The sequence below is a fragment of the Aureimonas ureilytica genome (assembly GCF_001475935.1).
Lineage (GTDB): Bacteria > Pseudomonadota > Alphaproteobacteria > Rhizobiales > Rhizobiaceae > Aureimonas > Aureimonas ureilytica_A.
Map to the genome: position 1 here is coordinate 1 of NZ_LDQA01000012.1, position 51316 is coordinate 51316.

45 protein-coding genes are annotated in these 51316 nt (G+C 66.5%); 24 read left to right on the top strand and 21 right to left on the bottom strand.

Annotated elements, in window-relative coordinates; translation table 11 throughout:
* Both NS365_RS04765 and NS365_RS04770 read right to left on the bottom strand, forming a co-directional pair.
* Positions 1–725 (bottom strand): catalase (locus tag NS365_RS04765; RefSeq protein ID WP_058599143.1); only part of this gene is annotated, 725 nt, incomplete at its 3' end.
* 94 nt (positions 726–819) lie between these two features.
* Complete coding sequence (locus NS365_RS04770) at positions 820–1011, bottom strand: hypothetical protein (RefSeq protein ID WP_153003656.1); 192 nt, start codon at positions 1009–1011, stop codon at positions 820–822.
* Between the two features lie 68 nt (positions 1012–1079).
* Here NS365_RS04770 and NS365_RS04775 point away from each other — a divergent pair, with 68 nt between their 5' ends.
* Entirely contained in the window at positions 1080–2075 is a 996-nt protein-coding gene (locus NS365_RS04775) for an MBL fold metallo-hydrolase (RefSeq protein ID WP_058599145.1), read from the top strand.
* On the opposite strand, the gene NS365_RS04780 is transcribed toward NS365_RS04775, so the two are convergent.
* From NS365_RS04780 to mutM, 4 genes are all read right to left on the bottom strand, one after another.
* Entirely contained in the window at positions 2051–3121 is a 1071-nt protein-coding gene (locus tag NS365_RS04780) for a lipocalin-like domain-containing protein (protein WP_058599146.1), read from the bottom strand. The two genes, NS365_RS04775 and NS365_RS04780, sit on opposite strands and share 25 nt — an antisense overlap.
* Positions 3121–5658, bottom strand: a complete 2538-nt coding sequence (locus NS365_RS04785) for an FtsX-like permease family protein (RefSeq protein WP_058599147.1) — start codon at positions 5656–5658, stop codon at positions 3121–3123. The genes NS365_RS04780 and NS365_RS04785 overlap by 1 nt, the downstream gene beginning before the upstream one ends.
* Entirely contained in the window at positions 5655–6389 is a 735-nt protein-coding gene (locus NS365_RS04790; RefSeq protein ID WP_058599148.1) for an ABC transporter ATP-binding protein, read from the bottom strand. The genes NS365_RS04785 and NS365_RS04790 overlap by 4 nt, the downstream gene beginning before the upstream one ends.
* Positions 6390–6499: 110 nt before the next feature.
* Positions 6500–7405 (bottom strand): bifunctional DNA-formamidopyrimidine glycosylase/DNA-(apurinic or apyrimidinic site) lyase, encoded by a 906-nt coding sequence (gene mutM, locus NS365_RS04795; RefSeq protein WP_058599149.1) that lies wholly within the window; start codon positions 7403–7405, stop codon positions 6500–6502.
* Between the two features lie 203 nt (positions 7406–7608).
* Between mutM and ubiE the strand changes: the two genes are divergently transcribed.
* The 7 genes from ubiE to NS365_RS04830 are packed head-to-tail and all read left to right on the top strand — an operon-like array spanning position 7609 to position 12986.
* Complete coding sequence (gene ubiE / locus NS365_RS04800) at positions 7609–8388, top strand: bifunctional demethylmenaquinone methyltransferase/2-methoxy-6-polyprenyl-1,4-benzoquinol methylase UbiE (protein ID WP_058599150.1); 780 nt, start codon at positions 7609–7611, stop codon at positions 8386–8388.
* Positions 8389–8394: 6 nt separating this feature from the next.
* Positions 8395–9981, top strand: a complete 1587-nt coding sequence (gene ubiB, locus NS365_RS04805) for a 2-polyprenylphenol 6-hydroxylase (protein ID WP_082684425.1) — start codon at positions 8395–8397, stop codon at positions 9979–9981.
* Positions 9982–10041: 60 nt separating this feature from the next.
* Positions 10042–10299, top strand: a complete 258-nt coding sequence (locus NS365_RS04810; protein ID WP_058599151.1) for a FitA-like ribbon-helix-helix domain-containing protein — start codon at positions 10042–10044, stop codon at positions 10297–10299.
* Between the two features lie 2 nt (positions 10300–10301).
* Positions 10302–10703: a type II toxin-antitoxin system VapC family toxin gene (locus NS365_RS04815; RefSeq protein WP_244497130.1), complete on the top strand. Its 402-nt coding sequence runs from the start codon at positions 10302–10304 to the stop codon at positions 10701–10703.
* Positions 10700–11920 (top strand): bifunctional phosphopantothenoylcysteine decarboxylase/phosphopantothenate--cysteine ligase CoaBC, encoded by a 1221-nt coding sequence (gene coaBC, locus NS365_RS04820; protein ID WP_058599153.1) that lies wholly within the window; start codon positions 10700–10702, stop codon positions 11918–11920. Before NS365_RS04815 ends, coaBC begins: the two co-directional genes overlap by 4 nt.
* A complete protein-coding gene (dut, locus tag NS365_RS04825; protein ID WP_058599154.1) occupies positions 11917–12372 on the top strand; it encodes a dUTP diphosphatase in 456 nt (151 codons plus the stop codon). The genes coaBC and dut overlap by 4 nt, the downstream gene beginning before the upstream one ends.
* A complete protein-coding gene (locus NS365_RS04830; RefSeq protein ID WP_058599155.1) occupies positions 12369–12986 on the top strand; it encodes a LysE family translocator in 618 nt (205 codons plus the stop codon). Before dut ends, NS365_RS04830 begins: the two co-directional genes overlap by 4 nt.
* 140 nt (positions 12987–13126) lie before the next feature.
* Here the strand turns inward: NS365_RS04830 and NS365_RS04835 are convergent, their stop codons facing one another.
* Positions 13127–13936 (bottom strand): GGDEF domain-containing protein, encoded by an 810-nt coding sequence (locus tag NS365_RS04835; RefSeq protein ID WP_058599156.1) that lies wholly within the window; start codon positions 13934–13936, stop codon positions 13127–13129.
* A 304-nt stretch (positions 13937–14240) separates the two neighbouring features.
* Here NS365_RS04835 and cysK point away from each other — a divergent pair, with 304 nt between their 5' ends.
* Positions 14241–15269 carry a cysteine synthase A gene (gene cysK, locus NS365_RS04840; RefSeq protein ID WP_058599157.1) on the top strand — a complete coding sequence of 343 codons (1029 nt, stop codon included), beginning with the start codon at positions 14241–14243 and terminating at the stop codon, positions 15267–15269.
* A 176-nt stretch (positions 15270–15445) separates the two neighbouring features.
* Positions 15446–16366 (top strand): mechanosensitive ion channel family protein, encoded by a 921-nt coding sequence (locus NS365_RS04845; protein ID WP_058599158.1) that lies wholly within the window; start codon positions 15446–15448, stop codon positions 16364–16366.
* Positions 16367–16494: 128 nt separating this feature from the next.
* On the opposite strand, the gene NS365_RS04850 is transcribed toward NS365_RS04845, so the two are convergent.
* On the bottom strand, positions 16495–17883 hold the full coding sequence (locus tag NS365_RS04850) for a cytochrome P450 (RefSeq protein ID WP_153003657.1): 1389 nt from the start codon (positions 17881–17883) through the stop codon (positions 16495–16497).
* Positions 17884–18109: 226 nt separating this feature from the next.
* Between NS365_RS04850 and gyrB the strand changes: the two genes are divergently transcribed.
* On the top strand, positions 18110–20560 hold the full coding sequence (gyrB, locus tag NS365_RS04855; RefSeq protein ID WP_058599159.1) for a DNA topoisomerase (ATP-hydrolyzing) subunit B: 2451 nt from the start codon (positions 18110–18112) through the stop codon (positions 20558–20560).
* Positions 20561–20972: 412 nt separating this feature from the next.
* On the opposite strand, the gene NS365_RS04860 is transcribed toward gyrB, so the two are convergent.
* Positions 20973–22184, bottom strand: a complete 1212-nt coding sequence (locus NS365_RS04860; protein ID WP_193753389.1) for a pentapeptide repeat-containing protein — start codon at positions 22182–22184, stop codon at positions 20973–20975.
* Positions 22185–22957: 773 nt separating this feature from the next.
* On the opposite strand from NS365_RS04860, the gene NS365_RS04865 reads away from it, so the two are divergent.
* The 3 genes from NS365_RS04865 (at position 22958) to NS365_RS04880 (ending at position 25114) form a co-directional block, all read left to right on the top strand.
* Positions 22958–23503 carry a hypothetical protein gene (locus NS365_RS04865; RefSeq protein ID WP_153003659.1) on the top strand — a complete coding sequence of 182 codons (546 nt, stop codon included), beginning with the start codon at positions 22958–22960 and terminating at the stop codon, positions 23501–23503.
* 314 nt (positions 23504–23817) lie between these two features.
* Complete coding sequence (locus NS365_RS04870) at positions 23818–24069, top strand: hypothetical protein (protein ID WP_058599161.1); 252 nt, start codon at positions 23818–23820, stop codon at positions 24067–24069.
* Positions 24070–24499: 430 nt separating this feature from the next.
* Positions 24500–25114: a hypothetical protein gene (locus NS365_RS04880; RefSeq protein WP_058599163.1), complete on the top strand. Its 615-nt coding sequence runs from the start codon at positions 24500–24502 to the stop codon at positions 25112–25114.
* Positions 25115–25860: 746 nt separating this feature from the next.
* Here the strand turns inward: NS365_RS04880 and NS365_RS24915 are convergent.
* Positions 25861–26082, bottom strand: coding sequence for a DUF1330 domain-containing protein (locus NS365_RS24915; RefSeq protein ID WP_343286834.1), 222 nt, complete (start codon positions 26080–26082; stop codon positions 25861–25863).
* Between the two features lie 205 nt (positions 26083–26287).
* On the opposite strand from NS365_RS24915, the gene NS365_RS04890 reads away from it, so the two are divergent.
* The 3 genes from NS365_RS04890 to NS365_RS04900 all read left to right on the top strand — a co-directional run bounded on the left by NS365_RS04890 (position 26288) and on the right by NS365_RS04900 (position 27864).
* A complete protein-coding gene (locus NS365_RS04890) occupies positions 26288–26758 on the top strand; it encodes a hypothetical protein (RefSeq protein ID WP_058599164.1) in 471 nt (156 codons plus the stop codon).
* Between the two features lie 171 nt (positions 26759–26929).
* Positions 26930–27265 (top strand): hypothetical protein, encoded by a 336-nt coding sequence (locus NS365_RS04895; RefSeq protein WP_058599165.1) that lies wholly within the window; start codon positions 26930–26932, stop codon positions 27263–27265.
* 167 nt (positions 27266–27432) lie between these two features.
* Positions 27433–27864, top strand: a complete 432-nt coding sequence (locus tag NS365_RS04900; protein WP_058599166.1) for a GFA family protein — start codon at positions 27433–27435, stop codon at positions 27862–27864.
* Positions 27865–28668: 804 nt separating this feature from the next.
* On the opposite strand, the gene NS365_RS04905 is transcribed toward NS365_RS04900, so the two are convergent.
* The 7 genes from NS365_RS04905 to NS365_RS04935 all read right to left on the bottom strand — a co-directional run bounded on the left by NS365_RS04905 (position 28669) and on the right by NS365_RS04935 (position 35126).
* Positions 28669–29061 (bottom strand): VOC family protein, encoded by a 393-nt coding sequence (locus NS365_RS04905; RefSeq protein ID WP_058599167.1) that lies wholly within the window; start codon positions 29059–29061, stop codon positions 28669–28671.
* Positions 29062–29067: 6 nt separating this feature from the next.
* Complete coding sequence (panB, locus tag NS365_RS04910; protein ID WP_058599168.1) at positions 29068–29886, bottom strand: 3-methyl-2-oxobutanoate hydroxymethyltransferase; 819 nt, start codon at positions 29884–29886, stop codon at positions 29068–29070.
* Complete coding sequence (gene panC / locus NS365_RS04915; RefSeq protein ID WP_058599169.1) at positions 29883–30752, bottom strand: pantoate--beta-alanine ligase; 870 nt, start codon at positions 30750–30752, stop codon at positions 29883–29885. Before panC ends, panB begins: the two co-directional genes overlap by 4 nt.
* A 99-nt stretch (positions 30753–30851) precedes the next feature.
* Positions 30852–32159, bottom strand: a complete 1308-nt coding sequence (locus NS365_RS04920; protein ID WP_058599170.1) for an ABC transporter permease — start codon at positions 32157–32159, stop codon at positions 30852–30854.
* A gap of 4 nt (positions 32160–32163) precedes the next feature.
* A complete protein-coding gene (locus NS365_RS04925) occupies positions 32164–32835 on the bottom strand; it encodes an ABC transporter ATP-binding protein (protein WP_058599171.1) in 672 nt (223 codons plus the stop codon).
* 5 nt (positions 32836–32840) lie between these two features.
* Complete coding sequence (locus NS365_RS04930; protein ID WP_058599172.1) at positions 32841–33305, bottom strand: hypothetical protein; 465 nt, start codon at positions 33303–33305, stop codon at positions 32841–32843.
* 78 nt (positions 33306–33383) lie between these two features.
* Positions 33384–35126, bottom strand: coding sequence for an alkaline phosphatase (locus NS365_RS04935; RefSeq protein ID WP_058599173.1), 1743 nt, complete (start codon positions 35124–35126; stop codon positions 33384–33386).
* A gap of 434 nt (positions 35127–35560) precedes the next feature.
* On the opposite strand from NS365_RS04935, the gene NS365_RS04940 reads away from it, so the two are divergent.
* The 4 genes from NS365_RS04940 (at position 35561) to NS365_RS04955 (ending at position 41633) form a co-directional block, all read left to right on the top strand.
* On the top strand, positions 35561–37120 hold the full coding sequence (locus tag NS365_RS04940) for a methyl-accepting chemotaxis protein (RefSeq protein ID WP_193753390.1): 1560 nt from the start codon (positions 35561–35563) through the stop codon (positions 37118–37120).
* 259 nt (positions 37121–37379) lie between these two features.
* Positions 37380–37649, top strand: coding sequence for a 30S ribosomal protein S15 (gene rpsO / locus NS365_RS04945; protein WP_058599175.1), 270 nt, complete (start codon positions 37380–37382; stop codon positions 37647–37649).
* A 324-nt stretch (positions 37650–37973) separates the two neighbouring features.
* Entirely contained in the window at positions 37974–40112 is a 2139-nt protein-coding gene (gene pnp / locus NS365_RS04950; protein WP_058599176.1) for a polyribonucleotide nucleotidyltransferase, read from the top strand.
* Positions 40113–40256: 144 nt separating this feature from the next.
* Entirely contained in the window at positions 40257–41633 is a 1377-nt protein-coding gene (locus tag NS365_RS04955; protein WP_058599177.1) for a diguanylate cyclase domain-containing protein, read from the top strand.
* Between the two features lie 79 nt (positions 41634–41712).
* On the opposite strand, the gene NS365_RS04960 is transcribed toward NS365_RS04955, so the two are convergent.
* Positions 41713–42765, bottom strand: coding sequence for an aldo/keto reductase (locus NS365_RS04960; protein WP_058599178.1), 1053 nt, complete (start codon positions 42763–42765; stop codon positions 41713–41715).
* A gap of 245 nt (positions 42766–43010) precedes the next feature.
* Here NS365_RS04960 and NS365_RS04965 point away from each other — a divergent pair, with 245 nt between their 5' ends.
* From NS365_RS04965 to NS365_RS04975, 3 genes are all read left to right on the top strand, one after another.
* Positions 43011–43709 (top strand): alpha/beta fold hydrolase, encoded by a 699-nt coding sequence (locus tag NS365_RS04965; protein ID WP_058599179.1) that lies wholly within the window; start codon positions 43011–43013, stop codon positions 43707–43709.
* Between the two features lie 237 nt (positions 43710–43946).
* Positions 43947–44459 carry an MmcB family DNA repair protein gene (locus NS365_RS04970; RefSeq protein WP_058599180.1) on the top strand — a complete coding sequence of 171 codons (513 nt, stop codon included), beginning with the start codon at positions 43947–43949 and terminating at the stop codon, positions 44457–44459.
* Between the two features lie 275 nt (positions 44460–44734).
* Complete coding sequence (locus NS365_RS04975) at positions 44735–46522, top strand: putative bifunctional diguanylate cyclase/phosphodiesterase (RefSeq protein ID WP_153003661.1); 1788 nt, start codon at positions 44735–44737, stop codon at positions 46520–46522.
* A gap of 63 nt (positions 46523–46585) precedes the next feature.
* Here the strand turns inward: NS365_RS04975 and NS365_RS04980 are convergent, their stop codons facing one another.
* The 3 genes from NS365_RS04980 to hrpB form a co-directional block, all read right to left on the bottom strand.
* Positions 46586–47161, bottom strand: coding sequence for an ActR/PrrA/RegA family redox response regulator transcription factor (locus NS365_RS04980; RefSeq protein WP_058599182.1), 576 nt, complete (start codon positions 47159–47161; stop codon positions 46586–46588).
* A 48-nt stretch (positions 47162–47209) separates the two neighbouring features.
* On the bottom strand, positions 47210–48616 hold the full coding sequence (locus NS365_RS04985) for an ActS/PrrB/RegB family redox-sensitive histidine kinase (RefSeq protein WP_058599183.1): 1407 nt from the start codon (positions 48614–48616) through the stop codon (positions 47210–47212).
* Positions 48617–49035: 419 nt separating this feature from the next.
* The coding region (hrpB, locus tag NS365_RS04990) for an ATP-dependent helicase HrpB (RefSeq protein ID WP_058599187.1) at positions 49036–51316 on the bottom strand (2281 nt) is incomplete at its 5' end.

Consider the following 51316-nt stretch of genomic DNA (forward strand, 5'->3'; position numbering starts at 1 on the left):
ATGGCGTCCGGCCGGCCGGAGGCGTCGATCTCGCGGGTCTCCAGCTCGGTCAGGTCGGGCGCGACCGGCACGAGGCTGAACTTGGCGATATAATCGCCATAGAGAAACGGCGTGACGCTGTAGTAGGTCTGCCCCAGCGGATCGACATTGGGCGCGCCGCCGAGCGACTGGATCGCCGGGCTTTCGACTCCGACCGCTTCCAAGGCCTTGTTGACGCCGCGCAGGACCGACGACATCACGGTCTTGGTGCCCTCCAGCTTGTCGGTCGTCTTGGCGAGAAGCTTGAGATTGCCGAGAAACTGGTCGGCCGTCTTGGCCTGAAAGACCGGGCCGTTGACCATGATGAAATCCTGCGTCTTGCCTTCGGCTCCCGGCAGGCGCTCGCCTTCGACGTCGAGAATTTTCAGGGCCAGACCGCGCGGCAGGGAGATGGCGTCGGGCAGGATGTCGCCGGCATTGGTGGACAGCCGAAGATAGGCCTTGTGCGTGGCTGGTGTGGCGAAGAGCCCTTGCGTGAGTTCCGGCGGTAGATCGTCATGGACGCGCAGTGTCGCTTCCAGAATGCCATGCGCCTTGGCATGGACCGAGCGTACGGCGTGGCCATAATCATGCGCCGTGGTTTCGAGGATCGTGTCGAAGGTCTCGTTCAGACCCTGAGCGGTCTCCGCCTCGTCCGGCTGAATGTCTTCCACATCGGGCGAATAGCGAATGGGGGCGTTGGTCATGGCGAGGCCCTTCCGAGAGTCTGGAACATGGGCGGCTAACCAAGCCATCGACAAAAGAGTTCCATCGCGCGCGAAAGGTTCGCTTGGTCGAATATCAGCCCTTGGCGTGGTTCGCTTCGCCCGAACCGCCGCCGAGAACCGCCTGGAGATTGGCGACCATGAGTTCCACATTCTCGCGGCTGGCGCGGATTTCGAACACTTCGTCCCGGTCATCCACGATATGGATCACGAAGCTGCCATCGTCGCTTTCGCTGGCAAATCCGGCGAGGATTCGGCGTTCAGCCATGATGAACTCCATTGGTTCGTAAGGCTTCGGGCGGCGGGCGCCGCCGGGGTCGAGAAGGAAAAGGCTCCATGGTCGCTTTGGTTCAGCCCCGTCTTGTGAACGGGCCTTCGGGCGACTCCACGCTCTATCTCGACTTCGCCTTCGGGCGGCGCGCCATGCTCTTCGACCTCGGAGACATTCATGTGCTGTCGCCGCGCGAGGTTGGCCGGATCACGCATGTCTTCCTATCGCATCTCCACATGGATCACTTTGCCGGCTTCGACCGCCTCTTGCGCCTGCGGCTCAACACGCCCGGCCTCATCCGTCTCGTCGGGCCACCGGGGCTGAGCGAGGGGGTTGCGCACAAGCTCGCAGCCTATCGCTGGAACCTCCTTGGCGAGACCTCGCCGGATTTCGCGTTGGAGGCGCTGGATTGGCGCGAGGGCGGCTTTGCCGCAGCCGCCTTGTTTCGGGCGCGGGATGGTTTTGCGGGATGTCCGTCCACGCTGCCCGATCTGCCACCCGGCCTCGTCTGGCAGGAGGCGGGGCTGGTGGTCGAAGCCGTGGAACTCGACCACGGCATTCCCTCGCTCGCCTTCGCCCTGCAGGAGCGCCTGCGGGTCAATGTCCATAAGGCGAGGCTGGACGAGATGGGGCTGGCCGTTGGCCCCTGGCTTTCCCGCGCCAAGGAGAGGTTGCGGGCCGGCGAGAGCGGGGCGGTGGAGGGGCCGGACGGGCAAACGCTGTCGCTGGAGACCCTCGTTCAGGCCGGCGCGCTGCAGACGGCCGATGGCCAGCGCATCGCCTATGTCACCGATGCCGGATGGATCGAGGCCAACCGCCGGCGCATCCGCACTATTGCCCAGGACGCCGACACGCTCTTCATCGAGGCCGGCTTTCTCGACGCCGATCGCGAAATCGCCAACGGCCGGCAGCATCTGACCGCCGCGCAGGCCGGCAGCCTCGCGCGCGAGGCCGGCGCGCGGCGCGCCGTGCCGCATCATTTCTCGCCCCGCTACGAGACGCGGGAGGAGGAACTGACCGCCGAGTTTGAGGCCGCCTATAGGCGCAGCGGCGAGGCGTAGCCGGTGAGTTCGAGATAGCCGCGCGCGCCGGGGGCCGAGACCGCGCCTTCCCAGTAGACCGGCAATCCACCCGAGCGCCCGTCGAGTTCCTGATCGGGAAAGAGCGGCTTCAGGTGGAAGCTCCGTTCGCCCTCGGGCAGGCGCAGCGTCAGGCGCTGCTCCACGGGGTAGACCGCGTCCGTGCGCGGCGAGCGCCAGGTCTGGAGCGGCTCCAGGCTCACGTCTTCCGGCCGGAGCCGCGTGATCGAGCCGTCCGCGCGGCGATAGGAACCGCCGGCATAGATCGTGCCGCCGTCGCGCCCGCGAATGCGGAAGGCGACCAGCGCGCCGCCATCGTCGAGATTGAGCCCCGTCCAATCCCAGCCGGACGCCTCGACTGATAGAAGCGTGGACGACCATTCGCGGTCGAGCCAGGCCTCCCCCGTCACCGCCTCGCTCTTGCCCTCGCGCGTGACCGTGCCGGAAACGGCGAGATGCGGCATGGAGTAATAGTAGCTGGCCTCAGCCGGGTTCGGCCCCTTCTGGCTGTAGCCTTCCTCGCCCTGAAGCAGGATCGGCTGCGTCGGCCGGAAGGCGAGGTCGAGGGCGAACTCACCGGTCGAGACTTCCGTAGTGAAGCGCCCGTCCGCCTCGCGCTGGAAGCGCCAGTCCTGAAGCGTCACGTCGGCATCCGCTTCCGCCGCCTCCGCAAGTCCGAAGCCGGCGCGCGCGGCGCGTTCGCCGTGGAGAAGGTGGCCGAGCGCGGGGTCGGACAGGCCGGCATGGGCGAAGAGCACCTGCGCGGGCGAAAATCGGCTGGGATTAGCCGGGTCCACCTCTGGCCGCGTGCGGAAGAAGGTCACCTGAAAGCCGAGGTCGCGGCCCTCCTTCGTCTTCAGCCAGCCGGTCACATACCACCATTCCGTGCGGAAATCGGGATGGGCGCCATGGTCGCGCGGGAAGGCAAGCGCCGCGCCGGGCACGACGGGCGGATAGGTGATTTCGGCTGCGCGGAGCGGGGCCGTGAGGATCGCAAGCGCGAGGAAACAGGCCAGAAACCGCCGCATCACCAATCCTCCCGCACGGCCAGAACCGCGCTTCGATGCGTCGCCCGCCGCCCAGCGAGAAGCGCCGTGCCCGCCGCGGCCAGCACCAGGGCGGCCACCACGGCCGGGATCGTGCCTATGGGCAGACGTGTCGTCATGGTCCAGTTGAAGGATTGCGGGTTGATGACATGGATCAGAACCTGCGCCAGCGCGAGGCCGAGCAGCACGCCGGCAATGCCGCCGACAAGCCCGAGCAGCGCGCCCTCGCGCGCCAGCATGGAGAGGATCTGGCCCTTGGTCAGGCCGAGATGGCGCAACATGCCGAACTCGCGCGAGCGCGCCAGCGTCTGCGCCGAAACGGTGGCGGCAACGCCTGCCAACCCGACGAGGATGGCGACGCCTTCCAGAACATAGGTGACGGCGAATGAGCGGTCGAAGAGATCCAGCGCGAAGCGGCGAAGCTCGGCCGGGCGCGAGACGTCCACCGCGCCGCGCGTGCCTTCCGGCAGGGCGGCGATCAGCGTGGCCTGCACGGCGCGCTCGTCCGCGCCGGGAGCGAGCGTCACCATGGCCTCGTCGCGGCCCCGGTCGCCCGTCAGCGCCTCATAGTCCGCTTCGGGCAGGATCACGGCGCCTGCCTGCCTGGCATAGTCGCGCCAGATGCCGGCGACGGTGAAGCGCTCCGTGCCCTGGCCGATCGGCAGCGAAATCGTGTCGCCCGGCTTCCAGCCATAGAGACGCGACGCCGGCTCCGAGACATAGGCGGCGATCGTGCCTGGCTTCGGCTGGACTGGCTCGCCGAGAAGCGTCAACAGTCCGTCCGGCCGCGCCGGGTTCACCGGCCGGGCGATCAGCGTGACGGTCGGTCGGTCGGGCTCGATCACGAGGGGGAACTGCCGGCTGAAGGCGATGGTACCGACGCCGGGAACGGCGAGAAGCGCGTCCCGTGTCGGCGGATCGAAGCCCGCGCTTGCCTGCGCGCGCAGGTAAAGATCGGCTGAGAGAACCTGCCCCAGCCATTCGTCCACCGCGCCGCGAAAGCTCGTCACCATGGTCGCCATGGCGATCATCAGCGCCGTTGAGGCGACGATGCCGCACAGGGCGGTGGCCGCCTGACCGGGGGCGCCGTGGAGATGGCGCGTGGCGAGCTGGCCGGGCACGGAGCCGCCGTCGCGCCGGACAAGCGGCAGAAGAAGCTGGCGCGACAGGAAGGGCACGCCGGCAACCCCACCCGCCAGCATCAGGGCCATGCCGACAAAGCCGAAGACGGGCAGGTTGGCGACGGCCGGCAGCAGCGCCGCGCCCGCGCCGGCCAGAAGCAGGACCAGCGCCGGCTTCCAAGGCACAGGCTTGCGCGGGTCGAGCAGATCGCCGCTGTTCTTGAGCGCGGCGGCGGGCGCGGCGCGCGAGGCCGCGCGCGCCGGCAGGATGCTGCCGGCCAGCGCCGCCACGAGGCCGAGCGCGAAGAAGGCGAGCGCGGCCAGCGGCTGGAACACGATGCCCGCGGCCGCACCGCGAAAATAGCCCGCGCCCAGATCGCCGCCGAACCAGCGAAGCGCGAGGCTAGCCAGCCCGTAGCCGGCGAGAAGCCCGGCGGAAGCGCCGATCAGCCCGATCAGCAACCCTTCCAGCGCCACGGCCGCCACGACGCCGCGCCGGGGCAGGCCGAGCGTTCGCACCAGCGCGAAGGCGCGCAGCCGGCGCGCGACGGAGAGCGATTGGGCGGAAAACACGAGAAAGCCGCCCGTCAGCAATGCCACCAGCGCCAGCATGTCGAGATTGACGCGGTAGGCCCGCGACAGGGCGCTGCCCTGCGCCTCCTCGGTTTCGGTGCTGACGAGCGTGGTGCCGGCCGGCAGGAGAGGGCGCAGCGCGCTTTCCGCCGCTGCGCGGTCGACCAGCGACAGGTCGATCCGGTCGAGCCGGCCCAGCCGGTCGAAGCGCCATTGCGCGCTCGCGATGTCGATGACGCCGATCGCCTGCCCTTCCGGCACCCCGGGCAGGGAGCCCGCCACGCGAAAGCGCGCGCTCCGACCGTTGGCGGTGAGCTGAAGCGTCTCGCCCGGTTGAACATTCAGCGCGGCTTGCGCGGCGCGGGAGAGAAAAAGAGCGTCGGGGTCGAACCCGTCGTTATTGGTCGTGTCGGGCCCACGCGGGGCGAGGCCGATCAGGCTGGGCGTCACGCGCGCCGCGCGGATCACATCGAGGCCGAGAAGCGTGATGCGCCCGCGCTCGCCGCGCGCGTCGAGGCTGACGACGGGGCTGGCGTCCCGCACGCCCTCCGCTCGCGCCGCCGCGCCATAGAGCGCCTCGTCGAAGCCGAGCGGGGCCGAGGCGCGGATGGAGAGATCGGCCGCCCCGCCCACGGCCCGCACCGCGCCGCCAAAGGCGCTGAGCGCCGAACCGTTGACGAGATGGACCGCGAAACCCAAGGCGACGCCGACTGCGATGGCCAGGGCGGTCGCCAGAAAGCGCGCGGGATGCGCGCGCCATTCGCCCCCGATGAGCCAGCCGAGCGCCAGCCGGGCCTCGATGAGATCGGAGCGCGCGCCGCTCATGCCGATGGCCTCAGGCCGGTGCGCGTCAGCACCAGAACGCGGTCCGCGATTTCGGCCGTCGCGCGACTATGGGTGACGATCACGGCGGCCGAGCGCCGCTCGCCGCCCTGTTCGGAGCGCACGCGCTCGGCAAAGAGCGCGAGAATCCGCCCGGCCGTTTCGGGGTCGAGATTGCCGGTCGGCTCGTCGGCGAGGATCAGGGCGGGCCGGTGGATCAGAGCGCGGGCGATGGCGACGCGCTGCATCTCGCCGCCCGACAGGTCGCGTGCATAATCGCCGCCGCGCGAGTCCAGCCCGACCGCCTCCAGCATGGCGTCGGCCCGGTTCGAAAGCGTGGCGCGCTCATTCGAGACGAGCGCCAGCGGCAGGGCGACGTTCTGGCGCAGCGTCAGATAGGGCAGGATGTGAAAGGCCTGGAACACGAAGCCGATGCGCTCGCGCCGCAGCTTGGTGCGCGCCGTCTCGTCCAGCGCGCCGAGCGCGATGGTCTCGATCCGCACCTCGCCGGCATCCGGCTCGTCCAGCCCGGCCAGGATGTTGAGCAGGGTCGATTTGCCGACGCCGGATTCTCCGACGATCGCAACGAGTTCGCCGGCCTTCACATCGAGGTCCAGCCCTGAAAAGAGTTGACGATCCGCGCCCACAGATTTCGACAGGCTGCTCACCGAAAGGGCCGCCTCGCTGCCGCTTGACGTCTGTGCCTCCGGGGCGCGCGTTCGGGTCTCGTCCAATCTCTCGCCTCGCATCTGTTTACTGTGGATCGTAGGCCGCCGCCCGGGATCGCACAGGGGGGCGCGACAGGGCGACTCGGTGGGCGGTTTCGAGATGGCCACATGCCCGCTTACCGCTGGCAGACCGGACAGAAAAAGGTCGAACGGCCGGACTGGACGATCCGTTGCACCACGCCCCGGCAGCTCTCGTGCCGGCAGGGCTCGCCCTCGCGGTCGTAGACATTGAAGCGGTGCTGGAAATAGCCGAGGCTTCCATCGGCTTGGCGATAGTCGCGCAAGGTCGAGCCGCCGGCCTCGATCGCATCCGCGATGGTCTCGCGAATGTGAAGGGCGAGCGTGTCGAGGCGCTGCGTCGGCCGCCCGTCCTTCTTCACCAGCGTCCCCGCTTCGCGCCGGGGCGACAGGCGCGCGCGCCAGAGCGCCTCGCAGACATAGATATTGCCGAGTCCGGCGATGATGGTCTGGTCGAGAAGCGCGGCCTTCAGCGGCGCGGCCTTGCCGCGAAAGCGCGGCGCGAGATCGTCGCCCGACAGCGTGTTGCCGGTCGGCTCCAGACCGAGCGCGCGAAAATGCGGGTGGTCGGCCATCTCGGCGCGCGGGAACAGCGTCATGTAACCGAAGCGTCTGGGATCGTTGAAGACGATGCGCGCGGGCGTGCCGTCCGGTCGCTGGATATGGAAGAGCACGTGATCGTGCAGCTTGTCTTCCGAGCGGGCGAGGTGAAAGGCCGCACCCGCCACCGGCTCGGCCGGCGCGCCGCCCGCCGTCTCGATGCGGAAGGAGCCGGACATGCCGAGATGCATGGCGAGCACGAGATCGCCTTCGAGATCGGCCAGGAGATATTTCGCCCGGCGCGACAGGGCCTCGACCCGCCGCCCGCCCACGCGCTCGGCGAAGCGCTCAGGGAGCGGAAAGCGCAGGTCCGGCCGGCGCAGTTCCACGCGCTCAACCCGCGCGCCCTCCATCACGGGCTGAAGTCCTCGGCGAACCGTCTCCACCTCTGGCAATTCGGGCATGGCACCTACCTGTTGTCTCCTGGAGGCTGTTATGGACCTTGGCCAAGTCCTGTGTCGGGTCAGCGAGGAACAGCCTCCAGGCCGCCGCCGCGCCGATGGCGCTATCGGTTCGCTTGGTTTAAGACCGGCACACACTGGACGGCCTGCTGGCCGCTCACACCTATAGGCCGGCTGCGGCCCAGGTCCAACGCACGAGGTGAACGATGTCTGAATCCCGAGTCGGTTCCGCGGAAAGCATGGAAACCTCCTACGGATTCGAGACCGTTTCCGGCCGGGACGAGAAGCAGGCGCGTGTCAACGAGGTGTTCCACCGCGTGGCCGAGCGCTACGACATCATGAACGACCTCATGTCGGGCGGCATGCACCGGCTCTGGAAGGACGCGCTGGTCAATATGGTGGCCCCGTCCAAGCGGCCGGGCTGGCGCTTTCTGGATGTGGCGGGCGGCACGGGCGACGTCGCCATGCGCATCGTGGAAGCCTCCAACCGGCAGGCCGAAGGCACGGTGCTCGACATCAACGGCTCGATGCTGGCGGTGGGCGCCGAGCGCGCCCGCAAGAAGGGGCTCGACGAGCATCTTCTCTTCGTGGAAGGCAATGCCGAAGACCTGAAGCTGCCGGCGGAAAGCTTCGACGCCTATACGATCGCCTTCGGCATCCGCAACGTGCCGCGCATCGACCTCGCTCTGTCGGAAGCCTACCGTGTGTTGAAGCCGGGCGGACGCTTCCTGTGCCTCGAATTCTCGGAAGTCGAGCTTCCGGTTCTCGACAAGATCTACGATCTCTGGAGCTTCAAGGCCATTCCCGCCATCGGCCAGGCGGTCGCCAAGGATCGCGACTCCTATGAGTATCTGGTGGAATCCATCCGCCGCTTCCCCAATCAGGTGAATTTCGCGAGCGCCATCCGCAAGGCCGGGTTCGACCGCGTGACCTATCGCAATCTGACGGGCGGCATCGCGGCCATCCATTCCGGCTGGAAGCTTTAAGAGCCCGTGGCCAATCCCGTCACCGGCACGATCGCCCTCGTCCGGGCGGTCTATATCATGGCCCGAGAGGGCGTCTTCTCCGCGCTGCCGGCCGAGGGCCTGCCGCCCATGGCCGCGCTCGCCCACAAGGCGGCGGGTTTGTTGGCGCGTCGCTCGGCCAAGAAGGCGGCCCGTAAGGACCGCCTGTCGGCCGCGCTGAACCGCCTCGGCCCCTCCTATGTGAAGCTCGGCCAGTTCCTGGCGACGCGCCCCGACATCGTGGGCACGCAGATCGCCGTCGAGCTCAGCCACTTGCAGGATAAGGTGCCGCCCTATCCGCGTGAGGTCGCGATCGAGACGATCGAGGTGACGCTCGGCCGGCGCATCGACGATCTCTTCATCGAGTTCGGCGAGGTCGTGGGCGCGGCCTCCATCGCGCAGGTCCACAAGGCGCGGGTGCGAACGCGCGATGGCGAAGAGCGTTTCGTTGCGGTCAAGGTCATCCGACCGGGCGTGCGCCAGCGCTTCCTGCGCGAGCTGGAAGCCTTCGCTTTCATCGCCAAGGTTCTGGAAACCGTGGTGCGCTCGACGCGCCGCCTGCGGCCCGTCGCCGTGGTGCAGACGCTCGCCCAGTCCACCCGCATCGAGATGGATCTGCGGCTGGAAGCGGCGGCCTCGTCCGAAATGGCGGACAACATCAAGGACGATCCCGGCTTTCGCGTGCCGGGCATCGACTGGGAGCGCACGGGCCGCGACGTCCTCACCATGGAATGGGTGGACGGGATCAAGATGAACAATGTCGAGGCCGTGCGCGCCGCCGGCCACGATCTGCCGCAGCTCGGCGTCAACCTCATCCAGTCCTTCCTGCGGCACTCGATGCGCGACGGCTTCTTCCATGCCGACATGCATCCGGGCAATCTCTTCGTCGCGCCCGATGGCACCATCGTCGCGGTCGATCTCGGCATCGTCGGCCGGCTGGCGGCCGACTCGCGCCGCTTCCTCGCCGAAATCCTCTATGGCTTCATCCGGCGCGATTATCGCCGGGTGGCCGAGGTGCATTTCGAGGCCGGCTACGTGCCGCGCAATCAGGATGTCCTTTCCTTCGCACAGGCGCTGCGCGCCATCGGCGAGCCGATCCACGGCCAGCCGGCCGAAACCATCTCCATGGCCCATCTCCTGACCCTCCTGTTCGAGGTGACGGAGCTGTTCGACATGCACACGCGGCCCGAGCTGGTTCTGCTTCAAAAGACCATGGTCGTGGTGGAAGGCGTCGCGCGCTCCTACGATCCGCGCTTCAACATGTGGGAAGCGGCCGAGCCCGTCGTCTCGGACTATATCCTGTCCGAAATCGGCCCTGCGGCGAAGCTGCGTGACGCGCGCGAAGGGCTGGAGGCTCTGGGTCGCATCGCCAAGCGCCTGCCGGACTTCGCGACGGGCCTGGAGGTCTTTGCCAAGAACATGCCCGATCTCATCGAGAACGGCATTCACATCAACGACGACGACCTGATGGAGCTCGCCAAGGAATCGCGCACCGGCCTCATCATCAGCCATATCGCGCAGATCGCCTCGGCGATCGCGCTGGTGGTGATCGCCTGGCAGCTGACCTTCGGGTAGCGTGATTGCATTGCTATCATCTCGTCCCGGTTCTATCGTCCGGGCGAGATGGAGGTCGCGATGGGCAGTTTGACGGTTCGCAATATCGAGGATGACGTGAAGGCCGCGCTGCGACTGCGCGCGGCCCGACGTGGCGTCTCCATGGAAAGCGAAGTGCGTGACATCCTGCGGCAGGCGGCGCGGGAGGCTTTGCCCCTGCCGGAAAGCGATGGCGAACGCGAAGCGCGGATCGCACGCATCCTCAGCTTCGGGCAGCCCCCTTTGCCGTCCTTCGATTTGAAGGCCTTTTCGGACGCGCTTTCGGACGGTACGGAGTGATCGTGGTCGATACGTCGGCTGTTGTGGCGATCCTGGCGGCGGAGCCGGAAGCGCCCTTGTTCGCCCGCGTGGCCGGAACCCATGACGATCTGGTCATGTCCACCGGCACCCGGCTGGAACTAGCCATAGTAGCCCATGCGAAATGGGCCCAACGGGGAATGCACCTCGTTGAGGGGCTTCTGTCCGAGATGCGGGTGGCCTTTTATCCCTTCGATCAAAGGCAGATGGACATCGCCATGGACGCCCATCGGCGCTTCGGCCGAGGCTCCGGCCATCCCGCCAAACTGAACTATGGCGACTGCTTCTCCTATGCCCTCGCCCGCGCGCTCGACGCGCCGCTGCTCTTCAAGGGCGACGACTTCATCCACACCGATCTCCGCTCCGCCCTTTCGAGCCCGCCATGACCCTCGCCGACAAGCGCATCCTTCTCATCGTCGGCGGGGGCATCGCGGCCTATAAGTGCCTCGACCTCGTGCGCCGCCTGCGCGAGCGCGGCGCCAAGGTGACGCCTGTCATGACGAAGGCGGCGGCGGAATTCGTCACGCCCCTGTCGCTCGGCGCGCTGGCGGGCACCAAGGTCTATGGCGATCTCTTCAGCCGGGACGACGAGCACGATGTCGGCCATATCCGCCTGGCGCGCTCGGCCGATCTCGTGATCCTCGCGCCCGCCAGCGCGACGCGCATGGGCAAGATGGCGGCCGGGATCGGGGACGATCTGGCCGGTGCCATTCTTCTGGCGACCAACGCGCCCGTGCTCATCGCCCCCGCCATGAATCCGGCCATGTGGGCGCATCCGGCCACGTGCCGCAGCCTTGCTATCCTTCGGGGCGATGGGCTCCAGACAGTCGGCCCCAACCGGGGCGAGATGGCCGAGAGCGGCGAGGCGGGCGAAGGCCGCATGGCCGAGCCGCTGGAGATCGTGGCGGCGGCCGAACGGATTCTCTCAACCCAAGATCGCCCGCTCGCGGGGCGGCATATCCTCGTCACCTCCGGCCCGACGCATGAGCCGATCGACCCCGTGCGCTATATCGCCAACCGCTCCTCCGGCCGGCAGGGGCACGCGATCGCCGCCAGCCTCGCGCGGCTCGGCGCGACCGTGACGCTCGTCTCCGGTCCCGTCACACTGCCCGACCCGATGGGCGTCCGCACCATCCATGTCGAGACGGCGCGCGAGATGCTGGCGGCCGTGGACGCCGCGCTGCCGGCGGATGCCGCCGTCTTCGTCGCGGCCGTGGCGGACTGGCGCGCGGCGAGCGAGGCCGGCGAGAAGATCAAGAAGCGCGCGGGCGAGGGGCCGCCGACCCTGCCGCTCGTGGAAAATCCGGACATCCTGCGCACGCTTGGCACCGGCCCCCGCCGCCCGCGCCTCGTGGTCGGCTTTGCGGCCGAGACGAGCGATCTTCTCGCCAACGCCGCGCGGAAGCTGGAGGCGAAGGGGGCCGACCTCATCGTCGCCAATGACGTGTCGGGCGGCGGCGTCATGGGCGGCGCGCGCAACGCCGTGAAGCTCGTGTCCCGCGCCGGGATCGAGGAATGGCCGGATCTGCCCAAGGAGGATGTTGCCGACCGGCTGGCGGCCGAGATAGGACGAAGGCTCCTGGAACTGGAGAGCGCCTCGTGACCAAGGGCCCGACCATCGGCATTCGTCGCCTGCCCCATGCCGAGGGGCTGGAGCTTCCCGCCTATGCGAGTTCTGGCGCGGCCGGGGCGGATCTTCGCGCCGCCGTGAGCGAGGATCTGACCATCCCACCGCTCGGCCGGGCGCTGGTGCCGAGTGGGCTCGTATTCGATATTCCCGAAGGTTTCGAGATCCAGGTTCGCCCGCGCTCGGGGCTCGCCGCGCGCCATGGCGTGACGGTGCTGAACGCCCCCGGCACGGTGGATTGCGACTATCGCGGCGAGGTCATGGCGATCCTCGTCAATTTGAGCGCCGAACCCTTCACGGTGACACGCGGCGAGCGCATCGCGCAGCTCGTCGTCGCGCCCGCGCCCCAGGCGCGCTTTGCGGAGGTCGAGAGCGTCGGCGAAACGGCGCGCGGCGCGGGCGGCTTCGGCTCCACGGGGCGCGCATGAGCACTGCGGGCTTCCTCGCTTATGCGCTGACCCTGGCGCTCGCCGCCGCCATTCCCGGCCCCGGCGTGGTGGCGCTCGTCGCCCGCGCGCTCGGCGCGGGCTTCCGGCAGGCCATGGGCTTCACGCTCGGGCTGATCCTCGGCGATCTCACCTTTCTGACCGCCGCCGTCTTCGGCCTCGCGCTGGTGGCCGAAGCGCTGGGCGAAGTCTTCATCGTGGTGCGCGTCGTCGCGGCGCTGTATCTCGGTTGGCTCGCCTGGAAGCTCTGGCGCGCGGCCGGCAACGCGGCCGAGGTCGAGGCCATGGCGAAGGAGCGCCCGCTCGGCAGTTTCATCGCCGGGCTCACGGTCACGCTCGCCAACCCCAAGACCATCGTCTTCTATCTGGCGCTTCTGCCGACGCTGGTGGATATCAGCCATGTGTCCGTCGGCGACTATGCCGTTCTGGCGGCGCTGACGACGCTGGTGCTGCTTCTGGTCATGACGCCCTATGCCGCGCTGGCGGCCAAGGCGCGCCATGTCCTGCGCCGCCCCGCCATTCTCGCCCGGCTCAACCGCAGCGCCGCCCTCATTCTCGGCGGCGCGGCGATCTGGAGTCTGGTGCGCAAGGTCTGACGCTTGCGCCCTGTCCCGAGCTTTAAGGCTTGCGAGCCTCAAGGCTCGTTCCCGCTAAGGGGCCGGTCCTGTCCAGCCCCCGAGCGCAGGCAGAATGCGGGAGGCGACGACGGTCAGCCTTCCCCCGATGGGATGGCGTCTCAGGCTCGCCGCGCCTTGGCTTCGATCTGGTGATGCGTCCCGCCGACGCTGCGCAGGGTGCCGAGCTGGGAGAGGGTGACGCGGTTTCGGCCTGAGGTTTTGGCTTTGTAGAGGTTGGTGTCGGCGATCTTGTACACCGCCTCGAAGCTGACCTTGGTCTTGAACGAGATGCCGCCGAGCGAGACGGAGAGCCGGGTTCGCTGGTGGCGCGGGCCGACCTCCAGCATGTTGATGCGCGAGCGCAGGCGCTCGGCAACGATCATCGCTTCCTCGTAGCCGGCATTGCGCAGGAGAACGGCGAATTCCTCGCCGCCCAGCCGGCCGACGAGATCGTCCTTGCGCACGTTCATGCGCAGCGTGGCGGCGATCAGCGACAGCGCCTCGTCGCCGGTGCCGTGGCCCAGCCGGTCGTTGATGCGCTTGAAATGGTCTGCGTCCAGAACGAGCAGCGTGTGGGGCACGTCGTCTTCGGCGCGGCGGCGGCTGTCGGGGCCGATGCGCAGTTCCACCGATTTCTGGAAGGCGGCGCGGTTCAGAACCTTGGTCAGTCCGTCGCGCGTGGCGATGTGGAACAGTTGCTTGTTGCGCCGGCGCAGCGCCACGATGCGGGTGGCCGCGTAGAGTTGCAGCGGCAGCGCCGAGACGAACAGCATCAGAAGCGTGAAGCCCAGCGCGCCTTGCGCGGCGGGAAGAGCGAAACTGCCGAAATACCAGTAGGTCGCGATCACGACGACCCCGGCCATGGTGAGGGTCAGTCCGAGGAGTTCCAGACAAAGCATCCGGAGCGATTCGAGCGTTTGGATGGGCATGGCGATCCGGCGAAAGGGTGGGTTGCCGTCAGTGTGCCCTTGTTTTCGCAGGACTTTCTGAATGCTGGGCGAAGGTTTTGACTTAAAGGCGGCGCACTTCGCCATGTCGCCTACGCGTCGGCGTTTTTCATTCTAGAGGAAATTTATTTCCAACGACTTGATGGTTCCGCGCATGAATTTGCCGCGCTGCCCCCGGAACGGGGTGGGGAGGGTTCGCCAGACGACCCTCTTCCGCGCTAGATTGATCCTGAGCGCGCCTGCGAGGCGCGGCCCGATAAAGCCCAAGGCAGAAGGACACGCCGTCATGGACACGCCCGCCAACAACCAGACCGCCCGCACCCATGGCCGGGGCCGCATCTACGATTCCATCATCGATACGATCGGCGACACGCCGCTGGTGCGGCTCGACAAGTTCGCCCATGAAAAAGGTGTGAAGGCCAAAATCCTCGCCAAGCTCGAATTCTTCAATCCGATCGCCTCGGTGAAGGACCGCATCGGCGTCGCCATGCTGGAGGCGCTGGAGGCCGAGGGCACGATTCGGCCCGGCCGCAACACTCTGATCGAGCCGACCTCGGGCAATACGGGCATCGCGCTCGCCTTCGCGGCGGCCGCCAAGGGCTATCAGCTGATCCTGACCATGCCTGAAACCATGTCGATCGAGCGGCGCAAGATGCTGCGTCTCCTGGGGGCCGAACTCGTGCTGACCGAAGGCGCCAAGGGCATGAAGGGGGCGATTGCCAAGGCCGAGGAGCTGAAGGCCGAAATCCCCAATTCCGTGATCCCGCAGCAGTTCGAGAACCCGGCCAACCCGCAGATCCACCGCGTCACCACGGCCGAGGAAATCTGGAACGATACGGCCGGCCGGGTCGATCTCTTCGTCGCCGGCATCGGCACGGGCGGCACGATCACGGGCGTCGGGCAGGTCTTGAAGAGCCGCAATCCTGGGCTTCAGGTCGTCGCCGTCGAGCCGGAGAATTCGCCCGTCCTGTCGGGCGGCGCGCCGGGGCCGCACAAGATCCAGGGCATCGGCGCAGGCTTCGCCCCGGCCATTCTCGACCGCGAAATCTATGACGAGGTGGTCGCCATCTCCAACGACGAAGCCTTCGAGACGACCCGCCTCGTGGCGCGGCTGGAAGGCGTGCCGGTCGGCATTTCGTCGGGCGCGGCGCTGGCGGCGGCGGCTAAGGTCGGCGCGCGCGAGGAGAACGCCGGCAAGAACCTTGTCGTGATCATCCCCTCCTTTGCCGAGCGCTATCTTTCCACCGCGCTGTTCGACGGTCTGGTCGCCGAGGACGAGCCCAAGGAAAAGCCGAAGGGCGCGCCCTCGATCTGAGGCGCTTCCAACCCGCTCCAACCCTCCAAGGGGCCGCCGCTTTGCCGCGCGGCCCCTTTTCTTTCGGGCCGCCTGTCCTTTCTTGGGAAGGACTCGCGCGGCGTCCTCCCTTCATCGGGTCATGCTCATGGATCGGGCGCGCCGCATCCCTCGCGACCGCCAACCGCAAGGCCCCCATGCCGCTTCAAGATACGATCGAATCCTCGCAGACCTTCCTGCGCACACTCGCCGCCCAGGCCGCGACCTTCCTGCCCAATCTTCTCGTCGCCATCCTCGTCATGGTGATCGGCTTCTTCATCGCGGGCCGGTTGGCGGCGCTGGTGGGCCGGGCCTTCGGCCTGTCGCGCATCGACGAGACCGTGCGCGGGCCGCTGGTGGCCATGGTGCGCTATGTCGTGATCGTCATGGCGCTGATCATCGCGCTCGGGCAGATCGGCGTGCAGATGACCTCGCTGCTCGCCGTGCTCGGCGCCGCCGGCCTCGCCGTCGGTCTTGCCTTGCAAGGCACGCTCACCAATATCGCGGCCGGCATCATGCTGCTTTGGCTGCGCCCGTTCCGCGTCGGCGACTATATCGAGACGCAGAATTTCGCCGGAAGGGTGCATGAGATCGGCCTGTTCACCTGCCATCTGGAAACCTTCGACGGGCTCTTCGTCTTCGCGCCCAATTCCACGCTCTGGAACGTCTGGATGCGCAATCACTCGCGCGCGGCCTCCCGGCTTCTGGCGTGGCAAATCACGGTTCCGCGTCAGGTGCCTTTCGAGGCCGCGCATGAGGCGCTGATCTCTGCTTGGCCCCAAAGCGCGGGCGAGGAGCAATTGTCCGAACCCGTCGCCTTTCTGGACCAACTGACGGCGGATACGCAGGTCATCGTGTTTCGTGGTGTCGTGAAGGAAGGCGCGACCACGGAGGCGCAGCGCCGCACGGCACAGGCGATCCGGCGCATCTTCCTCGAGCGCTTCGGCGCCGACGGCGAGCCGCGCGCTATCCAGCGCATCGTGCCGGGCGACAGCGACCCGTCGCGCTATCTCGGCGCGGACGACGCGCCGGAAGCCAACCGGACGCTGGTCAACGACAGGCCCGAATCCGTCCAGTGAACCGACGTTCACCCGCCGAATTCGGGCGCTTCATTTTCCGCATTGTCCGACGCCGAAGCGATTCCGCTTCGGCTGGAAATGCTCTGGACGCGCCGAGCCAGAGCGTCGCCACGGCACCCTGACGGGCCTCAATCCGCGCGGCGGGACACGCGCATCGGCAATCCGCCGCGCGGCTGCACCGTGATCTTCTGCACGGGATGGGGCGCGCGGGTTCCGGCATAGTCGAAGCGCAGATAGCGCATGAGGCTCGCCAGCGCGATCACGCCCTCCTGCATGGCGAAGGACGCGCCGATGCACACGCGCGGGCCGACGCCGAAGGGAAGATGTTGATAGCGGTCGAGCTTGGCCCGGTTCTCCGGCAGGAACCGGTCGGGCAGGAAATGACCCGGCCGCTCCCACAGACGCTCGTGCCGGTGGACCAGCCAGGGCATGACCAGAACCGAAGCTCCGGCCGGCACGTCGAGATCGCCCACCCGGTCGTCCTCCAGGGCCATGCGGTTCAGCGAGGGAGCGGGTGGGTAGAGGCGCATCGCCTCCTCGAAGGCGGCGCGCGTCTGCGGCAGGGCCTCCAGCCAGTCGAGCGGATTGGGCAGGCCGGGCAGGAGCGTGTCCAACTCGCGCTCCACCTTCTCGCGTTCGGCGGGGGCTTGCGACAGAAGATAGAGCGTCCAGCCGAGCGCGCGGGCGGTGGTCTCGTGTCCCGCGCCGCTGAAGGTGATGAGATTGTCCTCGACCTCGGAGGGCGTCAGCCCCTCGCATTCGAGAAGCAAGGTCAGGAGATCGCGCGGCGCGCTGCCGGGATCGCTCGCCATCTGCCGGCGGCGGCGCTCGGCCGTGTCGAAAATGAGCTTGCGGAAATAAACCGCCGCCGAGCGTCCGCGCCAATGGCCGATGCGCGGCAGGAAGCTCGGCGCATCCAGAATATCCAGCGGATCGACCCGGCCCATATGTGCCATGAAGACGTCCATGGCGCGGGCGAATTCGGTCGGCTCTCCGGTGATGTCGTCGGAAAACAGCGTCGCCTGAAGGATGTCGTAGGTCAGGAGCGTCATCTCGTGCGAGATGTCGAGAACGCCCTCCGAGCGCCCCGCCAGCCCATCGGCAAAGCTCTGCGAGCGGTCGGCCATGACGCGGGCGAGACCCGCCACGTTGCGCGGGGCGAAGACCGGGGCCATGGCCTTGCGCGTGCGCTTCCACAGATCGCCCTCGGCCGTCAGCAGCCCGTCGCGCAGGAGCGGCTTCAGGACACGCTGGCGCAGCGGCTGCATGACGTAATTGGCGGCATTCTCCACCAGCGTACGGCGGATGAGCGTGGGATCGTTGACGACGATGGTGGGCGTCTTCAGCCAGTCGTTGCGCAGCACCGGCTCGCGAAAGGCGCTCTCTCCCCAGAGCTCGATCGGGTTGCGCGAGGCCGTCAGCAGGAAGGCGAAGAAGCCGAGCGGCTTGTCGTGCGGGCGCGGGGCGGGGGCCAGAAACGGGGCCGTATCGCTCATCAGGGACGACAGGTCGCTCATCAACGTCTCTCCTGCGCGGCGACGCCAAGCGGCGTCGATGGCGTCCTGTCGATATGGGAAAGCGATCATGGCGACGAAAGGGCCACCGAACCAAGGCGCGTTTCTCTCCCTTGGCCGTCCAAAGCCCGTAAAGCTTGGATTGCGATGCAAAAACTTCTATATGAAGGCGGTCGAACAGACGCGCCGAGCGGCTCCGCCGGTCGCGCCATGACCCGTTAGGAATGCCATGTCCGAAGCCCCCGAGACCACAGAAACCGCCAGCGCGGAATACGGCGCCGATTCCATCAAGGTGCTGAAGGGTCTCGACGCGGTTCGCAAGCGGCCGGGCATGTATATTGGCGATACGGACGACGGCTCGGGCCTGCATCACATGGTCTACGAGGTGGTGGACAACGCCATCGACGAGGCGCTGGCCGGCCATGCCACGCATGTCACCGTGACGCTGAACCCGGACGGCTCCTGCACCGTGACGGACAATGGGCGCGGCATCCCGACCGACATTCACACGGGCGAGGGCGTGTCGGCGGCCGAGGTCATCATGACCCAGCTCCATGCCGGCGGCAAGTTCGACCAGAATTCCTACAAGGTCTCGGGCGGCCTGCACGGCGTCGGCGTGTCCGTCGTCAACGCCTTGTCCGTGTGGCTGAAGATGAAGATCCGCCGCAAGGGCAAGATCCACGAGATGAGCTTCACCCACGGCGTGGCCGACGCGCCGCTGGAGGTGACGGGCGAGGCGGGCGACGAAACGGGCACCGCCATCACCTTCCTGCCCTCGACCGACACGTTCCGGGGCGTGACCACCTTCGACTACGGAACGCTGGAGCATCGCCTGCGCGAGCTCGCCTTCCTGAATTCGGGCGTGCGCATCATCCTGACCGACAAGCGCCATGCCGACGAGAAGCGCAGCGAACTGTTCTACGAAGGCGGCCTGGAGGCGTTCGTTCGCTATCTCGACCGAGCGCGCAAGCCCTTGCTCTCCGAACCGATCACGGTGAAGGCCGAGCGCGACGGGATCACCGTCGAGGCCGCGCTCTGGTGGAACGACAGCTATCAGGACAACGTCCTGTGCTTCACCAACAACATCCCGCAGCGCGACGGCGGCACGCATATGGCGGGCTTCCGTGGCGCCTTGACCCGGCAGGTCATCGGCTATGCCGAGTCGTCCGGCCAGCTCAAGAAGGAGAAGGTCCAGCCCACCGGCGACGACTGCCGCGAGGGGCTGACCTGCGTTCTCTCGGTCAAGGTGCCGGACCCGAAGTTCTCCTCGCAGACCAAGGGCAAGCTCGTCTCCTCCGAGGTGCGCCCCGTCGTCGAGGGTGCTATGAACGAGGCGCTGAACGCCTGGTTCGAGGAGCACCCGTCCGACGCGCGCACGGTCGTCGGCAAGATGGTTCAGGCGGCGGCGGCTCGCGAGGCGGCCCGCAAGGCGCGCGAGACCGTGCGCAAGGACGTGATGAGCGTCTCGACGCTGCCCGGCAAGCTCGCCGACTGCCAGGAGAAGGACCCGGCGAAGTCCGAGATCTTCATCGTTGAGGGCGATTCCGCTGGCGGCTCCGCCAAGGGTGCCCGCTCGCGCCAGAACCAGGCGATCCTGCCCCTCCGTGGCAAGATCCTGAATGTCGAGCGCGTGCGCTTCGATCGGATGATCTCGTCCGACCAGATCGGCACGCTGATCACCGCGCTCGGGACCGGCATCGGCACGTTCGAGGGCTCGACCTACGGGTTCGACGCCGACAAGCTGCGCTACCACAAGATCATCATCATGACGGACGCCGATGTCGACGGCGCCCATATCCGCACGCTTCTCCTCACCTTCTTCTTCCGGCAGATGCCGGAGCTGATCGAGCGCGGCTATGTCTATATCGCCCAGCCGCCGCTTTATAAGGTGACGCGCGGCAAGCAGAGCCAATATCTCAAGAACGAAAAGGCGATGGAGAACTACCTGATCGACACCGGCCTCGAAGATGCGATCCTGCATCTCGACGGCGGCGAGGCGCGATCGGGCCGGGATCTGCGCACCGTGGTGGAAGACGCGCTCGTCGTGCGCCAGCTCCTGTCGGGTCTCCATTCGCGCTATAGCCGTCAGATCGTGGAACAGGCGGCCGTCGCCGGCGCGCTCTCGCCCTCGGTCGCCGACAACCAGGGCGAGGCCGAGGTCATGGCTGACCGCATCGCTAAGGCGCTCGACACCGTGTCGGAAGAAACCGAGCGCGGCTGGATCGGCGAGTCCGACGGCATGGGCGGCTATCGCTTCCAGCGCACCGTGCGCGGCGTTCTCGACGTGCAGGCGCTCGACGCGGCGCTGATCCATTCGGCGGACGCCATCGCGCTGCATCGCCTCTCGGCGCGGCTGGCGGAGGTCTATCCGCTGGCGCCCGTCCTGAAGCGCAAGGAAACCGAGCGCGCCATTCTCGGGCCGCTCGATCTCGTGAACGCCGTGTTCGAGGTCGGCCGCAAGGGCCTGTCCACCCAGCGCTACAAGGGCCTTGGCGAGATGGACCCCGAGCAGCTCTGGGAAACCACGCTCGACCCCGAAGTGCGCTCGCTGCTCCAGGTCAAGATCAACGACGCGACGGATGCCGACCAGCTCTTCTCCCGTCTGATGGGCGACGAGGTGGAGCCGCGCCGCGAGTTCATCCAGGACAACGCGCTGCAAGTCGCCAATCTCGACATCTGACGGCGCGCATAGCGCGCCTGCAAGTGAATGCACTCCTGGCGCAAGTGATTGCGCTCAACCTGCAAGCCCTTAAGCTGACCAAAGGAGGCCGCCGGAGTTGATCCCGGCGGCTTTCTGCATCCATCCCGGATTTGTTCCGAGCGTCTTGGCTCCCCTCCAAAGCGATACTCTGGATATAACCAACTAGCTTTCGTCGCGAGTTTGATCCTCCCGAAGATGGGCCGCAACTTCGGTCTTTCTGATCTCGTCGACGGCAGGAGTTAGCTTTCGCCCAAAAGCGGACCAGCAGCTTTCGGCCCATTGCGTGCGTCTGAAAGGGGGTGCAGCCTAGGCTTGCTTCCTCAACCACGACGGACCCAGGCCCTCGCATTCGGTCGGGTTTGCGATCCCCTTCGTGCTCTGTGGCCACCGGTCAACGCCGAATGCGATTTCCCAGAATGTAGCCGAACAGTCCCATCAGGATGATACCGAGAGCGCCCTGCAGTCCGACCAGGATATTCGCGGTGCGCCCCACCACGGACATTCCGATTTCCGGCGGGTTGGAGGTCATCATGTTGAGCGCGCTGTAGCTGACGATGTCGATCAAACTGTGTGTCGCGGTCTCTTCTCCATGCGGAACGAGCCCACCCAAGAGACCGTACAGGGCGGCGAAAAGCGCGATCAGGATCAGGAAAGCCCGCAAGACCCGCGACATGCTCTCTCCGTAGTCGCAGAGCCATTCCACGAACCGATCCGAGGCCCAGGCATAGGTATGAAGCAGGGCTGGGCCCCAGTCTTTCCGGTGCGTCGCTTCGCGCGCCTTGGTCCAGGAACTCAGGCAGCCCATCTTGCGACCCTTCTTGTAAGCCCAACCGGCCTCCGCCTTGGCTCCGATGCTGGTGAAATTGGCCTCCAGCACGCTGTAGCTCCCGCGCGCGCCGTCATAGTTTCGGTCGATTTCCTCGCCTACGGCACCATCGAGCTGCTCGACCCGGAGCCGGCATCCTTCGACCCATGCGCCGTTGAAGCGGGCGTGCCTGAGGTTGGAATTCGACAGGTCGAGACGAATGAGCCGCGTTTCGGAAAGATCGGCCCCTTCGAAATCCGTGCCGCTGAGCGTGGCGCCTGCGAAGTTCGATCCGCGCAATCTCGATCCGCGCAGCTTCGTTCCTTTGAGGCTGGCTCCTTCGAAGTCCGAAAAGGTCAGATTGACGTCCGACAGGTTCGCCTCGTCGAGGCGGGCCTTGCGAAATACGGTGCGGTCGGCATCGGCCCCCGTGAAGTCTGCTCCCCACGCGTCGGCCGCTTCGAAATCGGTCCCGTCCAGAAGCGCTGCCTGAAACCGGGCAAAGCGCAAATGGGCGGATGTGAACCGTGCATCCTCGAGCATCGCCCCCTGGAACGAGGCTTGGCCTGCAACCGCAGCGTTGAACGAGGCTCCACTGAAGTCCCCGTTCTTGAAGCTGGCTTCTTCGATCAGCGCACCGTCCAGCCGCATCCCGCGTCCGACGCCCTTCGTCAGATCGGCGCGTTTCAGATTGGCGCCGGAAAGATCCGCATCCGTAAGGGAGAAGCCCGACAGCACGGCCTCGCTGAGATTCAGCCTTCGCCCTTGGGCGTCCCACCAGACAGCGGGGGCGTCCATGCTTGCAAGTGCGCGAGCGAGCGAAGGGCCATCGGCCCGCGTGCTGCGCAGAGCGACCGTCGCAGGCATCGGATACCGATCCAGACCTCGATCCGCAGCCAGCCAAGCCAAGAAGGCGTCCAAACGCTGCTGAGCATCAGAGCGATCGTCCGGCGAACTTCCAGATTCTGGCGTTTGAGTGCCGATGGCGCTCCGTTGTGCCATCGAGCTTTCCATAATCATGCGCCTTGAAACCCATCACTGAACCGTGATGGGACAGAGGTCAGGGCGTGCGGTTTTCAAGTCACGGCACGCGAAGCAGAGCGACCGGTTCGTTTGGCGGGAAGCAGAGCGTTCCGAACGGGTCGACAGCGTAAGAGCCATTCCTGCGCGATCTCGCCCGAAAGATGACGGGCCGCTTTCGGCTCCAACCGTGCTGACCGTTTGCACCGCTGGCTCACATCGATAACGGCGTCGGACCGAAAATCCTCTTTCACAGGGATACGTCATGGCTTCGCTCGAGCCTGCCGCGGGCCGCTGATACCGGACCCTCACCGGAAACCCTGGCCTTCGACGTTGTTTCCTTGACCGGCTCCAGATCTGTGGAGGCGATCCATCGGAGAGGCGCGCCCGAACTCGGTCACCGCGTGGGGAGGTGGGCATCATTCCCGACGTGGCGAACCTGCTGCGTGACCAGGACAACCACATGAACCGAAGCTGAACTGACCGGTTCAGCGTGCTGTGTGCCGACCGGGCCTAAGACCGTCATCACCGAAACCCAAAGGATGATGACGATGACCGACGATCTTCACGACACGACCGATCAGGCTCACGCCGAAGCGTCGCACGTATCCTCATCGCAGGCGCACCGATCGCGGCCGTCCCGACGAAACGCTCTTCTGGGCGCGGGCGCCCTGGGCATCCTGGCGCTCGGCTTTGCCGGCGGCGCGGCCGCCTGGAGCGCGAGCCAGCACCCCGAGGTCACATTCGACACCAGCCTTGCGACCACGCCGATCAGCCAACTCTCGAACGCGTCCTCGGTCGGCATCGCCGGACAGGTCGCCGGGGTCTACGGCAACAAGTTCGTCCTGAGCGACGGCACCGCGAAAGCTCTGGTGGAAACTGGGCGTGCGGGGGAAGGAGGAAAGCTCGTTGCCGCGGGCGAGACGGTGACGGTTCAAGGCCGTTTCCGCGATGGGTTCCTCCATGCGAGCGCCATCCAGCATGCCGATCAGCGGATCGACGAGCTCGATCCGCCCCCGCCGCCTCATCGCGCGCCCGGCCATGGCCTCCGCGATGCCGGGCCAGCCGGCCCGGACGCTGCCCCCGACGCGAACTGAGCGTCGCGCAGCGAGGCCGCCCCTTCTCATCCAAATGTCCGGCGAGACCGCCGGATCGATCGCAGGCCCCTTCGATGTCCATCTCTTCGGGCATCGCGGCTCGAGCTCCATCCGCAAGGCGCCGGATCGGGCATTTCGTTCAAGGACAGAACCCTATGATCAAGTCAGCTCTGCTCGCAACGGCGCTTGCCGTCGGGCTTACCTCATTCGCGTCGGCGCAGACGGCTCCCAAGCCGAACGCTCCTCCGCCCCCGCCATTGGCCGCAGCGGCGATGCCGGGACCGGGAGGGGACGCCCGTCCCACGCCCGGCGACATGCCGCCACCGCCCCCGCCGGGCGAAGCGCCGCGGCCGGGCGACCATCGCGGGCCGCCGCCACCCCCGCCGATGGGCAAGGGCGTCGAGATCCGGCTCGGCCGTGACGCCGGCATCCGCGTCACCTGCGGCGACGAGCCGATGGCGGCCTGCCTGGCGGCCGCCAAGCCGCTCACCGACCGCATCCCCGACATGAGCGTGCCGCCCGCGCCGCCCGCGCCTCTCGGCGCGCCGATACCTCCGGCGAACTGAGAGCCCAATGGCCCGGCGGCGGGTCACCGCCACCGGGTCTTTATTGCCGAGCTTTGATTGAGACATAGGCATGCCCGGACGATCTGGCTTCGCGCCGAACAGCCGTCCCGTGCGTGACGGCGCGAAGCCTGTCCCTCCGTCTCGCCCAACATCGGAACGGCTATCGCCCCCGGGCTCCCCGCCTCCCATGACGCGGATGGCGGTCGGTCAGCGTCATGGACGTCAGGACGCACAGGTGCGTTTCGATCCGTGGCGGCATCATCGAGCCGGCGTCCGATCGTCGGGCCGCGATCGCAGCCGCCCGATGTGTCGCCGACGAGGACGCTTGCGGGATTTCGCAACGCTTCGCCACGAAACCAACGCGAAGGCAGAAGCTTATGGATGAAAACCTGGTCGCGATTTGATCGCGCCTCAACCAACGGAGTGCCCCATGCGCCTGTCCCGTTCCATGAGTCTTGTCGTCGGTTCGCTGCTTCTCGCAACCTCATGGGCACAAGCCCAGGACGGACAGCCGGCACGCGTGCGCGGAACGATCGCGGCCGTCGAGGGCCAGACCCTGTCCGTGACCTCGCGTGAGGGGCCTGTGGTGAAGATCCAGATGGCACCGAATGTCGGCCTGCGCGGTATCAAGACGGCCGCAGCGAGTGACATCAAGCCGGGAGATTATGTCGGGGTCGCCTCCGCCCCCGCATCCGGCAGCCAGCCTGCGGGGGCGTTGGAAGTCCTGATCTTTCCTGCAGCGATGAAGGGCGCCAACGAGGGCAGCTTCCCGTGGGATCTGCAACCCAATTCCACGATGACCAATGCCACGGTTTCCAACGCGGTGGAGAACGTATCGGGCCGCCAGTTGACCCTGACCTATCCCACCGGCTCCAAGACGGTTTCGCTCCCGACCAACATACCCGTCGTAACCTTCGCCGATGCGAGCGCAGCCGATCTGAAGCCTGGCGCGCCGGTCTTCGTACCCGCCACGAAGGCACCCGACGGTACGCTGTCCACCGCCTTCGTGGTGGTGGGAAACCAGGGCGTCGTTCCCCCCATGTGACCGCCTGGCCATGCTGGGTTGATCCGATCCGAGGCGCTATGCAGCCTCGGATCGACCGCTGACGTCACGCCCTGTGGCGAGAGAGTTTCGGGAACACCCCCTGGAACCACGAAGAGATTCACGTCGGCATGGCGGGGTGGTCCTCTGGTGGCAGGTCCGCACAACCCAGATCCCTGAACCTCCGCTTTTCTGCCTTGCGGCTGAAAAGCGGACCTTCAACGTTCGGTCCTTTCAGAATCGTCGTGTGCAGCCGAACCCGGTGGAAGAACGAAGGCGTCTACGCCAGGGAAACCGTCATTGGGATGGTGCCCCAACCGATCGTGGCTTGGCAGGACAGAGGTCCACGTTCCCTGCATCCACGATCTGGAACTGGACACCTCGACCCGATCACCCGAAGAGTCTGCCGCTCGTATCGAAGCTATCCGGGGAACTGGTCCGCAACACCCGACCGCCCGTGAACGCATCCTGGCGTCCCGCGACACATCAGGAACGTCCGCTGTCGAGAAAACCGGGATAGTATTTGAACGTCACGGACGGGTCGAAAGCGGTTGACCCACTTTCGGGCGTCCGTTTCGTGGCTTAGATCCGCTCGCCGGGGTGGTTTCCGGCTGGTCTGCTCCAAAACGATGAGCCAGCAGAGCCGACGCAGCCTGCCGGATGGTTCCCGATCCTCGACCGAGGTTCACTCCGTCCACAAGGATGAGGCTGCGAACGTGGGCTTGATCCCGCACTTCCAGGGCAGCGGCCTATTCCGGCGAGGCATACCACCTCCGCGCCGTTGCTGCGTCGGGGAACTCAACGACGACGATGGCGGGGTGCTGCGGTTCTCCTTCGAGGACGCTGATAGCTCCGCCACGGACAAGATGGCGGCCGCCGAAAGCTTCGATCGATGCGGCCGCGCGGGAGCGACAAGTCTCGAAGGCCGCAGCATCACGCACGGTGACATTGGAGATCGGATAGACAGGCATCAACGACCCTCGATCCCTGATGAAATCTACCTAACGAAACGTAGTCTTCCACCCCGATGCCGGTGGACTTCCAACGAACGACCGCTTCCAGGCGGTGCAGGTGGCCGCCTCTGCGGCCGCACGGGGCCGGTCTATGTCCGTATAGCAAGCGTTTGCAATCTGGTACGGTCGCGATCCCAGCCCGTGAAAAACGGCAGAGTCCGGCATGATCAAGCGCTACAGAATCCTGGCCGACTACCACCAGTTTTACCTGTGGGATCATGGGGAGAGCCCGGATGCGCCTACGGACTATACGGAAGCCGATACGGTTCTGCGCATCAAAGCCGCCCCATTCGTGGTCGTCGTTCAGCCCGAACGCAACATGGAGGTGCCGGTCACGGTCGAGATCAGGGACGAAGCGCCCGAGGTCGCTCTCGCTGCATGGGATCATGTCGCCGAAGCCAGCCTCGCCTTGCCGTCCGGCAAGCTCGAGATCCACGAATGCACCGGGGGATCGATCGACATATTGACGGTTCCGGCAGGCACCTACCGTGTCAGAGCCCATCACGGTGGGTTGAGAACGTTGAGCGACGACGGGCTCGATGGGAACGATCACTACCGGATCGTGCTGTGGCCTGCGCCTTTCGCAGACATCGCCGTGTTGAAGCAATATGTCGATCCGAGCGCCGGATCGTAAACCGCAGGCATCGCCTCCGGATGCCTAGGCCGGGTCCTCGACACATTGCTATGTGTTCGATCCCAGGCCTGATGGTGTGGTCCTTATGAATGCGTGAAGGGATCGATTGCTGCGGTTGCGTGAGCGAATGGAAGCATGCCAACTCCGCTCGATCCATCACGGGAGATACCCATGAATGACGATGTGAAAGCTCGCCTTTACGGACTTGGCAGCGTGGTGGCCGGGATTGCTATGTCATGGCCCACCATCTTCGACCGTTTGAGGCTCGCTCGGCAAGGCGCACCGGAGGTCAGCGTCTGGTCGATGGCTTCCTTCTTGGTCGGCCCCCTGATCGTTATGGGTCTCGTAATGATGCTGCTGGGAGCCAGAACGGAACCGCTCATGCGTGACGCCGAGCGGAAGCGTATGAGGCCTTTCGGAAACATCGTGGCGCTCGCCTGTGTTGTCGCGGGATTCGGGGGAATGCTCGGAACGAGCTATCTACTGCGCTCCTATGGGTATCAATGACACGGCCCTGTCCCTAAGGCGCGGCTGGGTGGCGTCGGGACTGTCGGCTTTGGAGTGCAGAGGCAGGCATCGACCCATTTGGCATCCGGTGATGTAGTCGATTTGAGCGCGTCCGAGTCGCTAGTTCGGATTGACGCTCCGCGTCATGATCCGAGAAGGTTGGAGTGATGGAACCCGAAGTGGGAGATCGACAAGGCGGCTGTCACTGTGGCGCGGTCCGCTTCCGCGTCAAACTGACAGACGGTCTGCGAACTGCACGGCGATGCACGTGTTCCTATTGCAGGATGCGCGGGGCGGTCGCGGTTTCCGCGAACCTGCACGATATCGAGATCACGCGAGGCACGGACGCCCTGACTCTCTACCAGTTCGGGACCAAGACCGCGAAGCACTACTTCTGCTCCGTTTGTGGGATTTATACCCACCATCAGCGTCGCTCGAAGCCAAACCAATACGGAATCAATGTCGCCTGTCTGGACGGCGTGAGCCCGTTCGACTTCGATGAGGTGCCCGTCAACGACGGCATACGGCATCCCACCGATGCATCGTCGGCGGGACCACGCATCGACGGGGTTCTGCGGTACGAACGCAATCCAGTCTAACATGGCGGCCCGAGGCCAGCGGTTCTGGTGACAGGCAGCTTTCGGCGGAGACGTAGGTAAGCGAGGAACCGCAAGGACGGGTCGATAGCGGTTGGATCGCTTCTAGGCGACCGCTTCGCCCGCGTCGATGGGCGGTCGGACTGGTGCCCGACCGTTCGGATCCTAGCGACATGCGATGGCGGACGCCTGTCAGCGCCTTTTCGCGGCGACATCCGATACGAGAAACCCAAACGATCGCGGCGCCAACCGCTGTCAGCCACGACCCGGCATAAGCGGGTGAGATGGCTTCGATCGCGAAAGTCAGGACCGGCAACGCTGCCGTGGTCACCATGACGGTGTAGGGATCGCAGCGTCCGATCCCGATCTGCAGCAGCAGGCGGAGCGGTGCCAGGACGCCAATAACGGACACGGCCAGCCGTGTCGCGGCAAGCCCGCTCGTCCACGCGAGCGACACATTACCACCCTGATCGCGAGGACCGGAGACCACCCTGATCGCGAGGACCGGAGAGACCGGCAGGATCAGGGAGAAGCGGTGCGCCATCACCCTTCCGAATCGCCAGCCTCGATTGAAGCCGCTCGTGATGCCGGAGTGATGGAAACAGCGCCGTCGCAGCGTTCAAGAGAAGAATCGGACCTCAAGCTGGCTCTTCAGCGCCCTTGCGCGATAGAGCTAGACAGAAGACCGCTGTCATCGCGAAGTTCAGGAATACGAAGAGCTTGGATGGGGCGGCTTAATCGGTCCCACTGATGGGTCCGGTCGGAAAGTTAGTTAGGGGTTGGTTGGTCCTGCCCCGGCCGCTCCCGTCAGTCTGCGTTCGGCTGGATCAGGTCCCAGCGATTGCCGAACGGGTCGCGAAACACGGCGACCGTACCATAGGACTCGCGGCGCGGCGCTTCCTCGAAGGGGACGCCGCGCGACAGCATCGCGGCGTGATCCCGCGCGAAATCGTCCGTTTCCAGAAACAGGAAGACGCGCCCGCCCGTCTGATCGCCGATCCGGGCGGCTTGGCGCGCGTCGGCGGCTTTCGCCAGCAGCAGGCCGCCCGCCGAGCCCTTGGGACGTACCACGACCCAGCGCTTGTCAGGCGAAAGGGCTCGGTCTTCCACGAGGTCGAAGCCGAGAACCCCGACATAGAAGTCAATCGCACTCTCGTAATCGGGCACCAGAAGCGCCGTCAGGGCGAGGGACTGGCGCAACCGGGGTCAGTCCTTCGGCTGATAGACATGGTCCGGGCCGGGGAAGCTGCGCTCGCGCACGGCCTCGGCATAGTCGCCGACCGCCTTGTCGATCGCCGCGCCGACCTCGCCGAAGCGGCGCACGAAGCGGGGTACGCGCGGGTTGAAGCCCAGCATGTCTTCCAGAACGAGGATCTGCCCGTCGCAGCGCGCCGAGGCGCCGATGCCGATGGTCGGCACCGACAGAGCGGCCGTGATGCGCTCGGCCAGCGGCTCCACCACGCCTTCCACGACCACGGCGAAGGCGCCGGCCTCCGCCACCGCGCGCGCGTCCGCCTCGATCCGCTCCCATTCGGCGCGCTCGCGCCCCTGCGTGCGGAAGCCGCCGAGCACCATGACCGATTGCGGCGTCAGCCCGATATGAGCCATCACGGGAATGCCGCGCGCGGCGAGAAAGCCGATCGTCTCGGCCATGCCCGCGCCGCCTTCAAGCTTCACGGCCGAGCAGCCGGTTTCCGACAGAACACGCGCGGCGCTGCGAAAGGCCGCCTGCGGGCTTTCCTCGTAGGTTCCGAAGGGCAGGTCCACCACGACCAAGGCTCGGGCCGAGCCGCGCATGACGCTTTGCCCGTGCAGGATCATCATGTCGAGCGTCGCGCCCAGCGTCGTGTCCATGCCGTGCTCGACCATGGCGAGGCTGTCGCCGACGAGAAGAATGTCGGCATGGGCATCCACCAGCCGCGCCGTCAGCGCGCTATAGGCCGTCAGCGCGACCAGCGGCGTGCCGCCCTTGCGCGCGCGGATATCGGGCACGCTGAGACGCTTGGTCTCGCTGCGCGCGCTCATGCGCCGGCTCCCGCGCCGGGGAGGGGCAGAACGCGCTGGTCGATCAGCAGCACCTGGCCGAAATGGGCCGTCACGAGAAGCACGGCGGGCCGGTCGGACAGGCGCTCCAGCGGCTCCAGCGTTTGCGCGTCGCACAGGTCGAGCGACTGGAGCCGGGCGCGGGGCTCGGCCTCAATCAGGGCGCGCGCTCCGGCCAGAAGCTGTGCGCCGTCGTGCTCGCCCGAGCGGGCCGCGCGTTCGGCTGCGTCGAGAGCGCGGGATATCACCACGGCCGCCGCGCGGTCCTCGGGCGTCAGCCGGGCGTTGCGCGAGGAAGCGGCGAGCCCGTCGGCCTCGCGCACGGTCGCAACGCCGATGATCTCAGTGCGGACGGACAGATCGCGCGCCATGCGGCGGATCACGGCGAGCTGCTGGAAGTCCTTCTCGCCGAAATAGGCGCGGTGCGGCTCTGCGATGTTGAAGAGCTTGGTGACCACGGTCGCGACGCCCCGGAAATGACCGGGCCGGTGCCGGCCGATCAGGACGTCCGACAGGCCCTCGACCTCGACATGGGTCCGGATCGGCTCGGGATAGATCTCCGCCACATCGGGAGCGAAAACGACGTCCACCCCATGCGCCCGGCAGAGGTCGAGATCGCGCGGCAGGTCGCGGGGATAGGTGGCCAAGTCCTCGTTCGGGCCGAACTGCGTCGGGTTCACGAAGATCGTCAGCACCACGATATCGTTTTCGCGCTTGGCCCGCTCGGCCAGGGCCATGTGGCCCTGATGCAGATAGCCCATGGTCGGAACGAGACCGACCGAGCGGCCGGCCGCGCGCTCGGTGTCGAGACGTTCGCGAAGCGCTGATATCGTGGATGTGAGCTGCAAGGGGGTGCCTCTCGTTGCGCCATGCCCGCTTGGCGCGGGCGCCCCCTCGTATCAAGTCGCCGGCCCGCAGGTACAGACCCAATCTCCACGAACCGACTCTTAGCCCCGCAGCGCCTCGGCCGGGGACTGGCGATAGGCCAAGCTGGCGGGAACGAACGTCACGAGCGCGACCGCGCCCAGAAGGAGGACAAGCGTCGTGAGATCGCCGGCGCGCAGTTCCACGGGAAGCGCGATGCCGCTGGCCCCGCCCGCGACCTGCGCGAGGACGCTGGCGGCCGCAAAGCCGAAGCCGAAGCCGAGAACGACGCCCGCGCCGACCATCGCGAAAATCTCGGCCCAGACGATGGCGAAGATCGACAGGCGCGGCGCCCCGAAGGCCCGGAGCGCGCCGATCTGCCGGCGTCGTTGCAGAACATGGACGATCACGACGAAGAGAATCGCCGCGCCGACCAGCGCCTGCGCGCCATAGGCGATGGCGGCCAGAACCGTGCGCGCGTCGCCGAGCGTCCCGTAAAGGCGCGTCAGAACTTCGGCCGGGAAGACCGCGAGCGTTCCGTCGTGCCGGTAGTTCTGGCGCAGCTTGTAGGCATCCGCGATGGTGCGCGGCTTCACCACGATGGCCGGAACGCCGGGCGCGTCCGGCCGGTCGAGCGCGGCGGGGTCGATGGGGCGACCCAGATCGACGCTGCGGCGGGCTTCCTCTGCCTGCTGATCGTAGTCCGCTGCCAGCACCGCGATGCCGACGCCGCCGCGCGCGGCCTCCTCGCCATGGGCGGTTTCGTCCGCTCCATGGTCCTTGCTTCCCGGTTCATGGCCATGCGCCAGCCAGACGGCCTCGATCGGCACGAGAATGGCCTTGTCCCAGGCGGTGCCGGTCGGCTTCATGCGCCCGACCACCTCGTAGGAAATGGCGCCATGGACATGGCCGCCTTCCGACAGGCGGCCATGCAGCGGCTTGAAGCGCGAGCCGATGGGGCGCGCGACGGCGGAGCCCACCACGGCGTCCTGCAATTTCTGGAAAGCCCGCCCTTCTGCCAGGCCACCGAGGCCGCCGACGACATCGCCGGTGGTGCCGACCACGGGATCGTCGCCGACGAAATCGCCGAATCCGACCGGCGCGGCATAGGCGACGCGCGGGTCGGCCCGCAGGGCTGCCAGCGTACGACCGGGCAGAAGGGGGAGGGGCGCGGGCTGGAGAAACACGGACGAGAGCACGAGCTGCGTTTCGCTGCCCGGTGCGCCGATCACCAGATCGAAGGCCGAGGCGGCGCGCGCGCTCCCGAGCCGGATGGCGCGCTCGCCGAGCGTGACGCAGGTGCCGAGCGCGCTGGCGAGCGCGATCAGAAGAACGACGGCGAGAACGCCCGCCCAGTGCCGCCGGAGATCGGCCCAGATGAAACCGAACATGGGATCAGTGCTCCGGCGCGAGTTGGCCATTGGCGAGCCGCAGGACGCGGCTCATGCGCGCCACGAGATGCGGGTCGTGCGTGGCGACGATCAGGGTGAAGCCGGTCTCGGCGCTGAGTTCGAGGAGAAGGTCGCCCACCGCCGCGCCGGATTCCGCGTCGAGGCTGGCGGTCGGCTCGTCGGCGATCAGGATGCCGGGCCGGCCGGCGAGCGCGCGGGCGATGGCGACGCGCTGCATCTGCCCGCGCGACAGCGTCTCGACCCGCTGCGCGGGGCGGCTGATACCGAAGCGGCCGAGCAGCCGCTCGCCTTCGGCTCTCGCCTCCGCCAGCGGCAGGGCGCGCGACAGACGATGGGGCAGGAGCACGTTGTCCATGGCCGAGAGACCGGGAAACAGATGGAAATCCTGCATCACGAGCCCGATCGAGGCCGCGCGCCAGCGGTCGCGTTTGGCCTCACCCAGCTTAGCGAGATCCGTCTCGCCCCAGCGCACCAGGCCCTGGCGCACCCGCTCCAGTCCGCTGACGGCGTTGATGAAGGTCGTCTTGCCCGAGCCCGACGCGCCTGTCAGCGCCACGCGCGCGCCGGCTGCCAGGTCGAGGACGGGAATGGCGAGCGCCGGCGCGTCGAGGCCGGGAAAGCGAATGTCGAGATCGCGAATGGAAAGCGCCGGCATGTCCGTCACACCGTCCGGAACCGGGCGTCGACGATGCGCACGAGGCTGACGAAGCCGGTTTCGGGGTCGGTCCAGGAGCCGATCTCGAAGCGGCCGGAGACGTCGATCACCTTGTTGGCCTGTTCGAAGGTCTGCGCTTCCTTCAGATAGACCACGACGATATTGGCCGGCCAGTCCGCGTCGGATGAGCAGAAGGGGCAGAGCGACATCGGAATTTCGGTGAGCACGAAGAACTTCGCCTCGGCCTTCAAGGGCGGGGCCATGAAGCCCTGCATCTCGACGCTCCGGCCGGTGAGCGCCTTGGCCTTGTCGGAAAAGGACAGGCCGAGCACGCTGATCTTGCCGTAGAGATCGTCGAAGCCGATCCGCTCGATCGCGGCCAGGGCTCTGCGCGGCGCGAGCGCGAGCGTGGCAAGGGCGGCGAGACCCGAGCCGATCAGGCGCCGGCGGGTCGGGGCGAAACTGGCCATGGGCAAGCCTCCTCCAAATGGCGACAGGTCCCGGCGCAAGAGGCGCCGGGACCCGAGATGGCGGTTCAGAACGAGCGATCAGTTCTTCTGCGGGGCGAGCGCGAAGGCGTCGGCCAGAACGCGGTAGATGTCGCTTTCTTCCATGTAGCCCTTGAACTCGTCGGCGCCTGGGCCGGCGGCCTGAAGCACGACGTCGTCCACGGCGTGGACGGCCGTGTCGGCCGAACGCGGCAGGTTGCCTTCGCGGAAGACCGCGCCCGGGACGTTCTTATAGGCCTCGTTGGCCACATAGTCCTTCTTCTCGTTCTGGACGGCGGGCTCGAACGGGCCGTCCATCTTCGGGCGGAAGGTCTCGTAATAGTCGGGGAAGTCGGCGGCGAAGATGGCGAGGCGGCGCGACACGTCCACCTTGTCGGGATAGCCGTCGCCGTCCTTGTCCTCGTAGTTCGGGAAGCCGGCATCGGCGTAGACGCCGACCTTCTCGCGCATCTCCGTGCCCGGCTTGTCGTCGTCGATCGTGCCGATGATCGAGATGCCGTGCGTATGGTCGGCGGTGGTGACGATCAGCGTGTCGGGATGGGTCTTCTGGAACTCACGCGCGACGCCGACGGCCTTATCGAACTCGATCGTGTCGATCATCGAGCGCTCGAAATCCATCGGATGCGAGGCCTTGTCGATGCAGGAGCCCTCGACCATCAGGAAGAAGCCGTCCGGGTTCTTCGAGAGCTTGTCGAGCGCGACTTGCGTCATCTCCACGAGGCCCGGCTGGTTCGGGAACTTCGACACGGTGCCCTTCTTCAGGAAGCCGCGGTCGAGCATGAAGTCCATGTTGCCGGTGTGGAACAGGCCGAGAAGCTTATCCTGATTGGAGCCCTTGGCCGCCTCCAGCTCACCCTTGTCGGTCGCCAGCGCGTAGCCTGCGTCCTGGAACATTTGGATGTAGTTCTTGTCGTCCTTGCGCTTGGAGCCCGGGGTGGACTGCGGCAGGAAATAGGCCGAGCCGCCGCCGAGCAGCACGTCTGGCTTCACCTTGAAGATCATGTCCACGATCTCGGGCTTGTCGGCGCGCTTGCGCGTGTGGGCCACCACGGCGGCGGGCGTGGCGTCCTCCAGCTCGGAGGTGACGACGATGCCGACCGACTTCTTGGTGGTGCGGCGCAGCGCCTCGGCGATGGTCTCGACCTTCGGATCGTCGAAGGAATTCTTGGTGCGGTCGGCATAGACGCCGAGCGCGTTGATCGCCGTCTTGTGGCCGGTCATGTAGGCCGACATCGTGTTGGCGCTATCGGTGGCGACCGAATTGGTGGACGAGGTGCCGACGAAGGCCATGTGGTCGAGATCGTCCATGGCGAGGCGACCGTTCGCCTTGCCCTCGGTCATGCCCTTGGACATGATGCGCGCGCCGGTGCGGTTGGCGACCGTCATGCCGTCGCCCAGCAGGAAGATGATGTTCTTGGCCTTGGCGATGGCGGGCGTGCCGAACACGTCCCAGGTCACGCTCTGGGTTTCGTCGCCGGCCTTGGCTTCGACCTTGTAGCTGCCGGGCGCCAGGATGTGGCCGCCCTGGATGCGCACGGCGGAAGCCTCGACGCCGTCTTCCTTTTCGATGAACTCGACCGGCTGGCCCAGAACCTCGGCGGCGGGCTTGCCGTTGATCGTGACGGTGACGTCACCGGGCTTCACGACGCCCTTGAACTCGACCTTCATATCGAAGGGGGAGCCGGCGAGGATGGTCGCGCGGTCGAGCGGCATCACGGTGGCAGCCTGGGCCGCGAGGGGAAGCGCGCTGGACAAGGCGAGCAGGGCAAGAAGACGACGCATCGAAGGCCTCCTGTGAGGTGGGATCGGATGCGCAATAGGACCTCTGCGTAACACTCTCGTGACGAGCCAGAGTATAACCCCCAGCTGATCTGTAATGTTATATTATTACAATTCGGAATGTGGAAGCCATTCTGGTCGACTTCAAGTTTGCGGCAGTATTTACTTTTCCGTAATCTGTATTAAGCACCTATGATGCGGATACTTCTGCTATACTTGCACCGAGATATTTGGTTATTAAAATCAAAAGATTGCGGAACGTCGCTAAATCCCCTCTAAGTTGTAAGATTCGGAAGTAAAAATTCAGCTCGCTGCGTTGGCAGAGAGTTAAACTGTGTATGTCATCGCTTGCAATTGATGAGGTCGGTATCGATCGTGGGGTCATGGCGATGGGTATGTGGTATTCGTTCAAGGTTCGTTTGGCTGTATCGTTTCTGTTGCTGACAGTTATGGGGGCGGCGGGGAGCTATCTGGCGCTGGAGCAGTCCAGGCGAACGTTCGTGGATTTGACCACGTTGGCGGAAGGCCCCCTTCAGCAGGTGGATGCGTCCGGGCATTTGCAGCTTCAACTCAGCGAAGCGCGCCGTCTCATGTTCAAGGCACTGGTTATTCCCGCCGACGCGCGTGGAGCCATCGAGTCCGAATATGCCGGCATCTGGCGTGAAGTCGATGTCTCGCTGAAAGCCTACGAGGCTTCGCTGCCCACCGGCGAGCGCGGGACTGTCCAAACGCTGTCCGCATCCCTCGTATCGCTGCGGGCGCAGATGGACGCGATCCTTCGGGACATCAACACGGGCGTCCCTTCGGCCGAGATCCTGAACGCGATCACCAAGGACGAGGGGCCGGCCGCCCAGCGCATCGACAACGAACTGGCGCAGGCAAGCAAGGCCGCGAAAGCCAATGTGACGACTTTCGTCGCCCGGGCGGGTGAAAGCTACGACAGGGTCTGGACCCAAACGGTCGCGATCGTCGGCGCCTCCTTGTTGCTCGGCGGCGGTTTCGCGGCTCTGATGCTGATGACCGTCTCGGCTGGCTTTGCCCTTCTGCGCGAGAACATGCTGCGCGTCGGTTCGGGCGATATTTCCCATCGCATCGTGCATGGCCGAAAGGACGAGATCGGCTTGCTTCTGACGACCCTCTGCCAGATGCGGCTCAAGCTCAACGAGATCGTCGCCGCTGTCGGAAACACCGCCAATTCGCTGTCTGGTACGGCGAGCACCACGGCCAGCCTGTCGCAGCAACTGGCCTCCGGCTCGGCCGAGCAGGCTGCGGCCTCCGAGCAGGCCAGTTCCGCCATGGAAGAGATCGCGGCCAATATCCGTCAGAACGCCGACAATGCCTCCCAGACGGAAAAGGTCGCGCGCGAAGCCTTCGCCAGCGCCCGGTCGAGCGAGACGGTGGTGCAGTCCTCCGTGGTGGCCATGCGCGAGATTGCCGAGAAGATCGCGCTGGTGCAGGAAATCGCGCGTCAGACGGACCTTCTGGCACTGAACGCCGCCATCGAGGCGGCGCGTGCCGGCCAGCACGGCAAGGGTTTCGCGGTGGTCGCCTCCGAAGTGCGCAAGCTCGCCGAGCGCAGCCAAGGCGCGGCGGTGGAAATCGCGGCCCTGTCGGAGCAAACGCTGAGCGCTTCCGAAGAAGCGGGCCGGATGCTGACCGTGCTCGTGCCCAGCATCCAGCGCACGTCCGAACTCGTCAGCGAAATTTCCGCGTCCTGCCGCGAGCAGTCCATCGGCATCGAGCAGATGAACCAGGCCATGCAGCAGTTGAATCAGGTGACGCAGGAAAACTCGGACGGCGCCGTCCAGATGTCCGCAGCCGCCGGCCATCTCAATGGCGACTCGGACGAGCTTCAGTCCCGCATCGGTTATTTCCAGTTGGAAAAGATGGCGCAGGGCGCTGGGGTGCCGGTGGCGGCCACATCGACGGCCGCGCGGGCGGAGCACCGCCCCGAGCCCGAGGCTGCGGTTCACCCGTCCCGGCAACTCGCGGCCTGACGCCACCCTGGGGCGGCGAATGTTGCCACCCCGCTTCGTCGAAACGATCTTTCGTCGCATCCGCCCGGCCCCGCCGGGCGTTTGCGTTTTTCGGGGCCGGAACGCCGCCTTCAGGGCCGGGCTGGTGTTTTGGCGCAAAGCCGCTTATATCGGGGGCGCGAAAGGGTGAGCGGTACGCCGCCCCTTGCGCTTTCATGGCCCTGGCTGGACGACATCCCGGCTATGGGCGACCCCATCCTCCAACACGAAGGACATCACGATGTCGATCACGCCCGAGCGCAAGTCCGAGCTTCTCAAGGAATACGCCACCAAGGCCGGCGACACGGGTTCGCCCGAGGTCCAGGTCGCGATCCTGTCGGAGCGCATCGCCAATCTGACCGAGCACTTCAAGGGCCACAAGAAGGACAACCACTCCCGTCGTGGCCTTCTGAAGCTCGTTTCCCAGCGTCGTCGTCTTCTCGACTACCTGAAGGAGCGCGAGGAAGCGCGTTACACCACGCTGATCACGCGCCTCGGCCTGCGCCGCTAAAACCATTCGGACGGGGCCGGGTCCGATCACGGATCCTGCCCCGCCCGCCCCTTGGCCCCGCCCTTCGGGCAGGGCCCATGCCCCGGCAAACCCGCGCCGATCGCGGGGGCTGCCAGGGAGGGCTTGGCCCTCCCGACGAGTGGAACGCTCATGGGGCAGGATTGCCGGTTGCTTCCCGGCGTGGGTTCGCGGGCTTGCGCCCCGGATCGCAGCGTGACCGGGCGGCTCGCAAAGCCCCCGCGAAGCACCCCGCCGTCTTGCCCGTGCGCGTTTTGAAATTCTGCCCCGGCCGCCCATCGCGGCCCGCACGAGAGGCATATTCTTATGTTCAATACCCATAAGGTCGAGATCGAATGGGCCGGCCGCACGCTGGTTCTCGAAACCGGCAAGATCGCCCGTCAGGCTGACGGCGCCGTGCTCGCGACCTATGGCGAGACCACCGTTCTCGCCACCGTCGTTTCGGCCAAGTCCCCCAAGCCCGGCCAGGACTTCTTCCCGCTCACCGTCAACTACCAGGAAAAGGCCTTCGCGGCCGGCCGCATTCCGGGCGGCTACTTCAAGCGCGAAGGTCGCCCGAGCGAAAACGAGACGCTGGTCTCGCGTCTGATCGACCGTCCGATCCGCCCGCTCTTCGCCGAAGGCTACAAGAACGACACGCAGGTCGTCGTCACCGTTCTCCAGCATGATCTGGAAAACAATCCCGATGTTCTCTCCATGGTCGCCGCCTCTGCCGCGCTGACGCTGTCGGGCGTGCCCTTCATGGGGCCGATCGGCGGCGCGCGCGTCGGCTACATCAACGGCGAGTACAAGCTGAACCCGCATGTGGACGAGATGGCCGAGTCCAAGCTCGACCTCGTCGTGGCCGGCACGCAGGACGCCGTCCTGATGGTCGAGTCCGAAGCCCGCGAGCTGGACGAGCAGACCATGCTCGGCGCCGTCATGTTCGGTCATCGCGGCTTCCAGCCGGTGATCGACGCGATCATCAAGCTGGCCGAGCACGCCGCCAAGGAGCCGCGCCAGCACAATGCGCCCGACTTCTCGGCGCTCGAGAGCGAGATGCTCGGGCTTGCCGAGGGCGAACTGCGCGACGCCTACAAGAACACCGACAAGCAGGCCCGCTACGCCGCCGTGGATGCGGTGAAGGCGAAGGTCACGGCGCATTTCTTCCCCGAGGGCGCGACCGAGCTCCGCTATTCCAAGGAAGACGTCGGCACCGTCTTCAAGGAACTGCAGGCCAAGATCGTCCGCTGGAACATCCTGGACACCAAGAGCCGCATCGACGGCCGCGATCTTTCCACCGTTCGTCCGATCGTTGCGGAAGCGGGCATCCTGCCGCGCACCCACGGCTCCGCGCTCTTCACGCGCGGCGAGACGCAGGCCCTCGTGGTCGCGACGCTCGGCACTGGCGAGGACGAGCAGTTCGTCGACAGCCTGACGGGGACCTACAAGGAAACCTTCCTCCTTCACTACAACTTCCCTCCGTATTCGGTGGGTGAGACGGGCCGCATGGGCTCGCCGGGCCGCCGCGAAATCGGCCATGGCAAGCTCGCATGGCGCGCCATCCGCCCGATGCTGCCGGCCAAGGAAGCCTTCCCCTACACGATCCGCGCCGTCTCGGAAGTGACCGAGTCGAACGGCTCGTCCTCCATGGCCACCGTCTGCGGCACCTCGCTGGCTCTGATGGACGCCGGCGTTCCGCTGGCGCGCCCGGTCGCGGGCATCGCCATGGGCCTCATCCTCGAAGGCGAGCGCTTCGCGGTTCTGTCGGACATTCTGGGTGATGAAGATCACCTGGGCGACATGGACTTCAAGGTCGCCGGCACCGAGAACGGCATCACCTCGCTGCAGATGGACATCAAGATCCAGGGCATCACCGAGGAGATCATGCGCATCGCGCTCGATCAGGCCAAGGGCGGCCGCGTCCACATCCTGGGCGAGATGAACAAGTCCCTCGGCACGGCACGCGCCGAGCTGGGCGAGTTCGCCCCGCGCATCGAAGTGATGAACATTCCGACCGACAAGATCCGCGACGTGATCGGCTCGGGCGGCAAGGTCATCCGCGAGATCGTCGAGAAGACCGGCGCCAAGATCAATATCGAAGACGACGGCACGGTGAAGATCGCCTCGTCCTCGGGCAAGGAGATCGAGGCGGCCCGCAAGTGGATCCACTCCATCGTGGCCGAGCCGGAAGTCGGCGAGATCTACGAGGGCACGGTCGTCAAGTGCGTCGAGTTCGGCGCCTTCGTGAACTTCTTCGGTTCGCGCGACGGTCTCGTCCACATCTCGCAGCTCGCCGAAGACCGCGTTCAGAAGACGCAGGACGTGGTCAAGGAAGGCCAGAAGGTCTGGGTCAAGCTCATGGGCTTCGACGAGCGTGGCAAGGTTCGCCTTTCGATGAAGGTCGTGGATCAGGCCACCGGCGAAGAGGTCAAGAAGGCCCCCAAGGAAGACGCTGCGGAGTAAGTCCGCCGTCTGAAACGGACCTGACAATCGAAAGGGGCGGGTGGCGACACCCGCCCTTTTTTGCGGGTTCGTTAAGGCATGGCCTTCGCTGGAAGCTGTTCCTTCATCTCGCTCGGGCAGGATGGGCGAAAAACGGCCATCCCAATGAAAAGCCTCGATAGCCAATACCGCCGATCCCTCCGCCGTTTCATCGCCCCACTGGGGTTGCTGATCTGCGCCCTCCTGTCGGCGCTGCTGGCAGGGATCCTGGTGGTGGCGAGCGAGCAGACCCGCTCCGTGGACGAGGCGCAGCGACGGCTGGTGACGGCGGCCCTGCGCATGAACCAAACCGACCTCAAGCGCACCACCATCGATTACGGCACCTGGGAAGATGTCGGCGCGCATGTGATCGACGCCAGGGATCTGGACTGGATGGAGACCAATGTCGGCCTGTCGGTGTTCCGCACCTTCGGCGTCGATGACGTTTTCGTGGTCCAGCCGGATGGCAAGACCCTCTTCGCCTTCAGGGACGGCGCGCGCGTCGAAGCCAAGGTCGAGGATGTTCTGACGCAGGGGCTCCAGCCGCTTCTGGCGGATGTGCTCCGCTGGATGCCCGGCAACGCCACCGTGGGCAATCTCCTGGCGGACGGAATTCCGGCGATGGCGGCGGTGACGCCCTTGGCGCTGCGCGATTTTCCCGCCAAGCAGCACCTGCCTGTCCTGATCCTCGTGAAACGGCTCGACGCGGAGATCATCACGGAACTGGAGCAGGCTTCGGCGCTTCAGAACCTGCAATTGCAGCGCCAGCCGCCCTCCGATATGACCAGCGTGCCGATCGACGCGATCGACGGACGGCCGACCGCCTATTTCGTATGGAGCAGCGCCCATGCGGGAGCCGAGCTTCTGTGGGTGGCCCTGCCGATCTGGGCGGCGCTGGTGCTCGCCTGTGCGGCCAGCGGCTATTTCCTCCATCGACGGATCAACGCGGCCGCCCGCCTTCTCAGCGTCGGCGAATGGCAGGTGCGGCACGATCCGCTGACCGGCCTGCCGAACCGCATCCGGCTGTCGGAGCGCCTGGAGGAAACCTGCGGCAACCTCATCGAGTCGCAGCATGGCTTTGCGCTTCTGTATCTCGACCTCGACGGCTTCAAGGCCGTCAACGACAGCCAAGGCCACGATGCGGGAGATCAGGTTCTGCGCGCGGTGGCCGATCGCATCCGAACGCAGCTGGCGCCGTGCGACCTCGCCGCCCGGCTCGGCGGCGACGAGTTCGCCGTTCTGCTTCTCCCGGTGCCGTTTCCCGACGTCGCGCGCTCGCGGGCCGAAGCCTTGATCGAGGCGATCTGCCGGCCGATCCGTCTAGAAAGCGGCGTGGAGGTTCAGGTCGGCACCACGATCGGCGTGACCGTGGCTCCACAGGACGGATTGACGCCTGATACGCTGCTGCGCCGCGCCGACGATGCGCTCTACGAAGGGAAGCGGCGCGGCAAGACGCGCGTGTGTTTCGCGAACCAGGTTCCCCAGCGCGCCAGCGTGGATTGAGGGCGGGGCCATAGGCCCGACGCCCTTCGACGCAGGCCGGCCCGACCCGCGCGAAAAGCGGGTGGGCCGGTCGGCTCCGTCAGGGCGCGGGGTTGCCGACGCGCTGGTGAACCGCATCCACCGCCGCCTGCATCTCGTCCGTCCAGGTGACGTGTTCGGCCGCCAGACATTCCTCCAGCTGCTCCATCGTCGTCGCGCCGATGATCGTGGCGGTCACGAAGGGCTGAGCGAGAACGAAAGCGTTGGCGAAAGTGGCGGGCTTCAGGCCGAAGCGCTCCGCCAGCGCGACATAGGCGTCCACCGCTTCGGCCGTGCCGGGCTTCTCATAGCGCTGAAGACGGTCGAACAGGGCCTTGCGCGAGCCGGCCGGCCGCGCGCCGCCGGCATATTTGCCGGTCAGATAGCCCTGACCCAGCGGCGAATAGGCGAGAAGGCCGACATCTTCGCGCAGCGCGACCTCGGCCAGCGCCGGCTCGAACACCCGGTTCAGGAGATTATAGGCGTTCTGGATGCTGGCGACGCGTGGTGCGCCCGTCCGCTCGGCATGGGCGAGGTAGCGCATCGTGCCCCAGGCGGATTCGTTGGACAGGCCGAGATGGCGGACCTTGCCCTCCTTTACGAGCTCGCCCAGCGCATCGAGCGTTTCCTCGATGGCGACTTCACTTGGGTCCTCTTCGGGCGACTTCCAGCGCGTCGGCACCGAGCCGAAGCCCGAGGTCGGCCGGTCCGGCCAATGAACCTGATAGAGATCGATCGCCTCGACGCCCAAGCGCTTCAGCGAGCCTTCCAGCGCTTCGCGAATATTTTGGAGATCGAGGCGCGGCTTCGACCCGTCCGCGCGGAACCAGGTGGAGTCGGAGCGGCCGACGACCTTGGTCGCAATCACCAGCTGGTCGCGAAGGCACCGGGTCTTCAGCCAGGAGCCGATATAGCGCTCCGTCGCCCCTTGCGTCTCGGCCTTGGGCGGGATCGGGTAAAGCTCTGCCGTGTCGAGGAAGTTGATGCCGAACTCATGGGCGCGGTCGAGCTGGGCATGAGCCTCGCTCTCCGTGTTCTGCTCGCCGAAGGTCATGGTTCCAAGACAGATGCGGCTGACCTGGAGACCGGTGCGGCCGAGAGGACGTGTCTGCATGAAAGGTCCGATCGTGAAAGGCGCAAAGGATGGGCGGCGGTCGATCCGGGCCTGCTCGGGCCGGTCCGATCGGAGCGTCGCATCGAGGACGTTCCATGCCGGCTCTTACGCCCGCTTCGCCCGCGCAGCAAATGGGGAGGCGGGCAAACTTCGTTTGTGGAGAAAGACGCGCTTCCTCGTCGGCACCGGGGGATGGCGCCCTATATCAGGCAACCGTGCCCCGATCCCGACACCGGAGCGACCCGATGCGCCTCGTCTTCATTCCCGCCTTTGCCTGCGACGGCGATCTCTACGAACCGCTCGTGCCGCTGCTACGGCCGGACTTCGACTGCCGGACTGTGATCCCGGCCGAGCCCGACATGAAGGCCTGTGCCAGGGCGGTGCTGAATGCGGCCGGCGAGGGGCCGTTTCTTGTCGCCGGCACCTCGTTCGGCGGCCATGTCGCGCGCGAGGTGGCGTTGATGGCGCCCGCCCAGGTGCGGGGGCTCGTGGTCATGGGCGCGGGGCCGGCGGGGGTGACGGACCCTGCGCCGCTGGAGCGCCGCCGTGCCGCGATCGAGGCCGATGGCGGGGCGGATATGCTGGAAGACATGGCGCGGCGCATCGTGTTCGAGCCCGAAGGGCGCGGTGCGGCGGCGGCCGACACGTTCCGCCTGATGACCGGGCGAGCCGGCGCGAGCCTTCTTCTGGCGCAGAACGAGGCGCTGCTCTCGCGCCCCGATCGCACAGCCGATGTCTCTGGTATCACCTGCCCCGCGCTTCTTCTTTGGGGCGCGGAGGACCAGTTCTCGCCGCCTTCCGCTGGAGAGGCCATGGCGCGCGCCATGCCCGACGCGCGCTTCGTGCTTCTGGAGGAATGCGGCCACCTACCGAGCCTGGAGGCGCCGATGCGCGTCGCCGCCGAAATCCGCCATCGTTTCGTGGACGAAGCGCTGGGCCTCTGAGCGGGGTGTTGGACAAGCGGGCCGCGTCGATCAGGCGAGCTCGGAGCGCGGGGAACCCTTCGCCGTGTTGACCTTCGAAGGCCTGCTTGGCCTGTGGCGGGAAGGGATAGGCCGCACCTCCCATCTGCCCAAGAGCCCTCCGCAGGCGTTGCGAACCTCACGCGACACCCTGTCGCGTTTTGCTTTTGTTCCCGTTTTGGCTTGCCGATCAGCTCGAGCATAGGTTAACTCCCCGTTATGCCTATCGTTTCGCTGAACCAGCGCGATCCGCTGATCGACGGTCGCCAGTCCGAACGCGCCATGCTGGTGCGCCGGGGCGTGCAGCGCCTGATGATCCAGATGCGCGTGTCCGTCCTGCCCGAAATTCCGCTCGTGACCGGGCGGCGCGCCGATCTGCTCGGCTTGTCGGAAAAGGGCGAGTTCACGATCGTGGAAATCAAATCCTCGATCGAGGATTTCCGCGTCGATCGCAAATGGCCGGATTATCGGCTGCATTGCGACCGGCTGTATTTCGCGACCCATCCCGGCGTTCCGACCGACATCTTTCCCGAATGCTGCGGCCTCATCCTGTCGGATGGCTACGGGGCGGAAATCCTGCGCGAGGCGCCGGAGGAGCGCATGTCGCCCGCCACGCGAAAGGCCCTGACGTTGCGCTTCGCGCGCATCGCCTCCGATCGTCTCCTGCGGGCGGAATGGAGCGCCAACCCGTTCCTGACGGAGGGCGGTCTGGCGCTGGACGAGGATGGTTGAGCGCGTTCCGAAATACCAGGCATCCCGATCCAGCCCAGTCGCTGAAGCCGTCTCTCATACCTCGGGGCCTCTTGCCCAATAGGCCATAAGCTGATGCGAAACGGATCGGCCTGAGCCTGACGCAGCGCTGAGGCCCTTGCCAAAGTTTCCTCGATACGCAGGGTCGAGCAAACGGCTTTGTCAACGAATTTCGGATACAACTTCAAGGAGCGCCCGTGGGCAAGTCTTGAGGAAGCCATTTCGTCGTGATCAGGTTGCTCGAATTGCAAACGGAGATGCTCCGTGAAATTGCGATGGGACGTGACCTCTCGTCCTTTGCGGACTTGCTGTGCCGGAGCGCGGAGCAACTGGCCACGGATGTCATCTGCTCGATCATGACCCTCGACGGGGATGGGCGTCTGCATCTGCTGGCGGGGCCGAGTCTGCCGGACTCCTATCGCACGTTGCTTCATGCAATCCCCTGCGGACCGAAGGCCGGCTCCTGCGGCGCGGCAGCCTTTCATGGTCGAGAGGTCGTCGTCACCGACATCGAGAGCGATCCTCTTTGGGAGGTGGCGCGCGGTTTGGCCTTGCCGTTTGGTCTGCGGGCCTGCTGGTCGAGCCCGATCATCGGCGATAATGGCCGCGTGCTCGCAACCTTCGCTTTCTATTATCGAACGAGCCATCGCGGTCCCGGCGAGATGGAGCGGCGCATCGTCGAGACCTGCGTCGATCTTTGCGCCATTGCGATCCGGCATCACGACGCGCAGACTCGCGTCGAGCGCCTCGCGTTCATCGATGCCTTGACCGGCCTTCCGAACCGCGCGGCCTTCGAGGAGTTTGCCGAACGGGCTTTGATGAGCGAAGCGCATCCGGTTGCGATTCATTACATCGATGTCGATGAGTTCAAGCTGATCAACGACACGCTCGGCCATCGCGCGGGCGACCTTCTCCTCAACGAAATCGGCCGTCGATTGAAGGCGGTCGTCAGCGACGATGTCTTTCTGGCGAGGCTCGGCGGCGACGAATTCGTCCTATACCTTCGCGGCAACGATCCCGCGACGCAGGCCAGACTTGCGCGCACGGTTCTGGAGGCTCTCATCCCGCCGGTCGAGATCATGGAGCATTCGTTCGTGGCCACGGCCAGCATCGGCATCGCCTTGGGGCGCAGCCAGGATGGCTATCTGGAGGAGTTGTCTCGAAACGCCGATATCGCGCTTTACAGGGCCAAGGCGGAAGGGCGGAACACCTATCGCCTCTTTTCGGACGACATGGCCGGAGAGACGCAGGAGCGCCAGAAGCTGAAAGCCGATCTGCGCTGGGCGATCGACCATGACGAGCTTCATCTCGTGTATCAGCCGATCATGGACATGCAGACCCGTTCGCTGTCGTCCTTCGAAGCGCTGCTGCGCTGGACACATCCCGAAAGGGGGCCGATCGGTCCCGATCGCTTCATTCCTTTGGCTGAAGAAAGCGGATTGATCGGCAAGATCGGTCTATGGGTTCTTCGCCGTGCGGCGCGGGACGCCTTGGCCTGGCCAGCCGAGATCGCGCTGGCCGTCAACATCTCGCCCTTGCAGTTGAAGCAGCCGGGCTTCGTGCTGGAGGTCACCCGAGCGTTGCGGGACAGTGGATTGCCGCCGACGCGCCTCGTTCTGGAGATGACGGAAACCGCGCTGTTCGACAATGACGCCTTGACGCGCCAAGCGCTGACGGAACTCAAGGCGCTCGGAGCCACCATCGCGCTGGATGATTTTGGAACCGGCTACTCGTCCCTGAGCCTGATCCGCGACCGTCGCTTCCGGCAACTCAAGATCGACAAAAGCTTCGTGGACGGCATCGGCTCATGCCGCGACAGCGAGGCGATCGTGAGGGGAACCATCAATATCGCCCGACAGATGGGGTTTCGCATCGTGGCGGAGGGAATCGAATACGCGTCTCAGCTGGCTTGGCTGGAAGCGAATGGCTGCGACGAGGCGCAGGGATACCTCATCAGCCGCCCGATGCCGGAAAAGGACATCGCGGGCTTCATCCTGGCCCAGACCCACCTATCGACACGCCTGAACGCGGCTGGCCGAACATGACCGCGCGAGGGCAATGAGAGGCTTCCCGCAGGATCGAATTCAGCGAGCCCGAAGCGGATCGATCTAGCGGGGCGCGCGCTTGGCGAGAATGCGCTGGAGCGTGCGACGGTGCATGGACAGGCGGCGCGCCGTTTCCGATACGTTGCGATCGCACATCTCGTAAACACGCTGGATATGTTCCCAGCGAATGCGATCGGCCGACATCGGGTTCTCGGGCGGCTCGGCCTTGATGGTAGGATCGCGCATCAAGGCAGCGATCACCTCGTCGGCATCCGCCGGCTTGGCGAGATAATCGATCGCGCCGAGCTTCACAGCATTTACGGCCGTCGCGATATTGCCGTAGCCCGTGAGAACAACGACACGCGCGTCGGGCCTGGCCTGACGCAAGGCCTCGATCACATCGAGCCCGTTGCCGGTGCCGAGCCGCATATCCACGACGGCATAGGCGGGCGGTGCGGCGCGGATGGCACCCGTTCCATCCGATACGCTTTCGGCGGTACGAACGTCGAAGCCGCGCTGTTCGAAAGCGCGCGCCAGGCGCGTGACGAACGGCTTGTCGTCGTCGACCAGAAGAATGGAGTTGTCACCCTCGACACGGATCTCGGCGAGGGATGAAGAATCGTTCTCGTGCGTCAGCATGGCCCATATCCCTTGTGCATCAAGATATGGGGCACCAAGGGACTGAAATCAAAGCCGGGAAACGTCAAACTCGCTGAAACTATCGGCTGCATAATGTGTGGACGGCGAAGCACTTTGGGAGGCCAGTCTTGTGTCGAGCGTCGAGCGAGCCCAGACGATCTGCACGCTGGCGCCCTGTGGGTCGCCTTCCGGCCGGTTGCCGAATGTGATCTGCGCGCCCGATCGCTCCAGAAGTGTCTTGGCGATGAAGACGCCGAGTCCGAGATTGCCGCCGAACTGGCGCGGCTCGCTTTCGCGCGGCGAGACATAGGGATCGCCGATCCGCGACAGGACATCGGACGAAAATCCCGTGCCGTCGTCGATCACACGGATCGCCACATGATCGGCCGTCCAGGAGACATCCACCACGACTTCGCCCTTGGCGAAGTCCACGGCGTTTTCCACGATATTGCCGAGCCCGTAGAGAATGCCGGGATTGCGGCGAAGCACCGGCTCCGCACCCGTTCGGCGCCCAGCCGACACGCGAATGGCAATGTCGAAATCGCGATGGGGCGCGACCACTTCCTCGATCAGGGAGAGAAGCGGCAAATGTGCCATATGCTCCTCCGAGGAGGAGGACAGGCTGGACAATTGGCGCAGGATCGCCCGGCATCGCTCGGTCTGGGTGATCAGGAGATCGATGTCCTCGCGCATCGGATGGTCGGGCGGGGTGAAGCGTCCCATTTCCTTGGCCACCAGCGCGACGGTGGCGAGCGGCGTGCCGAGTTCGTGCGCGGCCGCCGCCGCCAGGCCATCCAGCGCCGACAGGTGGTTCTCACGCTGGAGCACCATTTCCGTTGCGGTCAGCGCGTCCGATAGGGTGCGGGCTTCGGCGGCGACGCGGTAGATATAGAAGGTGGCGAAGACCAGCGTCGTCACCAGCGCGAACCACATGCCGCCGAGATAGGGAAAGGGAAGGTTGAAGGGCAGGTCCGACGGCCAGGGCACGGGGTAGTGAAAGAAGGCCAGAAAGGTCGCCGCCGCTACCGCCAGAATGCCGAGGCCGATCGTGACGGCGGCCGGCTGCGTGGCCGCCGCGATCATGGCGGGCACGATCAGGAAGATCGAGAACGGGTTCTGAATGCCGCCCGTGAGAAACAGAAGGCCGGTCGGTTGCAGGATGTCGAAGGTCAGGATCGCCGTGACCTGACGCGGCGACAGGCGCTGCGTGCGCGTATAGCTCAGCCCGATCGCGATATTGAGAAGCGCCGACAGCGCGATGAGGCTGAGACAGGCGATAACGGGATAGGGATACCACAGGCCCCAGGCGACGAAGATACAGGCCGCCATCTGCCCGCCGACCGACAGCCAGCGCAGCCGCGTCAACGTCGCCACTCGCATCCGCTGGCTTTCGCGCAGGCGGCGCGGCGGCCAGGTCGGGGCGTCGAAGTCGGACGGACCGGGCAGTTTCATCATCGCGGCGCAGCTTTCCCTTGATCCGTCAAGAGATAGAACATCCGGTGTCGTCCGACAGGGTGGCCGATGGACGCGCGGCGCGGCGGTCGCGCAGCAGGCTGACCAGCGCCTTACAAAACCTTTACGGGGGCGGCTGGTCGGTTGTTCACCCGTCGGAGCGAGCCCGGCGTCTGACCCGTCCTTCGCGTTGTCGAAGGTTTGGCCCCGCGCCCGCCCATCGGTGCGCCTCGCTCCGTGCGGGCCGACGAAACATCCCTCGGCCCGCCTTCAGCCGAAGATTCTGAGAGGGATTTTCAGAGCCGAGGACGTAACCTTGCGGCGGAAGACCGGCGAGGGGGGGCGTTGCCGGCGAGCATCGGCGGCGACGCCCATGGGCGGAAAGGGCCGGTGGGCCGATCCGAAGGGTCCGGTTCCCGGTTTCAGGTGCGCGGCTTGGCGCGGTTCGTGGGCGCGGCGGACGCCGGGTCTTCGGGCCAGGGATGACGGGGGTAGCGCCCGCGCAGGTCGGCGCGCACATCGGCCCAGGAGCTGGCCCAGAAGCCCGGCAGATCGCGCGTGATCTGAATGGGACGATGGGCGGGCGACAGAAGCTCCAGCGTCAGCGGCCAGCGCCCGCCGGCCACGCGCGGATGCGCCTTGAGGCCGAAGAGTTCCTGCACGCGGATCGCCAGAACCGGCCCGTCCGCCTCGTAGCGGATCGGATGGTGCGAGCCCGTGGGCGCGGCGAAATGCGTCGGGGCCAGTGTGTCGAGCCGGCGCGCTTCGCCGGGTGGCAGGCGCGAGAGAAGCGCCTCATGCAGGTTTCCCGCCTCGATGGCGCCGAGCGAGGACACGCCCGGCAGATAGGGGCCGAGCCAGTCGGTGAGCGTGTCCAGAAGCGTTTCGTCGTCGAAACGCGGCCAGCTCTCATCGGCCTCTGCCACGAAGCGCAGGCGTTGCAGCAACCGCTCGCCGTCCTTGCCCAAGGGCAACGCGCCCATGCCGAGGCGGCGGATGCCGGCCATCAGCGCCTCCGTCACGCGCCCATCGGAGGGAAGCGGCAGGGTCGCCTCGCTCAAGGTGGCGCGGCCGAGCCGGCGCAGGCGGCGCGCCCGCACGCTGCGGCTGCCGGGGTCGAAGGCGACGACCTCCTCCTCGCGGATGCGCGCGGCCATGACGGCTTCGAGTGCCTCGCGCGAGAGCGGGGCGGCGGCGCGAATGCGCCCGACGCGCGCTTGCGTATTCGGCTGAGCCAGCCCGCCGAGATCGGCGACGACCAAGGCCGGCTCGCGTGCCAGCGCGTGGGTTTCCTCCAGTGCCCCGCCGCGCCCGTTCGACAGGACGAAACTGCCCCGCGCCCCGCGCGCGATGGCGATCCGGTCGGGATAGGCGAGGGCGAGCAGCGCGCCGGGCTCGTCGCTCTCCAACTCGCCCGGCCCGTCCGCCTGGCGCACGATGCGCGCGGCAAGATCATGGGCCGCCTTGGCGCGCGGGCTGCGGTCGGCGCCCCAGCGGCGCAGGCGCTCCGACAGGTCGGTCTCGTTGCCGCCGAGCCCGTGCTCGCCGAGCAGCACGGCGAGGCGGGCGGCCAGACGCCGGCTTTCGCCCTGCGCCGCGCCCGTCACCATGCGCGCGAGGCGCGGCCCAAGCGGCAGGGCGCGCATCCGCTCGCCGGCCTCCGTCAACCGCCCGCTCTCGTCCAGCGCGCCAAGCTCCTCCAGGAGAAGCCGCGCTTCGGCGACGGCCGGCGCGGGCGGCTTGTCCAGAAAGGGCAGGCTCGCCGGGTCGGCCGCGCCCCAGCTGATGCAGTCGAGAAGCAGGCTGGAAAGGTCGGTGGAAAGGATTTCGGGCCGGTCGAAGGGCTCCAGCGCCGCCGTCTGCTCGGCGCGCCACAAGCGAATGGCGGTGCCGGGCGCGGTTCGCCCCGCGCGGCCAGCCCGCTGCTCGGCCGAGGCACGCGACACACGCACCGTTTCCAGCCGCGACAGGCCGGTGGCGGGCTCGAAGACCGGCTGGCGCTTCAATCCGCTGTCGATCACCGTGGTCACGCCGTCGATCGTGATCGAGGTTTCGGCGATCGTCGTGGCAAGCACGACCTTGCGCCGCCCGGCCGGAGCGGGGCGGATGGCGACATCCTGCGCCGCCCCTTCCATCGCGCCGAAGAGCGAGGCGAGGATCACGTCCTCCGGCACGCGCCCTTGCAGCCGCTCCAGCGTGCGCTCAATCTCGCGCTGGCCGGGCAGGAAGACGAGAATGGAGCCCGAGCCGCCCTTCAGTTCCTCCAGCACCGCGCGCGCGCTGGCGTCTTCCACCGGCTCGTCCGGCGCGCGGTCGCGGTGCCGGATCTCGACCGGAAAGGCGCGGCCTTCGGACTGGACGACCGGCGCATCCGACAGGAGCGAGGCGACGCGCGCGCCGTCGAGCGTCGCGGACATGACGAGAAGCTTCAGGTCTGGCCGCAGCGCCCCTTGCACGTCGAGCGCCAGCGCCAGACCGAAATCGCCGTCCAGCGAGCGCTCGTGAAACTCGTCGAACAGGATCGCCGCCGTCCCGTTGAGTTCGGGGTCGGAGATGAGAAGGCGCGTCAGCACGCCCTCGGTCACGACCTCGATCCGCGTGCGGGCCGAAACGCGCGTGTCGAGCCGCATCCGCCAGCCGACGAGCCCGCCGACCTCCTCGCCCGCCAGCGAGGCCATGCGGCTGGCCGCCGCGCGCGCGGCG

Bases quoted from the DNA above. Each gene is read 5' to 3' on its own strand.
- NS365_RS04770 (WP_153003656.1), bottom strand. From the start codon at position 1,011: ATGGCTGAACGCCGAATCCTCGCCGGATTTGCCAGCGAAAGCGACGAT.
- NS365_RS04775 (WP_058599145.1), top strand. From the start codon at position 1,080: ATGGTCGCTTTGGTTCAGCCCCGTCTTGTGAACGGGCCTTCGGGCGAC.
- NS365_RS04780 (WP_058599146.1), bottom strand. From the start codon at position 3,121: ATGCGGCGGTTTCTGGCCTGTTTCCTCGCGCTTGCGATCCTCACGGCC.
- NS365_RS04785 (WP_058599147.1), bottom strand. From the start codon at position 5,658: ATGAGCGGCGCGCGCTCCGATCTCATCGAGGCCCGGCTGGCGCTCGGC.
- mutM (WP_058599149.1), bottom strand. From the start codon at position 7,405: ATGCCCGAATTGCCAGAGGTGGAGACGGTTCGCCGAGGACTTCAGCCC.
- ubiE (WP_058599150.1), top strand. From the start codon at position 7,609: ATGTCTGAATCCCGAGTCGGTTCCGCGGAAAGCATGGAAACCTCCTAC.
- NS365_RS04810 (WP_058599151.1), top strand. From the start codon at position 10,042: ATGGGCAGTTTGACGGTTCGCAATATCGAGGATGACGTGAAGGCCGCG.
- coaBC (WP_058599153.1), top strand. From the start codon at position 10,700: ATGACCCTCGCCGACAAGCGCATCCTTCTCATCGTCGGCGGGGGCATC.
- NS365_RS04830 (WP_058599155.1), top strand. From the start codon at position 12,369: ATGAGCACTGCGGGCTTCCTCGCTTATGCGCTGACCCTGGCGCTCGCC.
- NS365_RS04835 (WP_058599156.1), bottom strand. From the start codon at position 13,936: ATGCCCATCCAAACGCTCGAATCGCTCCGGATGCTTTGTCTGGAACTC.
- cysK (WP_058599157.1), top strand. From the start codon at position 14,241: ATGGACACGCCCGCCAACAACCAGACCGCCCGCACCCATGGCCGGGGC.
- NS365_RS04845 (WP_058599158.1), top strand. From the start codon at position 15,446: ATGCCGCTTCAAGATACGATCGAATCCTCGCAGACCTTCCTGCGCACA.
- NS365_RS04850 (WP_153003657.1), bottom strand. From the start codon at position 17,883: ATGAGCGACCTGTCGTCCCTGATGAGCGATACGGCCCCGTTTCTGGCC.
- gyrB (WP_058599159.1), top strand. From the start codon at position 18,110: ATGTCCGAAGCCCCCGAGACCACAGAAACCGCCAGCGCGGAATACGGC.
- NS365_RS04860 (WP_193753389.1), bottom strand. From the start codon at position 22,184: ATGGACGCCCCCGCTGTCTGGTGGGACGCCCAAGGGCGAAGGCTGAAT.
- NS365_RS04865 (WP_153003659.1), top strand. From the start codon at position 22,958: ATGACCGACGATCTTCACGACACGACCGATCAGGCTCACGCCGAAGCG.
- NS365_RS04870 (WP_058599161.1), top strand. From the start codon at position 23,818: ATGCCGCCACCGCCCCCGCCGGGCGAAGCGCCGCGGCCGGGCGACCAT.
- NS365_RS04880 (WP_058599163.1), top strand. From the start codon at position 24,500: ATGCGCCTGTCCCGTTCCATGAGTCTTGTCGTCGGTTCGCTGCTTCTC.
- NS365_RS24915 (WP_343286834.1), bottom strand. From the start codon at position 26,082: ATGCCTGTCTATCCGATCTCCAATGTCACCGTGCGTGATGCTGCGGCC.
- NS365_RS04890 (WP_058599164.1), top strand. From the start codon at position 26,288: ATGATCAAGCGCTACAGAATCCTGGCCGACTACCACCAGTTTTACCTG.
- NS365_RS04895 (WP_058599165.1), top strand. From the start codon at position 26,930: ATGAATGACGATGTGAAAGCTCGCCTTTACGGACTTGGCAGCGTGGTG.
- NS365_RS04900 (WP_058599166.1), top strand. From the start codon at position 27,433: ATGGAACCCGAAGTGGGAGATCGACAAGGCGGCTGTCACTGTGGCGCG.
- panB (WP_058599168.1), bottom strand. From the start codon at position 29,886: ATGAGCGCGCGCAGCGAGACCAAGCGTCTCAGCGTGCCCGATATCCGC.
- NS365_RS04920 (WP_058599170.1), bottom strand. From the start codon at position 32,159: ATGTTCGGTTTCATCTGGGCCGATCTCCGGCGGCACTGGGCGGGCGTT.
- NS365_RS04925 (WP_058599171.1), bottom strand. From the start codon at position 32,835: ATGCCGGCGCTTTCCATTCGCGATCTCGACATTCGCTTTCCCGGCCTC.
- NS365_RS04930 (WP_058599172.1), bottom strand. From the start codon at position 33,305: ATGGCCAGTTTCGCCCCGACCCGCCGGCGCCTGATCGGCTCGGGTCTC.
- NS365_RS04935 (WP_058599173.1), bottom strand. From the start codon at position 35,126: ATGCGTCGTCTTCTTGCCCTGCTCGCCTTGTCCAGCGCGCTTCCCCTC.
- rpsO (WP_058599175.1), top strand. From the start codon at position 37,380: ATGTCGATCACGCCCGAGCGCAAGTCCGAGCTTCTCAAGGAATACGCC.
- pnp (WP_058599176.1), top strand. From the start codon at position 37,974: ATGTTCAATACCCATAAGGTCGAGATCGAATGGGCCGGCCGCACGCTG.
- NS365_RS04955 (WP_058599177.1), top strand. From the start codon at position 40,257: ATGAAAAGCCTCGATAGCCAATACCGCCGATCCCTCCGCCGTTTCATC.
- NS365_RS04960 (WP_058599178.1), bottom strand. From the start codon at position 42,765: ATGCAGACACGTCCTCTCGGCCGCACCGGTCTCCAGGTCAGCCGCATC.
- NS365_RS04965 (WP_058599179.1), top strand. From the start codon at position 43,011: ATGCGCCTCGTCTTCATTCCCGCCTTTGCCTGCGACGGCGATCTCTAC.
- NS365_RS04970 (WP_058599180.1), top strand. From the start codon at position 43,947: ATGCCTATCGTTTCGCTGAACCAGCGCGATCCGCTGATCGACGGTCGC.
- NS365_RS04975 (WP_153003661.1), top strand. From the start codon at position 44,735: ATGCTCCGTGAAATTGCGATGGGACGTGACCTCTCGTCCTTTGCGGAC.
- NS365_RS04980 (WP_058599182.1), bottom strand. From the start codon at position 47,161: ATGCTGACGCACGAGAACGATTCTTCATCCCTCGCCGAGATCCGTGTC.
- NS365_RS04985 (WP_058599183.1), bottom strand. From the start codon at position 48,616: ATGATGAAACTGCCCGGTCCGTCCGACTTCGACGCCCCGACCTGGCCG.